General features: G+C 64.6%; 53 protein-coding genes and 1 tRNA gene (1 of these 54 cut by a window edge). 33 read left to right on the top strand and 21 right to left on the bottom strand.

The features are described 5' to 3' along the window. The 6 genes from NKH93_RS29280 to tsaD all read right to left on the bottom strand — a co-directional run. Positions 1 to 179, bottom strand: the beginning of a protein-coding gene (locus NKH93_RS29280; RefSeq protein WP_352920496.1) for a DUF1761 domain-containing protein. It extends 238 nt beyond the left edge of the window; the window shows 179 of its 417 coding nt (coding positions 1–179); the start codon lies at positions 177 to 179; the stop codon falls past the left edge of the window. Positions 180 to 227: 48 nt separating this feature from the next. Beyond that, positions 228 to 926: a class I SAM-dependent methyltransferase gene (locus tag NKH93_RS29275; RefSeq protein ID WP_502896515.1), complete on the bottom strand. Its 699-nt coding sequence runs from the start codon at positions 924 to 926 to the stop codon at positions 228 to 230. After that, positions 881 to 1,306, bottom strand: coding sequence for an EVE domain-containing protein (locus NKH93_RS29270; RefSeq protein ID WP_023680473.1), 426 nt, complete (start codon positions 1,304 to 1,306; stop codon positions 881 to 883). The genes NKH93_RS29275 and NKH93_RS29270 overlap by 46 nt, the downstream gene beginning before the upstream one ends. A gap of 181 nt (positions 1,307 to 1,487) precedes the next feature. Continuing rightward, complete coding sequence (locus tag NKH93_RS29265) at positions 1,488 to 1,784, bottom strand: YciI-like protein (RefSeq protein ID WP_352470768.1); 297 nt, start codon at positions 1,782 to 1,784, stop codon at positions 1,488 to 1,490. 26 nt (positions 1,785 to 1,810) lie between these two features. Then, positions 1,811 to 2,821 carry an NAD(P)H-dependent glycerol-3-phosphate dehydrogenase gene (locus tag NKH93_RS29260; protein ID WP_352920499.1) on the bottom strand — a complete coding sequence of 337 codons (1,011 nt, stop codon included), beginning with the start codon at positions 2,819 to 2,821 and terminating at the stop codon, positions 1,811 to 1,813. After that, positions 2,818 to 3,903, bottom strand: coding sequence for a tRNA (adenosine(37)-N6)-threonylcarbamoyltransferase complex transferase subunit TsaD (tsaD, locus tag NKH93_RS29255; RefSeq protein WP_352540951.1), 1,086 nt, complete (start codon positions 3,901 to 3,903; stop codon positions 2,818 to 2,820). Before tsaD ends, NKH93_RS29260 begins: the two co-directional genes overlap by 4 nt. Positions 3,904 to 3,997: 94 nt before the next feature. On the opposite strand from tsaD, the gene hemC reads away from it, so the two are divergent. The 6 genes from hemC (at position 3,998) to NKH93_RS29225 (ending at position 10,324) form a co-directional block, all read left to right on the top strand. Beyond that, the gene (gene hemC / locus NKH93_RS29250) at positions 3,998 to 4,924 is read left to right on the top strand and encodes a hydroxymethylbilane synthase (RefSeq protein ID WP_352817356.1); all 927 of its coding nucleotides are present in this window, start codon (positions 3,998 to 4,000) and stop codon (positions 4,922 to 4,924) included. 1 nt (position 4,925) lies between these two features. After that, positions 4,926 to 5,639: a uroporphyrinogen-III synthase gene (locus tag NKH93_RS29245; protein WP_352974286.1), complete on the top strand. Its 714-nt coding sequence runs from the start codon at positions 4,926 to 4,928 to the stop codon at positions 5,637 to 5,639. 324 nt (positions 5,640 to 5,963) lie between these two features. Further along, complete coding sequence (locus tag NKH93_RS29240) at positions 5,964 to 7,454, top strand: COG4223 family protein (protein WP_352920505.1); 1,491 nt, start codon at positions 5,964 to 5,966, stop codon at positions 7,452 to 7,454. An 8-nt stretch (positions 7,455 to 7,462) separates the two neighbouring features. Next, positions 7,463 to 9,070, top strand: coding sequence for a heme biosynthesis protein HemY (locus tag NKH93_RS29235; RefSeq protein ID WP_352920507.1), 1,608 nt, complete (start codon positions 7,463 to 7,465; stop codon positions 9,068 to 9,070). 39 nt (positions 9,071 to 9,109) lie between these two features. Beyond that, on the top strand, positions 9,110 to 9,589 hold the full coding sequence (locus NKH93_RS29230) for a tellurite resistance TerB family protein (RefSeq protein ID WP_352470762.1): 480 nt from the start codon (positions 9,110 to 9,112) through the stop codon (positions 9,587 to 9,589). 18 nt (positions 9,590 to 9,607) lie between these two features. Then, positions 9,608 to 10,324 carry a glutamine amidotransferase gene (locus tag NKH93_RS29225; protein WP_352920510.1) on the top strand — a complete coding sequence of 239 codons (717 nt, stop codon included), beginning with the start codon at positions 9,608 to 9,610 and terminating at the stop codon, positions 10,322 to 10,324. Here NKH93_RS29225 and NKH93_RS29220 read toward each other — a convergent pair whose 3' ends face one another. From NKH93_RS29220 to NKH93_RS29195, 6 genes are all read right to left on the bottom strand, one after another. Next, a complete protein-coding gene (locus NKH93_RS29220; protein ID WP_352920513.1) occupies positions 10,325 to 11,566 on the bottom strand; it encodes an MFS transporter in 1,242 nt (413 codons plus the stop codon). Positions 11,567 to 12,023: 457 nt separating this feature from the next. Continuing rightward, the gene (locus tag NKH93_RS29215; RefSeq protein WP_352481010.1) at positions 12,024 to 12,488 is read right to left on the bottom strand and encodes a Ros/MucR family transcriptional regulator; all 465 of its coding nucleotides are present in this window, start codon (positions 12,486 to 12,488) and stop codon (positions 12,024 to 12,026) included. A 164-nt stretch (positions 12,489 to 12,652) separates the two neighbouring features. Next, entirely contained in the window at positions 12,653 to 13,357 is a 705-nt protein-coding gene (locus NKH93_RS29210) for an ROK family protein (protein ID WP_352920516.1), read from the bottom strand. A gap of 19 nt (positions 13,358 to 13,376) precedes the next feature. Next, positions 13,377 to 14,753 carry a glucose-6-phosphate dehydrogenase gene (gene zwf / locus NKH93_RS29205; RefSeq protein ID WP_352920518.1) on the bottom strand — a complete coding sequence of 459 codons (1,377 nt, stop codon included), beginning with the start codon at positions 14,751 to 14,753 and terminating at the stop codon, positions 13,377 to 13,379. A 22-nt stretch (positions 14,754 to 14,775) separates the two neighbouring features. Further along, entirely contained in the window at positions 14,776 to 15,792 is a 1,017-nt protein-coding gene (gene gnd, locus NKH93_RS29200; RefSeq protein ID WP_352817372.1) for a phosphogluconate dehydrogenase (NAD(+)-dependent, decarboxylating), read from the bottom strand. Positions 15,793 to 15,892: 100 nt separating this feature from the next. Then, the gene (locus NKH93_RS29195) at positions 15,893 to 18,304 is read right to left on the bottom strand and encodes a glucan 1,4-alpha-glucosidase (RefSeq protein WP_352974273.1); all 2,412 of its coding nucleotides are present in this window, start codon (positions 18,302 to 18,304) and stop codon (positions 15,893 to 15,895) included. Positions 18,305 to 18,523: 219 nt separating this feature from the next. Here NKH93_RS29195 and NKH93_RS29190 point away from each other — a divergent pair, with 219 nt between their 5' ends. The 5 genes from NKH93_RS29190 (at position 18,524) to NKH93_RS29170 (ending at position 25,222) form a co-directional block, all read left to right on the top strand. Further along, positions 18,524 to 19,537, top strand: a complete 1,014-nt coding sequence (locus NKH93_RS29190; RefSeq protein WP_352481006.1) for an ABC transporter substrate-binding protein — start codon at positions 18,524 to 18,526, stop codon at positions 19,535 to 19,537. A gap of 74 nt (positions 19,538 to 19,611) precedes the next feature. After that, positions 19,612 to 21,105, top strand: coding sequence for a sugar ABC transporter ATP-binding protein (locus NKH93_RS29185; RefSeq protein ID WP_352834711.1), 1,494 nt, complete (start codon positions 19,612 to 19,614; stop codon positions 21,103 to 21,105). A 1-nt stretch (position 21,106) separates the two neighbouring features. Continuing rightward, the gene (locus tag NKH93_RS29180) at positions 21,107 to 22,081 is read left to right on the top strand and encodes an ABC transporter permease (RefSeq protein WP_023678190.1); all 975 of its coding nucleotides are present in this window, start codon (positions 21,107 to 21,109) and stop codon (positions 22,079 to 22,081) included. A gap of 2 nt (positions 22,082 to 22,083) precedes the next feature. Next, positions 22,084 to 23,031 carry an ABC transporter permease gene (locus NKH93_RS29175; protein ID WP_352540864.1) on the top strand — a complete coding sequence of 316 codons (948 nt, stop codon included), beginning with the start codon at positions 22,084 to 22,086 and terminating at the stop codon, positions 23,029 to 23,031. A 121-nt stretch (positions 23,032 to 23,152) separates the two neighbouring features. Continuing rightward, positions 23,153 to 25,222 carry a 3-hydroxyacyl-CoA dehydrogenase NAD-binding domain-containing protein gene (locus NKH93_RS29170; protein WP_352974264.1) on the top strand — a complete coding sequence of 690 codons (2,070 nt, stop codon included), beginning with the start codon at positions 23,153 to 23,155 and terminating at the stop codon, positions 25,220 to 25,222. Positions 25,223 to 25,230: 8 nt separating this feature from the next. Here the strand turns inward: NKH93_RS29170 and NKH93_RS29165 are convergent, their stop codons facing one another. Then, on the bottom strand, positions 25,231 to 26,043 hold the full coding sequence (locus tag NKH93_RS29165) for a response regulator transcription factor (protein WP_352767438.1): 813 nt from the start codon (positions 26,041 to 26,043) through the stop codon (positions 25,231 to 25,233). 114 nt (positions 26,044 to 26,157) lie between these two features. On the opposite strand from NKH93_RS29165, the gene NKH93_RS29160 reads away from it, so the two are divergent. From NKH93_RS29160 to NKH93_RS29115, 10 genes are all read left to right on the top strand, one after another. After that, the gene (locus NKH93_RS29160; RefSeq protein ID WP_023678187.1) at positions 26,158 to 27,288 is read left to right on the top strand and encodes an ABC transporter ATP-binding protein; all 1,131 of its coding nucleotides are present in this window, start codon (positions 26,158 to 26,160) and stop codon (positions 27,286 to 27,288) included. Then, positions 27,269 to 28,432, top strand: coding sequence for an ABC transporter substrate-binding protein (locus NKH93_RS29155; protein ID WP_352451301.1), 1,164 nt, complete (start codon positions 27,269 to 27,271; stop codon positions 28,430 to 28,432). Before NKH93_RS29160 ends, NKH93_RS29155 begins: the two co-directional genes overlap by 20 nt. Positions 28,433 to 28,508: 76 nt before the next feature. Then, positions 28,509 to 29,372 carry an ABC transporter permease gene (locus NKH93_RS29150; protein ID WP_352451300.1) on the top strand — a complete coding sequence of 288 codons (864 nt, stop codon included), beginning with the start codon at positions 28,509 to 28,511 and terminating at the stop codon, positions 29,370 to 29,372. Continuing rightward, complete coding sequence (locus NKH93_RS29145; protein ID WP_352470749.1) at positions 29,372 to 30,184, top strand: ABC transporter permease; 813 nt, start codon at positions 29,372 to 29,374, stop codon at positions 30,182 to 30,184. Before NKH93_RS29150 ends, NKH93_RS29145 begins: the two co-directional genes overlap by 1 nt. A 12-nt stretch (positions 30,185 to 30,196) precedes the next feature. Then, positions 30,197 to 30,958 carry an SDR family NAD(P)-dependent oxidoreductase gene (locus NKH93_RS29140; protein WP_023678183.1) on the top strand — a complete coding sequence of 254 codons (762 nt, stop codon included), beginning with the start codon at positions 30,197 to 30,199 and terminating at the stop codon, positions 30,956 to 30,958. 140 nt (positions 30,959 to 31,098) lie between these two features. Beyond that, positions 31,099 to 32,304 carry a 3-oxoadipyl-CoA thiolase gene (gene pcaF, locus NKH93_RS29135; RefSeq protein WP_352920532.1) on the top strand — a complete coding sequence of 402 codons (1,206 nt, stop codon included), beginning with the start codon at positions 31,099 to 31,101 and terminating at the stop codon, positions 32,302 to 32,304. Between the two features lie 152 nt (positions 32,305 to 32,456). Beyond that, a complete protein-coding gene (locus NKH93_RS29130) occupies positions 32,457 to 33,488 on the top strand; it encodes a BMP family protein (protein ID WP_352683733.1) in 1,032 nt (343 codons plus the stop codon). Positions 33,489 to 33,762: 274 nt separating this feature from the next. Next, on the top strand, positions 33,763 to 35,253 hold the full coding sequence (locus NKH93_RS29125; RefSeq protein WP_502896516.1) for an ABC transporter ATP-binding protein: 1,491 nt from the start codon (positions 33,763 to 33,765) through the stop codon (positions 35,251 to 35,253). Beyond that, positions 35,253 to 36,308, top strand: coding sequence for an ABC transporter permease (locus NKH93_RS29120; protein WP_352540873.1), 1,056 nt, complete (start codon positions 35,253 to 35,255; stop codon positions 36,306 to 36,308). Before NKH93_RS29125 ends, NKH93_RS29120 begins: the two co-directional genes overlap by 1 nt. Continuing rightward, positions 36,305 to 37,249, top strand: a complete 945-nt coding sequence (locus NKH93_RS29115; protein WP_023678177.1) for an ABC transporter permease — start codon at positions 36,305 to 36,307, stop codon at positions 37,247 to 37,249. The genes NKH93_RS29120 and NKH93_RS29115 overlap by 4 nt, the downstream gene beginning before the upstream one ends. Positions 37,250 to 37,263: 14 nt before the next feature. On the opposite strand, the gene NKH93_RS29110 is transcribed toward NKH93_RS29115, so the two are convergent. Continuing rightward, positions 37,264 to 38,031: an SDR family NAD(P)-dependent oxidoreductase gene (locus tag NKH93_RS29110; RefSeq protein ID WP_352470743.1), complete on the bottom strand. Its 768-nt coding sequence runs from the start codon at positions 38,029 to 38,031 to the stop codon at positions 37,264 to 37,266. Positions 38,032 to 38,295: 264 nt separating this feature from the next. On the opposite strand from NKH93_RS29110, the gene NKH93_RS29105 reads away from it, so the two are divergent. Both NKH93_RS29105 and NKH93_RS29100 read left to right on the top strand, forming a co-directional pair. Next, the gene (locus NKH93_RS29105; RefSeq protein WP_023678176.1) at positions 38,296 to 38,451 is read left to right on the top strand and encodes a hypothetical protein; all 156 of its coding nucleotides are present in this window, start codon (positions 38,296 to 38,298) and stop codon (positions 38,449 to 38,451) included. A 130-nt stretch (positions 38,452 to 38,581) separates the two neighbouring features. Then, positions 38,582 to 39,529, top strand: coding sequence for an LLM class flavin-dependent oxidoreductase (locus tag NKH93_RS29100; protein ID WP_352974240.1), 948 nt, complete (start codon positions 38,582 to 38,584; stop codon positions 39,527 to 39,529). Positions 39,530 to 39,557: 28 nt separating this feature from the next. On the opposite strand, the gene NKH93_RS29095 is transcribed toward NKH93_RS29100, so the two are convergent. The 4 genes from NKH93_RS29095 to NKH93_RS29080 form a co-directional block, all read right to left on the bottom strand. Next, a complete protein-coding gene (locus NKH93_RS29095) occupies positions 39,558 to 40,115 on the bottom strand; it encodes a beta/alpha barrel domain-containing protein (protein WP_352974235.1) in 558 nt (185 codons plus the stop codon). 77 nt (positions 40,116 to 40,192) lie between these two features. Beyond that, positions 40,193 to 40,507 carry a dihydrodipicolinate synthase family protein gene (locus tag NKH93_RS29090; RefSeq protein WP_352974230.1) on the bottom strand — a complete coding sequence of 105 codons (315 nt, stop codon included), beginning with the start codon at positions 40,505 to 40,507 and terminating at the stop codon, positions 40,193 to 40,195. Beyond that, on the bottom strand, positions 40,497 to 41,492 hold the full coding sequence (locus NKH93_RS29085; RefSeq protein ID WP_352974228.1) for a Gfo/Idh/MocA family protein: 996 nt from the start codon (positions 41,490 to 41,492) through the stop codon (positions 40,497 to 40,499). Before NKH93_RS29085 ends, NKH93_RS29090 begins: the two co-directional genes overlap by 11 nt. Next, the gene (locus tag NKH93_RS29080) at positions 41,489 to 42,460 is read right to left on the bottom strand and encodes a Gfo/Idh/MocA family protein (protein ID WP_352974226.1); all 972 of its coding nucleotides are present in this window, start codon (positions 42,458 to 42,460) and stop codon (positions 41,489 to 41,491) included. Before NKH93_RS29080 ends, NKH93_RS29085 begins: the two co-directional genes overlap by 4 nt. A gap of 96 nt (positions 42,461 to 42,556) precedes the next feature. On the opposite strand from NKH93_RS29080, the gene NKH93_RS29075 reads away from it, so the two are divergent. The 7 genes from NKH93_RS29075 to NKH93_RS29045 all read left to right on the top strand — a co-directional run bounded on the left by NKH93_RS29075 (position 42,557) and on the right by NKH93_RS29045 (position 49,722). After that, positions 42,557 to 43,270: a FadR/GntR family transcriptional regulator gene (locus NKH93_RS29075; protein ID WP_352470738.1), complete on the top strand. Its 714-nt coding sequence runs from the start codon at positions 42,557 to 42,559 to the stop codon at positions 43,268 to 43,270. Between the two features lie 32 nt (positions 43,271 to 43,302). Beyond that, positions 43,303 to 44,883, top strand: coding sequence for an ABC transporter substrate-binding protein (locus tag NKH93_RS29070; protein WP_352974222.1), 1,581 nt, complete (start codon positions 43,303 to 43,305; stop codon positions 44,881 to 44,883). Between the two features lie 66 nt (positions 44,884 to 44,949). Beyond that, entirely contained in the window at positions 44,950 to 45,909 is a 960-nt protein-coding gene (locus NKH93_RS29065) for an ABC transporter permease (protein WP_352974215.1), read from the top strand. Further along, positions 45,906 to 46,811 (top strand): ABC transporter permease, encoded by a 906-nt coding sequence (locus tag NKH93_RS29060; RefSeq protein WP_502896514.1) that lies wholly within the window; start codon positions 45,906 to 45,908, stop codon positions 46,809 to 46,811. Before NKH93_RS29065 ends, NKH93_RS29060 begins: the two co-directional genes overlap by 4 nt. An 18-nt stretch (positions 46,812 to 46,829) precedes the next feature. Then, positions 46,830 to 47,747, top strand: a complete 918-nt coding sequence (locus tag NKH93_RS29055) for a dihydrodipicolinate synthase family protein (RefSeq protein ID WP_352817410.1) — start codon at positions 46,830 to 46,832, stop codon at positions 47,745 to 47,747. Further along, positions 47,744 to 48,754: an ABC transporter ATP-binding protein gene (locus NKH93_RS29050; protein WP_352974304.1), complete on the top strand. Its 1,011-nt coding sequence runs from the start codon at positions 47,744 to 47,746 to the stop codon at positions 48,752 to 48,754. Before NKH93_RS29055 ends, NKH93_RS29050 begins: the two co-directional genes overlap by 4 nt. Further along, positions 48,754 to 49,722: an ABC transporter ATP-binding protein gene (locus NKH93_RS29045; RefSeq protein ID WP_352974207.1), complete on the top strand. Its 969-nt coding sequence runs from the start codon at positions 48,754 to 48,756 to the stop codon at positions 49,720 to 49,722. The genes NKH93_RS29050 and NKH93_RS29045 overlap by 1 nt, the downstream gene beginning before the upstream one ends. A gap of 16 nt (positions 49,723 to 49,738) precedes the next feature. On the opposite strand, the gene NKH93_RS29040 is transcribed toward NKH93_RS29045, so the two are convergent. From NKH93_RS29040 to NKH93_RS29030, 3 genes are all read right to left on the bottom strand, one after another. After that, positions 49,739 to 50,473 (bottom strand): haloacid dehalogenase type II, encoded by a 735-nt coding sequence (locus NKH93_RS29040; RefSeq protein WP_352500804.1) that lies wholly within the window; start codon positions 50,471 to 50,473, stop codon positions 49,739 to 49,741. A gap of 151 nt (positions 50,474 to 50,624) precedes the next feature. Further along, positions 50,625 to 50,945, bottom strand: coding sequence for a DUF167 family protein (locus NKH93_RS29035; RefSeq protein WP_352470731.1), 321 nt, complete (start codon positions 50,943 to 50,945; stop codon positions 50,625 to 50,627). A gap of 13 nt (positions 50,946 to 50,958) precedes the next feature. Then, positions 50,959 to 51,249 carry a YggT family protein gene (locus NKH93_RS29030; RefSeq protein ID WP_023678162.1) on the bottom strand — a complete coding sequence of 97 codons (291 nt, stop codon included), beginning with the start codon at positions 51,247 to 51,249 and terminating at the stop codon, positions 50,959 to 50,961. A 165-nt stretch (positions 51,250 to 51,414) separates the two neighbouring features. On the opposite strand from NKH93_RS29030, the gene NKH93_RS29025 reads away from it, so the two are divergent. From NKH93_RS29025 to NKH93_RS29015, 3 genes are all read left to right on the top strand, one after another. After that, positions 51,415 to 51,490: transfer RNA gene (locus NKH93_RS29025), tRNA-Ala, on the top strand. A 243-nt stretch (positions 51,491 to 51,733) separates the two neighbouring features. After that, positions 51,734 to 52,192, top strand: a complete 459-nt coding sequence (locus tag NKH93_RS29020; protein ID WP_352470730.1) for a hypothetical protein — start codon at positions 51,734 to 51,736, stop codon at positions 52,190 to 52,192. Between the two features lie 120 nt (positions 52,193 to 52,312). After that, positions 52,313 to 55,525: an AfsR/SARP family transcriptional regulator gene (locus tag NKH93_RS29015; RefSeq protein ID WP_352974199.1), complete on the top strand. Its 3,213-nt coding sequence runs from the start codon at positions 52,313 to 52,315 to the stop codon at positions 55,523 to 55,525. Positions 55,526 to 55,690: the final 165 nt, after the last annotated feature.

The raw sequence follows: 55,690 nt of genomic DNA, 5'->3' as shown, positions 1-55,690 counted from the left end.
ACGATCTCCGCGACGAAGGAGACGACGAAGGGCAGCATCGATTTGCTCATCGTCGCCGGATCAAGCTTGGCGGCCTTCAGCCACGGCTTGCTCAAGCCCATGTACCAGGCCGCGCCGAACAACCACGCCACGACGGCGGCGACGATTACCGCCAGCCAATTGATTGCTGAAAAATCCATGGTTCCCTCCGGTCGATTGCGCGATGGAACGCCTGTTCGGCGATGCCGTCAAGCAAGGCGCCAGACGGTGGTGCGCTTGACCTCGGCGTCCTCCAGCGCCCGGGTCACCGCCACTTCATAGACGGCAAGCGGTTCCAGTCCCGCCCTCGGCAGATAGGAACGGCCGGGATCGCCGACGAGGATGTCGCCGCCGCGCGCCTTCAGCGCGACGAACCACGGCATCAGCCTGTCGGCGAAAGTTTTGTCGTAGAAGACGTCGCCGGCCAGCACCACGTCCCAGCCGGCATCGCTGCCGATGCAGTCGCCGATGAGGAATTTTATCTCGGTCCCATTTGCCTCGGCATTGAGGCGGATCGCGGTCGCGCAGAATGGGTCGATATCGGCGGCGATCACCTCGGCAGCTCCGGCCTTCACCGCGGCAATGGCGACAAGGCCGGAGCCGGAGGCGAAGTCGAGCACGCGCTTGCCGCGCACCGCCGCCGGATTGTCGAGGATGTAGCGGGCAAGGCCTTGGCCGCCGGCCCAGGCAAAAGCCCAGAAGGGCGGCGGCAGGCCGATTTCGGTCAGCTCGTCCTCGGTCCGCTGCCACAGTTCGTGCGCCTCGTCGGCCAGGTGCAGGCGGATCTCCGGCACATGCGGCGGCGCCATCAGCGCCGTGTTGTCGAGGATGAATTTCCTGGCGCTGTCCGGCGTCAGCGCCGTCATGGCGCCGGCGTCAGGCCGCCCATGCGGCAAACCTCTTGCCATTCGGCCGGCGTCACCGGCTGCACAGACAGCCGCCCGAGCCGCACCAGCGCCATGTCGGCCAGCTTTGGATTGGCCTTGGCCTGCTCCAGCGTCACCGGCTTCGGCATGGCCTTGAAGGCGCGGATGTCGACGCACTCCCAGCGGGGATCGTCGGTGGTGCTGTCCTGATGGGCCAGAGCGCAGACTTCGGCGATGCCGACGATGTCCAGCCCGTCATTGGAATGGTAGAAGAAGCCGAGATCGCCGATCTGCATCGCCTTCATGTTGTTGCGCGCCGCATAATTGCGCACGCCGTCCCACTGCGTGCCGGCCTTGCCCTTGGCCTTGAGGTCCTCGAAGGAGAAGACCGAAGGTTCGGATTTGAACAGCCAGTAGTTCATCTCAGTTGTCCCGTTGCCGTTGTCGGTTTGTCGCTATCCAGCGTTGGCGCTGCCCCTCACCCTTACCCGCTCCCCGTAAGGACGGGGAGAGGGGTCGCCAGCGCTGGAGCTTCTCCCTTCTCCCCGTTCTTCACGGGGAGAAGGTGCCGGCAGGCGGATGAGGGGCAGCGCGAACGAACGATCATTCACTCACAGGTTTGTTGAAGCTCCAGTTCCATTGCCGGATTTCGACGCTTTCGAACAGCCCTGCCTTGGTATAGGGATCGGCCGCCGACAGGGCTTTTGCCGCCGCCAGATCGGGCGCCTCGACAACGACGAGGCTGCCGTCCGGCTTGCCGTCGGCGTCGAGGAAAGGGCCGGCGAAACCCAGTTTCTTGTCGCCGTTCAGCCCTTCCAGAAAGGCAATGTGCTCGGGCCGCGTGTCGAGCCGCACCTGCAGGCTTCCTGGCTTGTCCTTGCAAATCAACGCAAACAGCATCTTTCCATCTCCGCAATCGTTCGCGATTACATGTCGGTTTCGGTCTTGAGTGGCCTTGTCATCAACGCCGAGACAGCCTGGTCTATGGTTATGGTGCCGTCCAGTATGGCGGCGACGGCGGCGATGATCGGCGCGTCGATCCGGCGCTCGCCGGCGATGCGGGCGGCGATTGCCGCCGTCGGCACGCCTTCGGCCAAAGGCAAGCCGGCAAGCGGCTTGCCTTGCCCCAGCGCCAGCCCATAGGCGAAATTGCGCGACTGCGCGGACGAGCAGGTGAGCAGCAGGTCGCCGAGGCCGGAAAGCCCCATCAGCGTCTCCGGCCTGGCGCCAAAGGCGGCGCCGATGCGGCGCAATTCGACGAAGCCGCGCGTCACCATCGCCGCCTGGGCGCTGGCACCGAGCCCGGCGCCGGTGACGGCACCCGCGGCAATGGCAAAGACGTTCTTCAGCGCGCCGCCGATCTCGACGCCGATCAGATCGTCGCTCGAATAACAGCGCAGATTTTCCGCCGAAAAGCGGGCGGCAAGCTCGGTGGCCAGAGCCTCGTCGCGGGCGGCGACCACGACGGCCGTCGGCAGGCCCCTGGCGACATCGGTGGCAAAGCTTGGGCCGGACAAAGCGGCGACCGGATTTGCCGGCAGTATTTCCTCGGTGATGGACGACAGCAGCGCGCCGGTGTCGCGCTCGATGCCCTTGGCGCAGAGGACCAGCGGGACCCCTTCCGGCATATGGCTGGACGCGGCCGTCAGCATAATCCGCAACGATTGCGCCGGCGCTACCGCCAGAACGCAGTCGGCACCGTCGAGCGCCGCCTCGATGTCGCTCGTCGCCACGATGCCGGGATCAAGCGCAATGCCCGGCAGATAGCGCGGATTTTCGCCACGGTCGACCGCCGCGACGGTCTCCGGGTCGCGCGCATAGAGGCGGACGAAATGACCGGCGCGCAGCGTGGCCAGCGCCAGCGCCGTGCCCCAGGCGCCGCCGCCGAGCACGGCGACGCGCCAGCCGCTTGGCGCCTTGTGCTCGCTGCCGGTCATGCCTTGGCCCCACGCCGGCCCGAGCCGACCATCGGGGCCGAGACGCTGTCCAGCGGCCAGCGCGAGCGCGGCACGAAATCGGCGGCGTTTTCACCTGATATGCCGGCGCGCAAGCGCTCGATGCCGGCCCAGGCGATCATCGCCGCATTGTCGGTGCAGAGGTTGAGCGGCGGCGCGACGAAGCTGAACCCGGCCTGCTCGCACAGGCCCTGCAATGTCGCCTTGATGGTCCGATTGGCGGCGACGCCGCCGGCGACAACCAATGCAGGCTCGGCCTTGTCCGGGAATTGCTGACGGAACCGGGTCAGCGCCCGCGCAACACGGTCGCCCAGCGCATCCGCGACCGCCGCCTGGAACGAGGCGCAGATATCGGCGACATCCTGGTCGCTCAGCGGGGCAATCGCGGTTGCCGCCTGGCGCACCGCGGTCTTGAGGCCGGAGAAGGAAAAATCGGGCTGCACGGAGCCCTTCATCGGGCGCGGAAAGGCGAAACGCGTCGCGTCACCGGTTGCCGCCGCCTTCTCGACATTCGGTCCGCCCGGATAGGGCAGGCCGAGCATCTTGGCCGTCTTGTCGAAGGCTTCGCCAAGCGCGTCGTCGATCGTCGTCGCCCAGCGCTGGTAGTCGCCGACGCCGCGCACGGCGACGATCTGGGTATGGCCGCCGGAGACCAGCAGCAAGAGGTAGGGAAAGTCGAGCCCGTCGGTCAGCCTGGCCGTCAGCGCGTGGCCTTCGAGATGGTTGATGGCGATCAGCGGTTTTTTTGCTGCCGCGGCGATTGCTTTGGCCGTCATCAGGCCGACGATCAGCCCGCCGACAAGACCGGGGCCGGCGGTGGCGGCAATCGCATCGATGTCGGCGAGCTCGACGCCGGAATCGGCCAGCGCTGCCTCGATGATGCCGTCGAGCGCCTCGACATGGGCGCGCGCGGCGATCTCCGGCACGACGCCGCCGAAAGCAGCATGCTCCTCGATCTGGCTGAGCACGATGTTCGACAGGATTTGCGGCGTGCTGCGACCGTCCAGCGCCACCACGCTGGCGGCGGTCTCGTCGCAACTCGTCTCGATGCCCAGAACGCGGATCAATTCGTCGCTGTCCTCGATGATTGTGCAACCGGCCTTTCCCCGATAGGAGAAAGCCCGAAAACCTGCCGGGGGTTATCACGGACGACGCGTCATGCAAACAACCTTGAGAATCGGAACACGCGGCAGCCCGTTGGCGCTGGCGCAGGCGCATGAAACGCAGGCGCGGCTGATGGCGGCGCACGGCATGCCGGCGGAAGCTTTCGAGGTGGTTGTCATCTCGACCACCGGCGACCGCATCCAGGACCGGCCGCTGTCGGAAGCCGGCGGCAAGGGCCTGTTCACCAAGGAGATCGAGGAGGCGCTGCTGGCGCGCCGCATCGACATCGCCGTGCATTCGTCGAAGGACATGCCGACGCTGTTGCCCGAGGGGCTGGAACTGTCCGCGTTCCTGCCGCGCGAGGACGCGCGCGATGCCTTCATCGGCAAGGCGGCGCGAACGATTGCCGGCCTGCCGCAAGGCGCCAGGGTCGGTTCGTCGTCGCTGCGGCGCCAGGCGCTGATCCGGCGGATGCGGCCGGACGTCGAAGTGGTGATGTTTCGCGGCAATGTGCAGACGCGGCTGCGCAAGCTCGACGACGGCATCGCCGACGGCACCATCCTCGCCTATGCCGGGCTGAAGCGGCTCGGGCTCGAAGACGTCGTCACCGACCTGATGCCGCTCGAGGTCTTTCCGCCGGCGCCGGGGCAAGGCGCGATCTGCATCGAAAGCCGCATCGGAGACCGCGACGTGGAACAGATGCTGGCAGCGATCCACGACGGGCCGACCGGCGAGGCGCTGGCCTGCGAGCGCGCCTTCCTGGCGGCGCTCGACGGGTCCTGCCGCACGCCGATCGCCGGACATGCGACGATATCGGGCGGAACGGTTTCCTTTGCCGGGCTGATCATCTCGCCCGATGGCACGCAGTCGCATGAAGTCAGGCTGCAAGGGCCGGCGCAGGAGGCGGCGCGCATTGGCGCGGAAGCCGCGGCGACCGTTCGGGCCAAGGCCGGCGAAACATTCTTCGATGGCTGGACCTGACATGCTCCGCGTCCTGGTGACGAGGCCCGAACCGGGCGCGTCGCGCACGGGGCGCCGGCTTGCGGATGCCGGCTTTCAGCCGATCCTGCTGCCATTGACCGGAACCGTGACGCTGCCGGTCGATGCCGGCGCGCTCGCTGACGCCGCGGCGGTCGCGGTCACCAGCGCCAATGCCGTTCGCCATGCGCCGAAAGAGGTCATCGCGGCGCTCGCCGGCTTGCCGTGCCACGCCGTCGGCAGGAAGACGGCGGAAGCCGCCCGCGCTGCCGCGTTTCTGTCGGTCAGCGAAGGCCCGGGCAATGCCGAGGCGCTGGCCGATGCGCTTGCTGGCGGTTACGCGGGGCAGACGATCGTCTATCTCTGCGGGCGGGTAAGATTTCCCGGCTTCGAGGAAGGGCTGTTGGCGTCGGGCGTTCAGATCCGCGCCGTCGAGACCTACGACACCGTTGTCCTGGATTACTCCGACGAGGCCGTTCTTGCGCGCCTGTCCGCCCGGCCGGTCGAGGCGGTGCTGCTCTATTCGGCCAAGGCGGCAAAAGCGATGCAGGCCCTGGCTAGCCGGCCGGCGCTGCGTAGCCTTTTTCAGGACACGCGCTGTTTCGCGCTGTCGGGACGCATTGCCGCGGCCTTGGGCGATGTCGCTGGCGAAAGGATACGGATTGCGCTCGAGCCCAGCGAAGATGCCTTGCTGGGACTTTTGCAGGCGCCGCGCTGATGGCATTAGCGGCGGCTCTGTGCCGTGCTTGAAGGGCGGCGCCAAACGCAGGCGATTGCCCTCGGGCACATTTTGTTCTTGCTTTGTGCCGGCAGCTATGCTAGTAATTTGGTTATGGTGCCAATTGGCTCCAACGACCCGCCCGCCGAGGCGGGTTTTTTGTGTGCCGAGCATGGGCCTTGGCTTGAAACGCGGATTCGGCCCTGCGGCGTTTTGCCAAAACTGAACTCCAAGCCGTGGCGTCATCACGCCGCCCCTTTTCACCGCTTGGTGATGTGCTAGACCCTTTCAACCATCCCGAAGCGAATTTTGCGGAGCCCGAGCATGGTCAAGACGCCGAAGATGCGGCATTCCAAGAGCCGCCGTGAGCCGGTGACCATCGAGCTTGAGCCTGGCGCCGTCTCGCGAGTCGCCGACGAACAGAATGCCGTGACCTCGCGGACCGACGAGGCGCGGGCCGAGGAAGCGGCGAACGCCTCGCAGCCGGAGCCACCTGAAGAGCCGGTGCATGCGGACCAGACCGATCTCGAGCCATGGGAACATGCCGACGCAGCCGCGCCGGCCGGCACGCAAGAGCCGGCGGACGCCGGCGTCGATTCTGCCAGGGAAGCGGAAACCCCTTATCCCGCCGGTTCGGATGCGCCGGCCGGGCGCTCCGCGGTTTCCGATTACAGTTTCGAAGATGCATCCAGCGGAACCGGGGCCAACGAACCGAGGATCCCAGGTTCCGGTGAGAAGACAGCTGAGACGAGGGACGACCATATGGCAGCGCAGCCGAAGCGAAGCGGCATCAACGGCATCGCCGCCGGTATTATCGGCGGCGTCATCGCCCTCGCCGCGGCCGGCGGGCTGCAATTTGCCGGCCTGCTCGGTGCGCCGGGGTCGGGCGGCGTGTCGCTCGACGCGGTCAATGGTGAGATCGTTTCGCTGAAACGCGAGGTCGCGGACCTCAGACAGGCCGGCGCCAACAATGACGCATCGGCCAAGGTGGACGGGCTGTCGTCGGCGCTGGATCAGGTCAGGGCGGACGTCGCGGCGTTGAAGTCGGCGGTCGAGCAAGGCGGTGCCGGCGACAATGCCGGCCTGGCAGCACTTGGCGACAAGGTAAGGCAGATCGAGACGGCGGTTGCGGCCCTCGGCAAAGCCGGCGGTACGGCGCCGGTCGATCTCGGCCCGCTCAACGAAAGGCTGGCCGCGCTCGATGCGCTGGTGAAATCGGCCGGCGAGACGACAAAGGCGCAGGACAGCCGGCTTGCGGCCCTGGAACGGTCGGTTTCACAGATCTCCGGCAAGGTCGATGCACAGGCTTCGCAGCCGAAGATCGCACTGGCCATTGCCGCTTCGGCGCTCAAGGCAGCGCTCGACCGTGGTGCACCGTTCGCCGCCGAGCTGGAAACCTTTGCCGCGATCTCACCCGATGCACCCGAGATCGCGACGTTGCGCACCTATGCCGAAAAGGGCGTCCCGATGCGCTCCGAGATCGCCGCCGAAGCGGACGCCGCCGCCAACGCGATGGTCGCTGCCGCGACGCCCATCGACCAGAATGCCGGCATCCTGCAGAAGCTGCTGTCCAGCGCCGAATCGCTGGTCAAGGTCAGGCCGATCGGCGCCGTCGAAGGCACCGGCGTTCCGGAAACCGTCGCGCGCATGGAGGTCGCGGTCAACCAGGGCGACTACGCCAAGGCGCTCAGCGAATACGAAACCCTGCCTGAGGCGGCCAAGGCCGCCGGCGCCGACTTTGCCGGCAAGCTGAAAGCGCGGATGGAGGTCGAGACGCTGATCGATTCGCTCATCGCCGGCGCGATGAAGGCGTGAGGAACCCGATGATCCGCATCCTCGCCTTCCTTGCCGTCGTCTTTGCGCTCGGGCTCGGCTTCGCCTGGCTGGCCGACCGGCCGGGCGAAATGCTCGTCACCTTCAACGGCTATCAATATCAGGTCAGCCTGATGGTCGCGGCGGTGGCGGTCGTTGCCGTGGTTGCCGCGGTGATGATCGTCTGGTGGGTGATCAAGGCGCTGTGGAACAGCCCCTATACGATCTCGCGCTATTTCCGCGTGCGTCGCCGCGACCGCGGCTACCAGGCGCTGTCGACCGGGATGATCGCCGCCGGGGCCGGTGACGGCGCGCTCGCCCGCAAGAAGACCAAGGAAGCGGCAAAGCTGATCCGCTCCGATCAGGAGCCACTGATCCAGCTGCTCGACGCGCAGGCCTCGCTGCTCGAAGGCGACCATGAAGGCGCCCGCGAAAAGTTCGAGACCATGCTCGATGATCCCGAAATGCGGCTGCTCGGCCTGCGCGGGCTTTATCTCGAGGCCGAGCGGCTCGGCGACCGCAACGCAGCCCGCCACTATGCCGGCCGTGCCGCGGCGGTGGCGCCGCAACTGGCCTGGGCGGCCGAATCGACGCTGGAAGACCTGACTGGACGCGGCGACTGGGATGGCGCGCTGAAACTGGTCGACGCCCAGAAGTCGACCCGGCAGATCGAGCGTGACGCCGCCAACCGCCGCCGCGCCGTGCTGCTGACCGCCAAGGCGCAGGCGCTGATCGACAGCGATGCCAATGCCGCAAGGGCGGCGGCGCTCGAAGCCAACCGGCTGCGGCCGGATTTTGCACCGGCGGCGGTCGTCGCGGCGAAATTGCTGTTTAGGCAGAACGACGTGCGCAAAGGCTCGAAAATCCTCGAGGCGGGGTGGAAGGCCGAGCCGCATCCGGAGATCGCCGAGCTCTACACCCATGCCAGGCCGGGCGATGCCGTGCTCGACCGGCTGAACCGGGCAAAGAAGCTGCAGGAGCTGAAGAAGAACCATGCCGAGTCCTCGCTTGCCGTGGCGCGCGCCGCGCTGGATGCGCAGGATTTTTCAACCGCCCGCCGGGAGGCGGAAGCCGCGATCCGCATGGATCGCCGCGAAGGCGCCTATCTGCTGCTGGCCGATATCGAGGAGGCCGAGACCGGCGACCAGGGCAAGGTGCGGCAGTTGCTGTCGAAGGCGGTGAGAGCGCCGCGCGACCCGGCCTGGGTTGCCGATGGTGTCGTCTCCGAACGCTGGGCTCCGGTATCGCCGATCACCGGCAGGCTCGATGCATTCGAATGGCGGGCGCCGATGGAGCGGCTCGGGCAGTTGATCGACGGTCATGAGGATACGCCGGAGGCGCCGGTGCCGGCCATCGCGGCTCCAGCCGGGCCGGCACAGGAAAGAGCCGGGACGATCGAGCACACGGCGGAGACACCGGGCACAGCGACCGAGGAGAAGACGGACGACCGTGCCGGCGAGGATCATGTGACACCAATCACCGCGGCGGCGTTTGCCCAAGTGCCGGAAGATGCCGAGGCCGTCGAGCCAGCGCAGGAGCTGACGCGGCTGCCCGACGACCCTGGCGTCGATCCAGACGACGCGGCGGATAAATCGACGCGCCGGTTTCGTTTATTCTGATCAGGGTCGAGTGGACCCGGGCTTATTGGGAATGATTTGATGTTCGAACGCGTTTTGTCGTTTCTAAGGGATCTGCCGTCCGGTGGTGGCGCCAGCCCCAGCGCCGACGATCCGCGCATTGCCGCGTCCGCCCTGCTTTTCCACGTGATGAACGCCGACGGGGTGCGCCAGGATAGCGAATGGGAACGGTTCAAGAAGGTGCTGGCGGAAAGCTACTCGATCAGCGGCGACGAACTCGACGCGTTGGCGGCTGCCGGCGAGCGGGCCGACAATGAGGCGATCGACCTCTACGCCTTCACCAGCGTGCTCAAGCGCCATCTCGACGCCGAGGCGCGAAAGGCCTTCATCGGCCTGATGTGGGAGATCGTCTATGCCGATGGCGAGCTGCACGAGCTCGAGGACAATACCGTGTGGCGGGTCGCCGAGCTGATCGGCGTCGAACGTCGCGACCGTGTCGAGGCGCGCCTCAAGGCGGCCGCCGCGGCTCCTGGTGCTGCCGGAACCTCAAGCGACGAATAGACAGGATCCCGCCTTCCAATGCCGCCCAAGCCAAGTCCGAGACCAAAGATCCTGATCGTGCTGCATCAGGAGCATTCGAGCCCCGGACGGGTCGGCCATATGCTTATCGAGGAAGGCTTCGACCTCGACATCCGCCGACCGCCGCTCGGCGAGGCCTTGCCGCAGACGCTGGATGGCCATGCCGGCGCCGTGGTGTTCGGCGGGCCGATGAGCGCCAATGACGGCGACGAGTTCGTCCGCCGCGAGACCGACTGGCTTAAAATTCCGCTCAACGAGAACCGGCCGCTGCTTGGCATCTGCCTCGGCGCGCAAATGCTGGTCAAGCATCTTGGCGGCAGGGTCGAGGGCCACGGCGAGGGCCTCGTCGAAATCGGCTGGTATCCGCTTAAGGCGACCGAAGCGGGCAGCAGGCTGATACATTGGCCGGAGATGGTCTATCAATTCCATCGCGAGGGCTTTTCGCTGCCGAAGGACGCGACGCTTTTGGCGACGGCCGAAACCTATCCCAACCAGGCCTTCCGCTATGGCGACAATGCCTGGGGCATCCAGTTCCATGGCGAATTGACCCGGGCGATGATGCAGCGCTGGGTGGTGCGCGGCGCGCACCGCTTCGAACTGCCCGGCGCGCAGCCCGGCCGCGACCATCTCGGCGGCCGGCTGATCTGGGACATGCACCTCAAGCGCTGGCTCGGCGAGTTCCTGCCGATGATTTTCGGCAAGCCGGCGCTGCGGTAATCAGTTTCGCCCCCTGAGATGACGCACCTTGCGCAGCTGCGGGAACAGCACCGCCCATAGGCCGGCAACGGCGATCGCCCCGACACCCCCGACCACCACGGCCGGAACCGTGCCGATCAACGCCGCCATGGTACCGGCGCGGAATTCGCCGAGCTCATTGGAAGCGCCGACAAACACCTGGTTGACAGCGTTGACGCGGCCGCGAACGTCGTCCGGCGTCCACAGCTGGATCAGCGTCTCGCGGATATAGACGCTGAACATGTCGGTGGCGCCGAGCAGCGCAAGGGCCGCAATCGACAGCCAGGTGATGGTCGAGAGGCCGAACAGAACCGTGAATGCGCCGAACAGCGCGACGAAGGCGAGCATGACAAGGCCGGCATGGTTGCGGATCGGGTGTCCGGCCAGCCAGATGGCGACGCAGATGGCGCCGACGCCGGGCGCCGAGCGCAACAGGCCGAGCCCCCATGGGCCGAGTTCGAGGATATCGCGCGCGTAGACCGGCAGCAGCGCCGAGGCGCCGGACAGGAGCACCGCAAACAGATCGAGCGAAATCGCGCCGAGCACGATCTTTTCGCTCCAGATATAGCCGAAGCCGGCGAACAGGGTCTGTACCGTCGGCCTGTCGGTCCGGCTGCGCTGGGCAGGCTTCGGGATGGTGAAGATCAGCACGGCGGCAACCAGCATCAGCACGGCGGCGGTGGTGTAGGCGGCTTCGGCTGAAAGCCCGTAGAGCAGGCCGCCGGCGACCGGCCCGACGATGGTTGCCGTCTGCCAGGCGGACGAGTTCCAGGCGATGGCGTTGGCGAAATCCTCGGGCGGCACCAGATTGGCGAACAGTGATGAGGAGGCCGGCCCGAAGAAGGCGCGCGCGATGCCGAACATGGCGAGCACGATGAAGACCGGCATCGGCCCGGAGAGGCCGCGTAGCGTCAGCAGCAGCAGGGCCAAGGCGCAGCCCGCCTCGACCAGCACCGCCGCCGCCATGATCAGCCGGCGCCCGAAACGATCGGCAACGTCGCCGGTGACCAGCACTAGCAGCAGCGAAGGCAGGAACTGGACGATGCCGACAAGGCCGAGGTCGAACGGGTCGCGGGTGAGATCGTAGATCTGCCAGCCGACGGCGACCGACACGATCTGGGTGGAGAATGTCGAGAGGAAGCGCGCCGCCCAGTAGCTCAGGAACGGCCGGTGGCGAAAGGCGGCATAGCGCTGGTCGGATGGTACTTGGGATTCTGTGGTCATGGAATAAGGCCCCGTGGCGGCTATGTCGGCCGGCGGGGCACTTCCACGATGGGCGCTGGTCCGGCCAAAAAAGCCTTTAGCGCAGTTCGGCGCAGGGCGCGCGCAAAAATCCGGCGTGGCTCCAGCTTTTTTCAGGCTGCCATACCAATTGCAGGCGGCAACCACGCTCGGCGGAGATGGAGAGGGTTATTTGGCGCGCAGGTCGAGTTCCTTCGCGCCCCCCTCTGTCCTGCCGGACATCTCCCCCTCAAGGGGGGAGATTGGACGTCGCGACGTCCTTCGCCAGTCTCCGGCTTCGAAGGCAATTTGTACGTTCAAAGATTTGTACGTTTAAAGCGTAGCGCCATCGGCGAGGCAGCTGATCTCCCCCCTTGAGGGGGAGATGTCCGGCAGGACAGAGGGGGGCGCTGTCCCGCCAATCTTCGAGGCTTGCGTTTGCAGGGCTTCGAACGATGCTTTAGGCCGTCGCCTTGGCCTTCCTGCCCCTGCCCTTGACGGGCGCGGGCGGGGGGGCTTTGCGGCCGAGACCGATCGCCTTGGCCAGCTGCGAACGCGAGGCCGCGTAGTTGGGGGCGACCATCGGGTAGTCCGACGGCAGGCCCCATTTGGCGCGATAGGCGTCGGGCGTCAGCCCGAAATGAACGCCGATATGGCGCTTCAAGGATTTGAACTTCTTGCCGTCCTCGAGACAGATGATGTAGTCCGGCGTCACCGATTTCTTGGGATTGACGGCAGGCGTCAGCGGCGCGGCGACCGGCACAGCCGGTTGCCCGAGGCCGCCTATGGAAGCGCTGACGCTGGCGATGAGATCGCCGAGGCCGGAAGCCGGCAAGCGGTTCTTCTCGACATAGGCGGACACGATATGGGCGGTCAGCTCGAGCAGGTCGATATTTTTGCGAGCGTTGTTGTTGTCGTCGGTCAATCTATCTCTCCGTCCATGGGGGTCGCAGAAATTCCTAGTCGGCAAATCTGCGCAATGCAATGACGCCGCACCACGTCACACATTATTTTGAATAATAATACTAACGGCAGCGCGGGATTAACAACCCTGAGCCGGTGCTCGATAATATCAGACAATCAGCAATATCAAATAATCAGGGATTTGTCGCGCCATAGTCGAAATCCGCCCTCGAAGGCGCGTGTGTTGTCGCCGCGTCTGCAATCGGCGGGCAAGTCGGTGAGTTCGTCGACATTGCCGCCGCCGATGACCACGTAGTCCGGCTGCATGGCGGCGCGAAGCCGGTCGACCACGTCGAAGACGTGTTTGCGCCATTTCTTCTTGCCGCGCTTTTGCAGGCCGCGTTCGCCGACATAGTCTTCGAAACTGCCGCGCTTCTTGTAGGGAAGATAGGCAAGCTCCATCGGCTGGGCAACGTTATCGACGATCATCGCGGCCCCAAGGCCGGTGCCGAGGCCAAGGAACAGCATGCGGCCGCCCTCATAACTGCCGATGGCCTGCATGAGCGCATCGTTAACGACCTTGACCGGTTTGCCGAACTCGGCGGCGAAATCGCAGCCGACCCAGCCCTTGCCGAGATTGGCGGGTTCGGTCAGTGGGCGGTTGTGGTGCACCGGGCCCGGATAGCCCATCGAGACGACATCGTAGTGCAGCCCTTCGGCGAGCGTCTTCACCGCCGCGACCATCTGCTGCGGCGTAAGCTCCGGTCCGGAAGCGGTCTTGCGCTCGTCGCCGCCGGCACTGGTGCGGATCTTGACGTGCGAGCCGCCGATATCGATCGCAAGCACGATCTTTTCTTCCTCCGATGCCGGGTGCCTCACCGCCTTGGCCATCGCCTTCGCCTCCCAGAAATCATTTCGCCGGATTGATCCAGCCGTTCGGCGGCCCGAATCCAGCCATGGCTTCGGCCGGCCCCCATGTCTTTGGCGCGTAGACAGGGGGCGGCGTGGTGTCGCCGAGCACCGGGCCGACGATGCGCCAGGCGAGCTCGCTGGCGTCCTGGCGGGTGAACAGCTGGCCGTTGCCGTTCATGGCGTCGCCGATCAACCGTTCGTAAGGCGGCATGTCGCCCTTCGAATCGTCCAGCGCGGTGAGCTCGACCTGCTCACCGACCATGTCATCGCCGGGCGCCTTGCGCCGGGCTCCGATCGAGATCGCCACCTGAGGATCGATGCGGAAGCGCACGTGATTGCAGTCGCCGGGCTTGATCGGATCGAAGACGTCGAGCGGCGGCCGCTTCAGTTGCACGATGACCTCGGTGGCGTGCACCGGCAGGGATTTGCCGGCGCGAATGAAGAACGGCACATCCTGCCAGCGCCAGGTATCGACGAAAAAGCGCACCGCCGCGAAGGTCTCGACCGGCGAGTTCGGCGCCACGCCCGGCTCGCTGAGATAGCCGTCGAACTGGCCGCGCACCACATCGTCCCTGGTCAGCGTCCGGATCGCCCGCAGGACCTGCACCTTCTCGTCGATGAGATCGTCGGCCGAGCGGCCGACCGGCGGTTCCATGGCGAGCAGCAAGAGGATATTGAGCAGATGGTTTTCGATGACGTCGCGAATGCAGCCGACCTCGTCATAGAAGCGGCCGCGGCCCTCGACGCCGAAATCCTCGGCCATGGTGATCTGCACGCTCTCGACGTAATTGCGGTTCCAGATCGGCTCGAGGAAGGAATTGGCGAAACGGAAATAGAGCAGATTCTGGATCGCCTCCTTGCCGAGATAATGGTCGATGCGGAAGATCGACTTTTCGTCGAAAACCAGATGCAGCACCCGGTTAAGCCAGCGCGCCGATTGCAGATCGTGGCCGAACGGCTTTTCCACCATCAGGCGCGCGCCCTGGGCGGCGCCCGACTGCTCCAGCCCCTGGACGACCACCTCGAACATCGCCGGCGGCACCGCCAGATAGTGCAGCGGCCGCTCAGCGCCGCCGAGCGCGGTCTTCAGCTTCTCGAAGGTCGCAGGCGCCCGATAGTCGCCACTGACATAGCGCAGCAGCAATGCAAGCCTGGCAAAGATCTTGTCGTCGATGCTGCCCAAGGCGTTGACGATGCCGTCGCGGGCGCGCGCCTGCAGCTTGGCCAGGTCCCACGGATCGAAGGCGACGCCGATCACCGGCTCGTTCAGCGTCCCTTTGGCCACCATGGCGTAAAGGGCGGGGAAGATCTTCTTGTGGGCGAGATCGCCGGTGGCGCCGAAAAGCACCAGCGTGTCCGATCGTTCCTGGCTCATGGGCGTGCCTCCCTGTCGCCCGTCACGAGCCGGCCTTGGGTTTTTCGACATGGCCGCCAAAGGCATAGCGCATGGCGGACAGAAGCTTGTCGGCGAATTCGGATTCGCCTTGCGAGGAGAACCTGTCGAACAGCGCCGAGGACAGCACCGGCGCCGGCACGCCGGTGTCGATCGCCGCCTTCAGCGTCCAGCGGCCTTCGCCGGAATCCGAGACCCGCCCGCCGAACTGCGTCAACGACGAATCGGCCTTCAGTACGCCGGCCGTCAGGTCGAGCAGCCACGAGCCGATGACGCTGCCGTGCCGCCAGACCTCGGCCACTTCAGCGATGTCGATGTCGAACTGGTAATATTGCGGGTTTTCCAGCGGGCTGGTTTCGGCATCGGCGGTGCGCTGCCGTTTGCCGGCATTCGCCGACTTCAGGATGTTCATGCCTTCGGCATAGGCGGCCATAACGCCATATTCGATACCGTTATGGACCATCTTGACGAAATGGCCGGCGCCGCTTGGTCCGCAGTGAAGATAGCCGAAGGGCGAGGTTCCGGCATCCTTGGCAGGAGCGGGCGAAGCGGCGTCGGCGCCCGGCGCCAGCGTTGCGAAGACCGGATCGAGATGCTGGACCGCGCTGTCGGGGCCGCCGATCATCAGGCAGTAGCCGCGCTCGAGGCCCCAGACGCCGCCGCTGGTGCCGACATCGACATAGCTCAAGCCTTTCAAGGCGAGGCGCGCGGCGTGGTCGACGGCCTCGTGGTAATAGGAATTGCCGCCGTCTATGATGATGTCGCCCGGCTCCATCAGGGCAGCCACCTGGTCGACGATCTTGCCGGTGATCGCCGCAGGCAGCATCAGCCAGGCGCTGCGCGGCTTCGCCAGCTTGCCGACGAACTCCTCCATCGACGCCGCTCCGACCGCGCCGGCGCTCACAAGCGCGGCGACGCTCGCCGGGTTAATATCGTAGACGACGCATTCGTGGCCATCACGCAGCAGGCGCCGAACCATGTTGGCGCCCATCCGGCCCAGTCCCATCATTCCTATCTGCATGGTCTCGTCCTGCCTTACTTGAGGGATCGATGATCTAGTGGCGCTGTGATTGAAGCATGATCTTTTCCAAAAACCGGTCTCCACTCTGCGGGATCATGTTCTATCCGGTATCGCCGATGCCGACAGAAAAGTCAGCATTCTCCCAATGGCCGCTGTCGGGCCAGAAGAAAGTGAAGACAATGCTATTGCCCGGGCTATTGCCCGGAGCAATCTCGGCAACCTGCAATTCCGCAAGATGGATGCCGAAAGCATTCGCGGTGGTCTCGGTGTCATGGACGGTTGCCCAATCGTCGCTGCTCCAATGAACCACCGCCCGGGCCAGAAGTTCGATGCGCAGCGCCTTGCCTGCCGGGATGGTACGGATCTTGTGGTTGAAACGCCATGCCCTGAAGCGCGACACCGTCCTGCCCTCGATATAGCGCTTGACCCCTTGCGGCGGCATGTCGAACACGGCGCCGTCGCGGAGAGAACGCAGCAGCTTGATGTGCTCGGAATGCGCCCAGACCAGCGGCTTGGCGCTGCCGGAGGGCCCGCCATGCCGCAATTCGCGCTCCGGCATGTCGGGACCGTCCCAGACCTGCTCCGGCAGCAGGCCGCCCGGTCCGGCAGAGTTCTCGAACGTCCTGAGCAGGCTTGCCGCACTATGCCTGCGGCCTGCCGCCAACTCGTAATGAGCGCGCTCGCCGACCAGCAGCGGCCAGGGCCGGCCCCGGCCGGTTCCATCGAAGGGCGCGCCGTCGGCATGCTCGCCATAGCCGTCGCCATTGTAGCGGTACCAGAGCGGGCCCTGCGGCAGCTCGCAGCGCAATTGCGCGTCGATCACCTTGACCGTGTCGAGGATGCGCGGATCGTCGGCTGCCCGCAAGCCGAAGCGGACCAGCGCCAGCGCATCGGGGCTGACGATCGCCTCGGCCGGCCGGTCCGTATCGGCCGGCGGGCGGTTCTTGATCGGGACGTAGCCGTCTTTCGGCGATGCCGCGCCGGCTTTGTCGGGCGGCGCAATGCGGACATAGTGGCCCTCGACGCCGGCTTCATCGCCCGAGGAGCTACCGGCGACGTAGGTCCAGCGTTCGATCTGATCGTTCCAGACGTCGGCGGTTTCGCGCAGATAGTTTGCCGGCTCGGCTTTGCCGGCGGCATCGAAGATGTCGGCAGCCGCAAGCAATGCGGCGATCTCGACGGCAAGCGTGAACGGGCTGTAGCCGGCGTCTTCTTCCCAACGGTCCTCGCCGGTGACCGGGCCGTTGCGCACGACATAGGCGGTAGCGCGCTCGATCATCGGCATGAAGGAGGAGAGTGCGGCAGGCGGCAAATGGCCGGCGCGGCGCAGTGCGTCGGCAAGCAGCAGCGGGAAGGCGCATTCGTCCATCTGGATGCCCGGCCAATAGGCCGATCCGTCGAGCCAGGCGTTCTGCGGCCAATGGCCGTCCGGCTGCTGGATCGAGCGCAGATAGCCAAGGATGCGCAAGGCTTCCGCCGGGTCGCCGGCGGCGAGGAAGCCGCCGGCGGTTTCGACCAGATCGCGCGGCCAGACCAGGTGATAGCCGCCGAGATCGTCGTCGCCCTTGTTGAAGCCCCACGGGATCGACAGGCTGGCAACGGCTGCTCCGGCGGACGACCGGTGTGTCGCCAGCACCGCCGTGCTGAGGCGGTAGCTGTTGAGGCCGGACGCCGCATGCCGGTCCAGCGGCAGCAATCCGGCCTGCCATTTGCGCCATTTGTCGACGTAGGATCCGGCTGCGGGCTCAAAACCTTGCCTCAGGCTGGCGAAAGCGGTTTCCGCCGCCTGTTGCGGCGTCGTGCCGAAGCCGAGCGCCAGCGATATTTTTGGGTTTGCGGCCGAAAAGGCGATCTCGCCGGTCAGCGCGACATTGCCATCCTCGGCCCTGCGGCAGGCCGGATCGAGCCGGCCGCCTTGACCAAGCTGCTGCCAGCCGTCGGAGACGCCGACATAGCCGGCCGAGCACGCCTTCCACGGCAACGACGAGGCGAGCGCCAGGCAGGTGCCGCGTCCCGATGCAAACAGGACAGGCTGTCCTTCATGGTCGTCGATCCAGGCGGTGTTGCCCATGCCGGCGTTGACGAGGTGCGGTGCCAGCAGCGCGTAGACGCGGTAGTCGGCGGCCGCGCCTTTGAGCGGCGTGAACATGATCTCCTGCAGCAAGACGGGACGTTCCGGATCCGTCAGGATGCGCTTTTCGATCCTGTAGGTTCCATCGCTTGCGGTGTTGACCAGCCGGTAGGCAGGCACCCCGTCCGCCAGGGGTTCGATACTGTGTTCGGCGTCGCGTTTTTCTTCCGAGAAATAGCCGTCGGGTCCGGTGACGATCAGCCCCAGATCGCGGGTGCATGCGCTATCGAGGCGCGGGTAGTAGATCTCGTTGAGGATACCGTGGCTGATGGTGAACCAGATCGGGCAGGCCGGCGAGAGCGCGGTGCCGACGCCGCTCTTGGCGCTCGAGGTCCAGCGTGCCGGAATGCCGGGTGCACCCGGGGCAAGGTTCGTCGCCATCCAAATCGGTCTCCAGTGCCATCCCTAGACCAGGAGTCGAACCGGTTTCAATGATTGCACCGCAAGTTGATCGCCGGCCATGGTTTGATGTTGACAGCTTGCCGCCTATCTGCATTTGTCTGATAATAGATAAAAAACAAGATTGTGAGCGTATCAGCCAATACCCACCAGCCAGCCATTAACCACCAGTAAGACAGCAACTCACGGGAGGAGTATGACATGAGGAAAATATTCGCTTTAGGAGCTCTTGCGGCGATGCTCGCCGCAGGTACCGCTCTTGCCGACACCAGCGGCAAGAAAATCGCTTTCTCCAACAATTACGCCGGCAATTCCTGGCGGCAGGCGATGCTGGACAGCTACGCCATCGTTACCAAGAAGGCGGTTGCCGACAAGGTGGTCGGCGCCGCGGACGTCTTCACGACGGCCGACAAGGAAGTGCCGACGCAGGCAGCCCAGGTGCAGAACCTGATCCTGCAGGGCTATGACGCGATCGTCATCAACGCGGCGTCTCCGGATGCGCTCAACGGCGCCATCAAGCAGGCCTGCGACGCCGGCATCGTCGTCGTTTCCTTCGACGGTATCGTCACCGAACCCTGCGCCTACCGCGTCGTCGTCGACTTCAAGGACATGGGCAAGCAGGAAGTCGAGCAGATGGCCAAGTTCCAGCCCAAGGGCGGCAACCTGCTGGAAATCCGCGGCCTCGCCGGCACTTCGATCGACGATGCCATCCATGCCGGCATCCTCGAAGGCGTCGCTGCCCATCCCGAGTTCAAGATCGTCGGCTCGGTGACCGGCGACTGGGACCAGACCACGGCACAGAAAGCCGTAGCGACGATCCTGCCTTCGCTGCCGGATGTTGTCGGGGTCGTCGACCAGGGCGGTGACGGCTACGGCGCGGCGCAGGCTTTCGCCGCCGCCGGCAAGCCACGCCCGACCATCATCATGGGCAATCGCCAGGACGAGTTGCAGTGGTGGAAGGAGCAGAAGGAAAAGGACGGTTACAAGACCTGGTCGGCATCGATCGCACCGGGCGTATCGACGCTTGCCTTCTGGGTGGCGCAGCAGGTGCTCGACGGCCGCACCGACGTGCCGCACGACCTGCTGGTGCCCTATCTTGCCTTCACCCAGGACGATTTCGAGGCCGCGCTGCCGAAGATTCCGAAGGGCGGCGTCGCCAGCCACGAATACACGCAGGAAGACGCCATCGCGGCGATCAAGGCCAACATCAAGTGAGCATGGCGCTATTGTTGCCGCCACGGATAACCGGGTATCGTTGAGGGATGCCCGAGGCCAATGCAGACATCATCATGCCGGATGGCGCCGAAAAGCTTTTCGGCGCCGTCAGTTTGGACATCATAAGACTGGACGGAGCCGAAAAACATTTCGGCGCCGTCAGGGCGCTCGCCGGTGTCGATTTCAGCGTTCGTGCCGGAGAATGCGTCGGTCTCGTCGGCCATAACGGCGCCGGAAAATCGACGCTCATGCATATGGTGGCGGGCACGCTTGCCCCCGACAGCGGGCAGATCGCGGTCCGCGGCGGTGTCGAGGCAAGTTATTCGGTGCCGCGCGCGCAGCAGCTCGGCATACGCTGTGTGTTCCAGGAGCTGTCGCTCTGCCCGAACCTCAGCGTCGCCGAGAACACGCGGATCAACCACGCGTCGCTGCATGGCTTCGGCTGGCGGCGCAAGGCGGCCGATCTGATCGCCGCCAAGCTCGACGAGATCTTCCCCGGCCACAGCATCTCGGCATCCGACATCGTCGGTGATCTTTCCATCACCAGCCGGCAGATGGTGGAGGTGGCGCGCGCCTTCACGGTCACGCAGGAGCCGCTCGAGCTGGTTATCCTCGACGAGCCGACATCCTCGCTCGACGCGCATACCGCCGGCCAGCTGCTGGCGTTCGTGCGCCGCTTCATCGCTGCCGGCAAGAGCTGCATCCTGATCTCGCATGTGTTGGGCGAAGTGCTCGGAAATGCCGACCGCATCGTGGTGATGCGCGACGGCAAGGTGGTCGCCGCCGGGCAGGCCGACGCCTTCGACCGCGACAGGCTGGTGACAGCGATGGGCGGAGCGGAGGCGCGCGAGAAGACCGCCGCAGAGATTGCGAGCGGCAAGCCGGAGCCCGGTCCGCTGCGGGTCCGGGCGCGCCCGGCGCGACAGCAGGACGGCAACGAGCTCGTCGCCCGTGCCGGTGAGATCATCGGCCTTGCCGGACTTGCCGGGCATGGGCAGACCGATCTTTTGCTGGCTATCTTTGCTGCGGCTTCCCGTGCCAAGACCGGCATCGAGGTCACCGCGCCGGTGGCGCTGGTTGCCGGCGACCGCCAGTCGGACGGGATTTTTCCGCAATGGTCGATTGCCGAGAACATTGGCATCCGTTCGCTGGCGCGATTGCGCAACGGCCTCTTGATCTCGCCGCAGCGCGAAGCCGAGCTCGCCGAGTTGTGGCAGCGGAAAATCGGCATCCGTACGCCCGACATGAACAACAACATCTTCTCGCTGTCCGGCGGCAACCAGCAGAAGGCGCTGTTCGCGCGGGCGCTCGGCTCCGACGCCAAGATCGTGCTGATGGACGATCCGATGCGCGGCGTCGACATTGGCACCAAGCTCGAAGTCTACGACCTGGTGCGCGAGGAGGCTCGCCATGGCCGCACTTTCCTATGGTACACCACCGAAACCGAAGAGCTCGACAATTGCGACCACATCTATGTGTTCAAGAACGGCCGGATCGTCGCCAACCTTCATCGCGACGAACTGACGGAGGAAAAGATCATCCAGTCGTCGTTCGGCGATGCGGCCTGAGATGACAGCGGTATCCGTCGAGAATGGGCTAAAATCTTCGGCTCGCGCCACCAGGCGGGCGCGCATGCTGCGCAGCCTGCTGCCGGCACTGTCGCTGGCGCTGGTGCTCATCGCCATCGCCTGGCTCAACCCGCGCGCCATCAGCTATTTCGGTTTCAGCCTGATGCTCAATCTGGCGATCCCGATCGCTCTGGCGACGATCGCGCAGATGTTCGTCATCGCCGGCAACGAGCTCGATCTGTCGATCGGCACCTTTGTCGGCTTCGTCGGCTGCGTGACGGCGACATGGCTGAAGGACGCGCCGCTGCTCGGCGTCGTGATCCTGCTCGGGTCGATCGGCGTCTACGCGCTGCTCGGCGCGCTGATCCATCTGCGCAACCTGCCCTCTATCGTGGTGACGCTCGGCATGAGTTTTGTCTGGCAGGGCATGGCCATCCTCATCCTGCCCAAGCCCGGCGGCAAGGCGCCGGACTGGCTGCTGGCGCTGATGGCCTTCAAGCCACCCTTCATTCCGTTCCCGATCATCGCGGCATTGCTGATCGCAGCCGTCGTCCATTTTGGCCTGATGCGCACCTCCTACGGCGTCATCCTGCGTGGATCGGGCGGCAATTCAGCCGCACTCAAGCGCGCCGGCTGGTCGCTCCTGCGCACCAAGATCGCGCTGTTTGCGCTGACCGGCCTGTTCGGCGTTTTGTCCGGCATGGCGCTGATCGGCATCACCACCTCGGCCGATGCCAATATCGGCAATGGCTACACGCTGCTTTCGATCGCCGGCGTCATCCTCGGCGGCGGCGAGTTCGTCGGCGGCCGGGTGTCGCCGATCGGCGCCGTCATCGGCGCGCTGACGCTGGCGCTGGCGGCATCGCCCCTCTTGACGTTCATGCACATTCCGCCCGACTGGCAGGTCGCCGCCAACGGCGCCATCCTGATCATCGTGCTGGCGGCGCGGGTGCTGATCAGCCGCAGGGAGAGGTGAGCATGGCATCGCTGCGGGCACTGCTCGCCAGACCCTGGATCTGGTCGTTCTTCGGGGCGCTGCTGGTGTGGCTGGCAACCATCGCCTTCACCGGCGGCTATGGCGGCGGCGGCATGATCACGGCGGCGCTGTCGCTCGCCGTCTTCACCGTCATCGTCGGCGTCGGGCAGATGTTCGTCATCACGCTCGGGCCGGGCAATGTCGACCTGTCGCTGCCGGCCAATATCGGCCTTGCCAGCGCCGTCGCCATGAAGGTCATGGACGGCAATGATGCGATGATCGCGGTCGGGCTGCTGGCCGCGCTTGCCTGCGGCATGGCGATCGGCGCCGTCAACTACCTGCTGATCTGGGCGCTGCGCATTCCGCCGATCATCGCGACGCTGTCGGCCAGCTTCGTCATCCAGTCGGTCGATATCAGCTATGGGCGGGGCCTGCAGATCAAGCCGCCGCCGGGCTTTGCCGACTTCACCAACTGGCAGGTGTTCGGCATCCCGGTGCTGGCGATCCTCACCGTGCTGTTCACCATCGGCGCCGGCATCGTTTTGCAGCGCATGATCTACGGACGCTCGGTGCTGGCGATTGGCCAGAACATCCGCGCTGCCTGGCTGGCCGGCGTCAATGTCGGCCGCACCCGCTTCCTCACCTACACGCTGTCGGGCGCGCTCGGCGGCCTCGACGGCGCACTGCTCGCCGGCTATTTCCGCGGCGCCAATGTCGATATCGGCAATGAGTATCTGCTGGCCTCGATCGCCGTCGTCGTCATCGGCGGCACGTCGGTGGCGGGCGGCAAGGCCAATGTGCCGGGGGTCTGGGGCGCGGCGCTGTTCCTGGTGCTGCTGTTGACCATGCTCAACACGTTCGGCGTCAGCGTCGGCGTCCGCCTGGTGCTGACAGGGCTGATCATCGTCGGCGTCATCACCGCCGCGGGCGGGCAGAAGGCGCTGCGCTAAAGCAAGGCCACCCGGCGGCGAAGGGATATCGATCCGGCCTGCAAAACACGTGGTTCCCATCCGCATGCCAGCGCTGTAAATCCCGTCGCGCTATTGGCCAACATCATTGCGTGAGGTTTGCGTGTCCGATTTCGTCAGCACTACAAGGCACGGCAACGTCGCGGTGGTGAGCATCGACAATCCGCCGGTCAACGCGCTGAGCTTCCATGTGCGCGAGCCGCTGATGCAGGCGCTCGTTTACCTGCGCGACGAGCCGTCGGTCGGAGCAATCGTGATAGCATGCGCCGGGCGGACCTTCGTCGCCGGCGCCGACATCACCGAATTCGGCAAGCCGGCGCGGCAACCGGACCTGGGCGCCCTAGTCGCCATGCTGGAAACCATCGCCAAGCCGACGGTCGCGGCCATTCACGGCACTGCGCTCGGCGGCGGCCTGGAACTGGCGCTCGGCTGCCATTTCCGTGTTGCCGACCGAACGGCAAGGCTCGGCCTGCCGGAAGTCAAGCTCGGCCTGCTGCCGGGCGGCGGCGGCACGGTTCGCCTGCCGCGCCTGGTTGGTCCGCTGAAGGCACTCAGCATGATCGTTTCGGGAACGCCGATCGGTGCGGCCGAGGCGCTCGCCGCCGGCCTGGTGGATGCCGTCTTCGATGGCGACCTGACCGCGCAAGCGGTGAGTTTCGCCAACGAAACGGCCGCGAAAGGCGGTCCGTTCACGCCGGTGCGCGACCGCAATGATCGCCTCGACCAGGCCGACTTGCCGGCGTTCGACAAGGAAGCGGCAGTGCTTGCCGGCAAAGCACGCGGCCTCGAGGCGCCGATCGCCTGTGCGCAGTCGGTCCGCAACGCCCTGACGCTGCCCTGCGACGAAGCGCTGGCGGCGGAGCGCGACCTGTTCGTCAAGCTTGTCGCCGGGGACCAATCACGCGCGCAGCGGCATTTGTTCTTCGCTGAACGTGAGGCGGCAAAGATTGCCGGCAAGGACGTCGCCAGGCGCAAGATCGCCCGGGTCGGCGTCATCGGCGCCGGCACGATGGGCGGCGGCATCGCCATGGCGTTCGCCAATGGCGGCGTCCCCGTGACCTTGCTGGAAGCGACACACGAGGCCTTGCAGCGCGGGCTGGCGACGATCAACAAGAATTATGCCGTTTCCGTCATCCGCGGCTCGCTGAGCGAAGACGCCAAGCGCCAACGGCTTGGGTTGTTCAAGGGTTCCACCGACTATGCCGATCTTGCCGATTGCGACCTGATCGTCGAGGCCGTGTTCGAGGAGATGGCGGTCAAGAAGGATGTTTTCGGCAGGCTCGATGCCGTGGCCAAGCCGGGCACGATCCTCGCCACCAACACCTCCTATCTCGACGTCAACGAAATCGCCGCGTCGACGTCGCGGCCGCAAGATCTCCTCGGCATGCATTTCTTTTCGCCGGCTAACGTCATGAAGCTTTTGGAAATCGTCCGCGCCGAAAAGACTTCGCCCGACGTGCTGGCGACCATCGTCGATCTGGCACGGCGGATCGGCAAGGTGCCGGTCGTCGTCGGCGTCTGCCACGGCTTCGTCGGCAACCGCATGCTGGCGGCGCGCGGTGCGGAACTGGAGACGCTTCTGCTGGAAGGCGCAATGCCGCGCCAGGTCGACCAGGTGTTCACCGATTTCGGCTGGCCGATGGGGCCGTTCGAGATGAGCGATCTCGCCGGCCTGGACATAGGCTGGCGCAACCGCAAGGCGCGTGGCCAGACGGCCGTGATCGCCGATGCGTTGTGCGAACAGGGACATTTCGGCCAGAAGACCGGCAGCGGCTTCTATCGCTATGAAGGCGGTTCGCGCACGCCGCTGCCCGATCCCGATGTCGAGGCGCTGATCCGCAACAAGGCTGCCGGGCGCGGTGTTGCACCGCGCGCGATCGGCGCCGAGGAGATCATCGAGCGGACGCTCTATCCGATGATCAACGAGGGCGCCAAAATCCTCAAGGAAAAGATTGCCGCCCGCGCCTCCGATATCGACGTCGTCTGGGTCAACGGCTACGGCTTCCCGGTCGGCAAGGGCGGGCCGATGTTCTGGGCGAGCCTCGAAGGCGTGGACAAGATCATCCAGCGGCTGGATCACTGGCACCAGCAGACCGGCAAGGATGTCTTTCGAGTGGCACCCCGGCTCAGGCAAATGGCCGAAACCGGTTCCTGGGACGGCGCTGCCGGCTGAACTTGGGACTACCGAATCCGTGCGTCCATGATCTCGACAAAACGCGCGAACAGACCCGCCTGCGACTTTATCTTGAGCTTGCGGTAAATGTTGCGGCGATGAACTTTTACGGTTCCCGGCACGATGCGCATCGCCCTGGCAATCGATTCCGTGGAATGGCCCTGAAGCACCAGATCGACGACATGCTGTTCGCGCGGCGTGAGCGAAAGGCTCTTCCAGATGTGAGCACGTTCGAACTCACTGACCGGAGTAATCGCCTCGTCTTGCTTCGTCCCAACCGGTCCGTCAGCCGGAAGGGTAGGCCAGCGTAGCCTGACGAGGCTGATCACCGCAGGCGCCATGTCGCGCAGCAACCTGGCATCGGCGGTTCCGAACGGCCCCGAAGCGCGCAATCGCATTAGCGAGACCACCAGCGCGTCCTTTCCCGACAGCGGCACGAAAAAGCCGACCTCCTCCGCAAGCCTGGTCTGGCTGTAATAGGAGCGGTAATATTCGCTGGCATAGAAGCGATCCGGCGCCAATTCGCGCATGCGCCAAAAGCCTTCCTTGCGCTCGACTGCCGCATGGTGGAACGGATCGAGCAGATAAGGCCCTTCCTGATAGAGCGCGACGAAGACGTGGCTTTCGGCCGGCGAGAATGTCTCGAACAGCAGCGGCGGGCGTGAGGCGCCGCGATAGCCGAAGATCACGCAATGATCGAAGCTGACATGCTGGCGGAGCCAGGCGACCATCGCCTTGCCGAAAAGCTCGCCGCTCGTCTCCCGCGTCGCTGCGATGAGCGCAGCGAGCCGGCTGTATTCATCGCTGCGTGAAACGCCCAATTCATACCCCTCCAGACGAGAAAATAGACGAAATATACCACCTGGGAGGTATATACTAGCCGCCATTGGCTCTGATAGCGTTTCGAGACCAACTAGCCGCTGGAGCCCGCAGCTTTGACCGCAGTGCCCGACATCGAGTTTCGCGGGGTCACCAAACGCTACGGCAGCGTGATCGCGGTCAGCGGCATCGATCTTGCCATCCCGCCGTCTGCCTTTGTCGCGTTGCTCGGGCCGTCCGGCTGCGGCAAGACAACCTGTTTGCGCATGATCGGCGGTTTCGAACAGCCAAGCGAAGGTGTGGTATTCATCCGTGGCCGCGACATGGCCGGCACGCCGCCCTATCGGCGGCCGGTCAACATGGTGTTCCAGCAATATGCGTTGTTTCCGCATCTGGATGTGGCGGACAACGTCGCCTATGGCCTACGCCAGGCGCGGCCGCGCCTGTCGTCGCGGGAGATCAGCCTGAAGGCAGGCGAGGCGCTCGCCATGGTTCGGCTTGCCGGCTATGGACGCCGCAAGATCCATGAGCTTTCCGGCGGCCAGCAGCAGCGTGTCGCCCTGGCGCGGGCGCTGGTCAACAAGCCGGCGGTGCTGCTGCTCGACGAGCCCCTGGCGGCGCTCGACAAGAAGCTGCGCACCGACATGCAGATAGAGCTGCAGAACCTGCAGCGCGAGATCGGCATCACCTTCGTCCTGGTCACCCACGATCAGGAAGAGGCACTGTCGATGAGCGATTTCGTCTGCGTCATGAATGGCGGGCGCATCGTCCAGCTTGGGCAGCCGAGCGAAATCTACGACGAACCCGCCGACCTCTTCGTCGCCGATTTCGTCGGCAAGACCAATCTCTTGAGCGGCAAGGTCGTCGGGCTCTCGGGCAAGCTCGTCGAGGTAGCGCTTGCCGACGGCACCGTCATCGCCGCGCGCAAGCGCACTTCGCTAGCCCAGGGCGAAGCCGTCTCGGTCAGCCTGCGTCCTGAATCCTTAAGTCTCGGCGCGCCCGGAAGCGGCCGGCTGAACGGGCTTGTCCGCAACCGGATCTTTCTCGGTTCCACCGCGGAATATGCAATCGAGGTCCAAGGCATCGGGACGCTGCTCGCCAAGGCCGATCATCTGGTTGGCGGTGGAAATCTCTTCAAGCCGGGTGAACCCGTCGCCGTCGGCTTTACAGCCGGAACGCCGCTGGCGTTTCCGGAGAATAACGGGACCAACCAGAGGGAAAACAAAAATGTCGAAATCGTATCGTGACGGACTGCCGATAAGCCCTGAAAAATTCGTCGACCAGTTGATGCGCCTCAAGCGCGGTTCCATCGGCCGCCGCGAGTTCCTTGGCCTCACCGGCCTAGGCATCGCAACGGCAGTAATGGCCCGCGAACTCGGCATCATGCCGTCGCCAGCCTTCGCCCAGGAGGGGCTTGGCGACCGCATGTCGATTGCCACCTGGCCCAATTATCACGACCCGGCGACGTTCGAGAATTTCAAGGCCGAAACCGGCGTTGCCGTCGAGGTGAACGTGTTCGGGTCAAACGAGGAGATGCTGGCCAAGCTGCAGGCCGGCGCCTCGGGCTGGAGCCTTTTCGTTCCGACCAACTACACGATCTCGACTTACAAGAAGCTTGGCATCATCGAAGCGCTGGATATGGCCAAGCTTGCCAATTATGACGGCTCGCAAGAAGACCCGCGCTTCACTGGGGAAGGCACCATCGACGGGGTGACCTACGCTGTGCCGAAGAATTGGGGCACCACCGGATTTGCCGTCAACACCAAGAAACTGACCAAGCCGATGACGAGCTGGAAGGAATTCTGGGACACGGCCATGGCGGAGGGCGACGGCCGGACCATGGTTCATGATTACCAGCTGACCACGATCGGCAACGCGCTGAAATATTTCGGCTTCTCGTTCAACTCGCTGAGGCCGGAGGAACTCGCCAAGGCGGAGGAATTGCTGCTGAAGGTCAAGCCGCATCTGTTCGCGGTCTCTAGCGACTACCAGCCGTCGATGCGTGCCGGCGACGCGTGGATGACGATGTGCTGGACCAATGACGGGGCGCAGCTCCACCGCGACATCCCCGAAATCGCCTACGTGCTTGGCAAGGAAGGCGGCGAGATCTGGACCGACTTCTACGCAATACCCAAGGATGCGCCGAACAAGCCTGCCGGCTATGCCTTGCTCAACTATTTGATGAACCCGAAAGTCGCGGTCAAGGAGCACCTGGCCAACGGTGCGCCTTCCACCGATGCGCGGGTCAATGCGCTGCTGCCCAAGGAGGTGCTGGACAATCCGATCCTCTATCCGGCGGCGGATCTGCTGAAGCCGCTCGAATTCGGTGCGGCTGCGACGCTAACCGATCCGGGCCGGGCCGAATTGATGGCACGCTTCAAGTCGGCTTGAACCGGGCAGGCCACAGGCTCGATGCAGGCAACTCCCCGGCGGACAGATGTCCGCCGGCACCCGGGCGGTTTTTTCAATGCGCAGCAACGTCCTCCGTCACAATCTCCTGACCGCCCTGCTGCTCGGTCCAGCAACGGCGTGGCTGGTGGTGTTTTTAGTTTTGCCGTTCGTGGCGATTGCCGTTTTCAGCGTCGGCGAGCGGGCGCCGGAAGGCGGCTATCAGGCCGCTTTCACCTTGGCGCAGTTTGCCAATCTTCCGGCGCGGGCGACCGCCTTCTGGAACACCATGGTGCTGGCGCCGGCGGGCGCACTGGCCTGTCTTCTCGTTGCCTATCCGGTCGCCTATTACCTCGCTTTGCGCGCACCCGAACGGTGGCGGCTGATCCTGCTGGCGCTTGTCGTCATCCCGTTCTGGACCAGCCTGCTGATGCGAACCTATGCCTGGATGTATGTGCTTGGCGGGCGCGGCATCCCAGCTCTGCTGGCCTATGTCGGGATGGAGGACGTGCGGCTGATCAACACGCCGGGAGCGGTTCTGCTCGGCATCGTCTATGGTTATCTGCCGCTGATGATCCTGCCGATCTATGTCAGCCTCGAGCGGCTCGACCGCCGGCTGCTGGAGGCCTCCGCCGATCTCGGCGCGACGCCGATCTCGACATTCCTCGGCGTGACGCTGCGGCTGTCGCTGCCAGGTGTGATGACCGGCTTCTCGCTGGTCATGATCCTGCTGCTCGGCGAATATCTGATCCCGACGCTACTCGGCGGCGGCAAGGTCTTCTTCATCGGCAACGCGCTGGTCGATCTGTTCCTGCAATCGCGCAACTGGCCATTTGGATCGGCAATCGCCATCACACTTGTGGCGGTTTCAGTGGTCGTGCTGCTTGCCGCGAACCGCATTTCGACCCGGCTTTCGGGTGCCCGCCGGGTGGACCTGATCTGATGCGTGCCTTCGTCGTTGCGGTCTTTGCCTTTCTCTACCTGCCGATCGCGCTGGTGGTGCTGTTTTCGTTCAACGCCGGCCACCACGCCAGCGAGTTCACTGGCTTCTCGGTGCAATGGTACGGCAAGGCCCTGGCAAACCCGTTCCTGGTCGAAGCGCTGAAGAACAGCCTGTTCATCGCCACGACCAGCGCCTTGCTGGCGGCGCTGTGCGGCACGGCCGCCGCGCTTGGCCTAGCGCGTGTCGGCGCGCGGACGCGAGCCGTGTTCGATGCGCTTTTGGGTGCTGCGATCGTCGTTCCTGGTGTCGTCATCGGCATCTCGACGCTGGTCGCGCTGGTCCAGCTATTCGGGGTGGTCAACCCGTTTGTCGCTTCGCTGTGGCCGAACGACCAGCCGCCGCGCCTGGCGCTCGGCTATGGCTCGATCATCGCCGCGCACGGGCTGTTTTCGATGGCGCTGGTGGCGATGATTGTCAGCACGCGCCTCGGCAGCCTCGACCGCAATCTGGTCGAGGCCTCGAGCGATCTTTACGCTACCCCGCTGACGACGTTCCGCAGCATCGTGTTGCCGCAGATCATGCCGGCGGTGATCGCCGGCTTCCTGCTCGCCTTCACATTCTCCTTCGACGATTTCATCGTCGCGTTCTTCGTCGCCGGCGCACAGACGACGTTGCCGATCTATGTCTTCGCCTCGATCCGGCGCGGGGTCACGCCGGAGATCAATGCCATCGCGACGATCGTGCTCGTCGCCTCCGTTCTGCTCGTGGTGCTTGCCCAATGGCAACTGCGGCAACGAAAACCATCACACTGAAAGATAAAAAACATGATTCTGAGAGATCGCATCGCAGTGGTGACGGGTGCCGGGTCGGGGATCGGGCGTGCCGGCGCCATGATGATGGCCAGGGAAGGCGCGCTCGTGGTGATCGCCGACAGGGACCAGGCGGCGGGGGAAGCAACCGCTTCCGACATTCGTGCGGCCGGCGGTCGGGCCGAGGCCGTCGCCACCGACGTCGGCGAGGATGCGGCGGTCGAGCAGCTCATTGCGGGAACGCTGGGCCGGCATCGGCGGATCGACATCCTGCACAACCATGCCGGGATCCAGGTCGGCGGCACGCTGACCGAAGTCGGCGCCGACGGCATGGATGCCTCCTGGCGGATCAATGTGCGGGCGCAGTTCCTCGCGGCCAGGCTGGTCATGCCGTCGATGATCGCGCAAGGCGGCGGGGTGATCCTGAATACCGCCTCGAATTCGGGTGTGTTCTACGACCGCGAAATGATCGCCTACGCAACGTCAAAACATGCAGTGGTGGCGATGACCCGGCAGATGTCGCTCGACTATGCCAAACACAATGTCCGCATCAACGCGCTGTGCCCCGGCTGGGTCGATACGCCCTTCAACGAGCCGTTCATCGCGCAGATGGGCGGGCGGGCGGCGATCGAGAACTATGTCCGCACCAAAATTCCCATGCAGCGCTGGGCCAGCGCAGAGGAAATCGCCGAAGCGATCCTGTTCCTCGTCTCCGACCGCTCGTCCTTCATGACCGGTCAGGCGCTGGTGATCGACGGTGGAGAAAGCATCGGCTGATCCGCCGCTCCCGGTGGGCGGCAGCTGAAATTCTCTTTGGCCTAACGGCCGGCAGCGAGATGTGCTTTCGTCTCAAGGAGAATGCGGCCAAGATGGCGGGCCGGGAGAAGAAATCGTCAGTGCAAGAGAGAGGCGGCATAATGGCCGAGGCGTATATCTGCGACTACATCCGCACGCCGATCGGGCGCTTCGGCGGTTCGTTGTCGGCGGTCCGTGCCGACGATCTCGGCGCTATCCCTCTGAGGGCGCTGGTCGAGCGTAATTCGGGCATCGACTGGGCCGCCATCGACGATGTCGTCTATGGCTGCGCCAACCAGGCCGGCGAGGACAACCGCAATGTGGCGCGCATGGCGCTGCTGCTGGCCGGCCTGCCCAAGGAGGTTTCGGGCTCGACCGTCAACCGTCTCTGCGGTTCGGGCATGGATGCGGTGATGATTGCTGCCCGCGCCATCAAGGCCGGCGAGGCGGAGTTGATGATATCAGGCGGCGTCGAATCGATGAGCCGCGCTCCGTTCGTGCTGCCGAAGGCAGAGACCGCCTTTTCGCGCAATGCCGAGATTTACGATACCACGATCGGCTGGCGCTTCATCAATCCGCTGATGAAGAAGCAATACGGCGTCGATTCGATGCCGGAGACCGGCGAGAACGTGGCGGAAGAGTTCGCTGTCTCCCGCGCCGACCAGGACGCATTTGCCGTGCGCAGCCAGGACAAGGCTGTAGCCGCACAAGCCAATGGCCGGCTGGCAAAGGAAATCACGCCGGTGACGATCGCGCAGCGCAAGGGCGATCCGGTCGTTGTCGACAGAGATGAGCATCCCCGCGGGGGCACGTCGATCGAAGCGTTGGCCAAGTTGCCGACGCCGTTCCGACAAGGCGGCACGGTTACGGCCGGCAATGCATCGGGCGTCAATGACGGCGCCGCGGCGCTGATCGTCGCCTCGGAAGCGGCAGCGAAGAGATGCGGACTGACGCCGATTGCCCGCATCCTCGGCGGTGCCACCGCCGGCGTCGCTCCGCGGATCATGGGCATCGGTCCGGTGCCGGCCACGCAGAAGCTGTGTGCCCGGCTCGGCCTGACGCCGCAACAGTTCGACGTCGTCGAGCTCAACGAGGCCTTCGCCTCGCAAGGCATCGCCGTGCTGCGCCAGCTCGGCATTGCCGAGGACGCGGAGCACGTCAATCCGAATGGCGGCGCCATCGCGCTCGGTCATCCGCTCGGCATGTCCGGCGCGCGCATATCAGGCACGGCGGCGCTGGAGCTGCGTGAACGCGGCGCCAGATACGCGCTCGCCACCATGTGCATCGGTGTCGGCCAGGGCATCGCCGTGGCGCTGGAGCGATTGTGAGCAAGCGTCGATTTGCCAGGCCATTTAATGGCGCGTTCCGCCCACTCAAATTTGACCATGTGGACAAAAGCCGGGCACCGTTCCATAGTTCCTTCGCCGATATTCCAGAGAAGAGAGCCGGCTCGACACGGCGCCAATCAGAGGGGCATGCAATGGACAACGGGAAGAGCAGAATCCAATCGAAACGCGAAGAGCTTTCGCGCCGCAACGTGCTGGAGCTGGGCGCGCTCGGCCTGGCGGCGGCGATGCTGCCGGGCAGCGCCTTTGCCAAGACCAAGAAGCTGAAAGTGGCGGCTATCTTCGCCACGCCGATCGAGGAGCCGTGGGACAACCAGATCCATGTTGCCCTGCAGAAGGCCGAGAAGGAACTCGGCATCGAATACAAATGGTCGGAGAAGGTGCAGACGGCCGATTTCAGCCGCGTCATGCGCGAATATGCGCAGGGCGGCTATGAGCTGGTGCTGGGGGATGCCTTCGCCGCCGAGCGCGAATCGCGCAGGACCGCCAAGCAGTTCCCGAAGACTGCCTTCCTGTTCGGCTCCGGCGCCGGGCCGGCCGAGCCGAATTTCGGCGTTTTCGACAACTGGATTCACGAGCCGGCCTATCTGTCCGGGATGATCGCCGGAAAGATGTCGAAATCGGGCACGATCGGCGCCGTCGCGGCGATGGGCATTCCGGAAGTGAACCGGCTGGTCAACGCCTTCTTTGCCGGCGCCAGGGAGGTCAATCCCGACATCAAGAAGAAGGTCGCCTTCATCGGTTCGTTCTTCGATCCGCCAAAAGCAAAGGAAGCGGCCGTCGCCCAGATCGATGCCGGCGTCGACGTCATCTATGCCGAGCGCTTCGGCGTCATCGAAGCGGCGGCGGAGAAGAAGATCCTCGCTATCTCCAACATGTCGGACCAGTCGAGCCTCGGCCCCGACACCGTGATCACCGGGCCGGTCTGGGACATGTATCCGACCGTCGAGCAGGCGATCAAGCTGGTCAAGGCCGGCGTCTTCACCGCGCAGGATTACGGCGATTTCTCGCGCATGGCCAAGGGCGGCTCCTACCTCGCGCCCTATCACAAGTTCGACAAGACGCTGCCGGCCGAGGTCAAGGAACTGGTCGAGAAGAAGAAGGCCGAGATCCTCGATGGCAATTTCCGCGTCGACGTCGATGAGAATACGCCGGTCTCTGACTGAGCGATGTCTTTTGGGGGTCTGGCGCTTGTCGCACCCCCCTCTGGCCTGCCGGCCATCTCCCCCTCAAGGGGGGAGATTAGCAGCTTCGCCGACAGCACCTCTTCTTCAGCGCTGACGATTTGCGAAAGCCGAAGTGACATCCGATCTCCCCCCTTGAGGGGGAGATGGCCGGCAGGCCAGAGGGGGGTGCAGCGCATTCCCGTCGATCAAAGCTGAACCGTAAAGCCAATTCCGATCGGGAGCACCCTTGTCAACGCCTGCCCCTCTTATTGAAATGCGCGGCATCTCCAAGAGCTTTGGCGCCGTCCAGGCGAACGAGGCCGTCGATCTCAGCGTGGCGCCGGGCGAAATCCTCGGGCTGCTCGGCGAAAACGGCGCCGGCAAGACGACGCTGATGAACGTGCTGTTCGGCGCCTATGCGCCCGATGCCGGCGAGATCCTGGTGCAGGGCCGGTCGGTGGCGATCAACAGTTCGGCCGATGCGCTGGCCGTCGGCATCGGCATGGTGCACCAGCATTTTCATCTCGCACCACGGCTTTCGGTGCTGGAGAACCTCTTGATCGGCATTCCCGGCAGATCGGGCCGGATCGACCGCGCCGGCGGGCTGGCGCGGCTCGCCGAGATCGGCCGCCAGCACGGGCTGACGCTCGACCCGGACCTCCCCGTCTCGGCGCTGTCGGTCGGCGAGCAACAGCGGCTCGAAATCGTCAAGGCGCTGTTTCGCGGCGCAAGGCTGCTGATCCTCGACGAGCCGACGGCGGTGTTGGCACCAACCGAGATCGACGGGCTGTTTTCGGCGCTGCGCTCGATGGCGGCACAAGGGCTCGGCATCATTTTCATCTCGCATAAGCTCAACGAGGTGCGAGCGCTGACGCATCGCTGCGTCGTGCTCCGGCATGGGCGCGTTGCCGGCCGCGTCGATGCGCCGGCCAGCACCACGTCCTCGGAGATGGCGCGGCTGATGTGCGGCCACGAGATCGTGCCTCCGGCCAGAGAACCGTCGATGCCGGGTGCGGCCGTGCTGACCCTCGACGGTATCTCGACATCGCATCATTCCGGCATGGCGCTGCGCGATGTTTCGCTGTCGGTTCGTGGCGGCGAGATCCTCGGCATCGCCGGCGTCTCCGGCAATGGCCAGCGCGCGCTTGCCGAGGTCATCTCCGGCGTGCGTGCGCCCGATGCCGGGAAGATGACCATAGCCGGCAAAACGGTTTCGCGGTTCTCGCCGAGCACAGTGCAGGCGCTCGGCCTCGGCCGCATCCCGGAAGACCGTATGACGACAGGGCTGGTCACCAATCTGCCGCTCGCCGATTCGATGGTGCTGCCGCGCATCGGCACGGCGGCGTTCAGCCGCAACGGCCTGCTCAAGCCGGATGGGATCCGCGCCTTCGCCGAGGCACAGATCAAAGCCTACGATATACGTTGCCCCGGGCCGATGACGCGCGCCGGGGCGCTTTCCGGCGGCAATCTGCAGAAGGCGCTTTTGGCGCGCGAACTCGCCTTCGATCCGAAGGTGCTGATCGTTTCGCAGCCGACTCGCGGCCTCGACATCGGCGCCGCGCGCTTCATCCACGAAAAATTCCTCGACATGCGCGCCAAGGGCTGCGGCATCATCGTCATCGGCGAGGATCTGGAAGAGTTGCTGATGCTCTCGGATCGTATCGCGGTGATGTATGAGGGCCGCATCGTCGGCACGCTGAACAGCGCCGACGCTAGCATCGCCAGACTCGGGTTGATGATGACCGGAGCGGAGGGCCATGCCTGATGTTCCGTCTCGAGGCCCGCACCTCAACGCCCGCCTGGTTCAATCTGGCGCTGCCGCTGCTCGCTATCGGCGCGACGCTGATCCTGTGCAGCGGCCTCATCGCACTGGCCGGCGCCGGCGTCGTCGAGGCTTATGGCGTTATGTTTTCGGCGTCTTTGGGCGACAGCTACGCCATCACCGAAACGCTGGTGCGTGCCGCGCCGATGATCTTCACCGGGCTGGCCGTGGCAGTCGCCTTCCGCGCCAAATTCTGGAACATCGGCGCCGAAGGGCAATTGCTGGCTGGTGCGGCGGCGAGCTGTGCCGTCGGTGCAATCCCGATGCCGGGGCCGCTCGCCATGCTGCTGATGGCGCTGGCGGGCGCTGCCGCCGGCGCGGCCGTCGCCCTGATCCCCGCCACGCTGAGGGTAAAATTCAGGGTCGATGACGTGGTCAGCTCACTGCTGCTCAACTCGGTCATTTTCTATGCACTGATGGCGCTGATCGAGGGGCCATGGAAGGACAGTTTCAGCGGCTACCCGATCTCGCCGCCGATCGAGGATACGGCCAATTTTCCGGTGCTGCTCGAAGGCACACGGCTGCATCTCGGCGTCGTCGCGGCGCTGGTCGCCGCACCGGTCATCTGGTTCGTGGTCGCGCGCACCACGCTCGGCTTCCGCATCAGGGTCACCGGCGAAAACCCGGAAGCGGCGCGCTATGGCGGCATCAATGTCGAGCGGGTGCTGATTTCGACGGCGCTGCTGTCTGGCGCATTGGCCGGCCTTGCCGGCGTCGGCGAGGTCGGCGGCGTGCATTTCCAGGTGATGAGCGACATCTCGCCGGGCTATGGCTATTCCGGCATCGTCGTCGCCATGCTGGCGAGGCTCAATCCGCTCGGCGTGGTGCCGGCGGCGATCTTCCTTGCCGCCGTCATGACCGGCGCCGAGGCGATGTCGAGGGCCACCGGCGTTCCGGCCTTCCTCAGCGATGTTATTCAGGGAACCGCATTGCTTGCCATGCTGGTGGCGCTGCTGTTCACCGCCTATCGCCTCCGTCGCGTGGGAATAGCCAAATGAGCGTGGTGCTGGAGCAGATATTCCAGGTCGGCTTCCTGGCCGCCATCATCCGCATTGCCACGCCCCTGGCCTTCGCAACGCTGGGCGAAATGTTCTCCGAGCGCGCCGGGGTGCTCAATCTCGGCATCGAAGGCATCATGCTTTTGTCGGCGATGACCGGCTTCACCGCGGCGAGCCTCAGCGGCAGCCTTTGGCTTGGCGTGCTCGCGGCGGTGCTGACCGGGGCGCTGATGGGCGCCGTGCACGCACTGTTCACTGTAGCGCTCGGCCTCAGCCAGCATGTCTGCGGCATCGGCGTGACGCTGTTCTCGTCGGGCCTTGCCTATTTCCTCTACCGGCTGATCTTCGGACAGCAATCGGTGCCACCGAACATCAAGGGGTTCGAGACGCTGCCGATCCCGATCCTGTCCGACATACCGGTGCTTGGGCCGGCGGTGTTCAATCAGTTTTCGCTGGTCTACATGGCGATGCTGGCCATACCGCTGGCCGCCTTCGTGCTCTACCGCACGCCTTGGGGCCTAGCGGTGCGCATGGTCGGCGAAAACCCGCGTGCCGCCGATTCTGCCGGCGTCAGCGTCATTGCAACACGCTTCCAGGCGGTGATCCTCGGCGGTGCCTTGATGGGACTGGCCGGTGCCTTCCTGTCGATGGCGCAATTCAACGCCTTCACCTTCGGCGTGGTTTCGGGGCGTGGCTGGGTGGCAATCGCGCTCGTCGTTTTCGGCCGCTGGGATCCGTGGCGATCGGCAGGCGCGGCACTGCTGTTTGCCTTCGTTGACGCCTTGCAGTTGCGTATGCAGGCGAGCGGGCTTGGCCATATCCCCTACGAGGCCTTCCTGATGCTGCCGTTCATCTTCACCATCGTCGCTATGGCGGTGATGTCGCGCAATGCGGTGGCCCCGTCGGCGCTGCTCAAGCCGTTCCGGCGCGAAGAGCGGTAGCGGCGCTTCGCCTTTCACATCGCGGTGAAGCCGTTATCGACGAACAGATGGGCGCCGTTGACGAAGCTGGCCTCGTCGCTGGCCAGGAACAGGGCTGCCTTCGCGACCTCTTCCGGCTCGCCGATCCGCCCTTGCTGCGCCGCCATTGCCGCGTCGGAGACATCGACGCCGAGTTTGTCGAGATCGGCGACCTCGCGCAGGCCATGCGGTGTCCTGATGAAGCCTGGACAGACCGCATTGCAGCGGATGTTGCGGTCGCGGAACTCGACGGCGATGGCACGCGCGAACATATGGCAGGCGCCCTTGGTGGTGTCGTAAAGCACCTCCATCGGCGTCGCCGCCACCGCCGAGATCGACGAGGTGCAGACGATGGACCCGCCGCCGGCGGCGATCATGCCGGGCAACACAGCACGCGTCATCAGGAACATCGAACGCACATTGACGGCATGCAGCCAGTCCCATTCCTGCAGCGTGGTCTCCAGGAAGGGTTTGATGACGAGGGTGCCGGCGTGGTTGAACAGAACCGTGACCGGGCCGAATTTTTCCGTCGCGCCCTTCACCGCCGCTTCGACCTGCGCCTCATCCGATACGTCGGCGACCCAGTGTTCGGCGACATGGCCGCGTTGCCTGATTGCCGCTGCGGTGGCCGCCGCCGCTTCGCCGTTGCGGTCGACGATCGCCACCTTGGCGCCCTCGGCCGCGAAAAGCTCCGAGGCCGCACCGCCCATTCCTGTCGCGCCACCCGAAATGATGGCGACCTTGCCGGCCAGTCTTGTCCCCATGGTTTGCTCCCTGCTGCCTTGCCGTGACGTCGCGGCTTTCCGCTGAAGCGATGCTATCCCTCATCCATTGGATGGCCAAGGAGCCACAGACACATGGACCTGACGTTTCCTGCCGTCACCCCGGCATGCCGCAAAAGGCAGCGCTAAGCAGTAAAAGCACTAACTTGTCCGCCGTTTGGAGAAAATTGTTCTAAGGATCGCGCGAAAATAGCACTCGACAAAGTCTACTGATTTTATAGATTAAGCGCCGAGACGGAGGTCGATATGTCCTATAGCCAGAACGCTCAGACTGCCCGCAAAGGCCAAAGGCTGGGTTCCGACCAGGTGTGGCGGCCGGCCTATGCCGGTGCTTTCGCCTATCTCGTCTTTGCCCTTGCGTTTGTATTCACCGGGGCAGTGGTACTGGGGCTGATCCCCTGATTGTCAAGGCTCTGATCATCGAGGCTTCCTCGGGATAGCGGCCTGCCGTTTGCAGAAATTCCGGAGTTGATGAACCGAATGCCGGTGTGCATTTGCGCGCCCTGATTCCAACGTGATGGAGGAGATGGCAATGCCGATCGAGTTCACGCATGTTCCCGGTAAGATCCACGCTGCCGACGGCAGCTTTTTCTATGACTTTGTCGAGACCGCGACGAAGCTGTCACTGATCGAGGATGCTGGATTCCAGAGGATCGTCATCGACGACCAGGCCGGGCTGCTGACCAATATGGACCTTGCCGCCCAGACGCTGGACCGGACCTCGTCCCTGGAGGTCGTGCTCACGCATTGGGCAGGCGTGATCGAACCAACCGTGGCGGCGCGACAACTCGCTGCCCTCGACGCGAGAAGCGGTGGCCGGCTGTCGCTCAGGATGCTCAGCGAGCCGCTGAGCGACGACGATGCCGAGGCACGTCCGGCCGGCCACACAGTGGTCTGGCAACGCATTGATGAATATCTGGTGCTGCTGAAGCGGTTGTGGTCGAACGACAGGCCGTTCGACCATGAAGGCACCTTTTACAGCATCAAAGGCGGCTATGTGCCGCGCAAGGGGCCGCATGGTGCCGATGTGACCATCCGCATGGGCGGGCAGTCGGGCACTGCGCTCAGGGTCGCGGGCAGGCATGCGGACGTGTTCGAGCTGGCGCCTGGCTCGCTTGCAGAAATTCACCAGTCAATGGAGCGCGTACGCGGCGCCGCTGCCGAACACGGCCGGGCCGGCAAGCTGCGTTTCGCGCTTCCCGTCCGAATCCGTTCGGAAGACAAATCGGCCGCTTCCTGCCAGAAGGCGCTCGAACTTGCCGGGCCGCCGGCGCAGGTCGCGCTGTCGCTGCTTTCCTACGCCGCTTTGGGGATCAAGGAGTTCATGATCGTCGGCGTCGACAGGCCACGCGAGATTGCGACCGCCGGCCGCGAGGCGATCGCGCTCTTGCGCAATTCACTGGCACGGCGCGAGGCCGATGTCCCTCAGCAGGGGGCGTTTGTGTCACGCGCGACACAGGGCGCGCGAGCCGGCTGCTGAACCGTCGTCCCGCGCCTTGGTGACGGGTCTACCACCATTCCGGGAAAGCCGCGTGAGCCGCCCTGGCCAGCGTCGGTATTTCCTGATCGGGAACGGAGCTGTAGGGCCAGAGCAATCGCGGCCCGAGCGGCGCCCAGCCGCCAGCCGCCGCCATCGCCTTATCGAGTGCTGCATCACCGACATTGTAACGGGTGCGAAACGGTAGGACATGTACGGCCAGGAAGGCCTGTATGCGGGCCTCGAGTTCGGCAGCTGCGGCCATGTCGGTGCGGATCATCTGCCACCACTGCACCGCGCCCTTCGGGTTGAGGCAGGCAACGTTGGAGTAGCTGCCATGGGCTCCCCCGGCATAGCCTGTTGCCAGCGTGTGGCCGGGGACGAAGACGGAAAATCCGTCCAGTCTGCGGCGCGTGTCGGCATACCAGCCGGCGTCGCCGCCCGGCAGCTTGGCGCCGACCAGCGATGGCACGGCCGCACGCAGACTGGCGATGCCGTCGAGCGTCAGGCGGCGCTTGGCGTGCGGCGGGTTGTAGAGCACCAGCGGTGTTTCGGGCGCGGCCTCGCAGAGGCCGCCGGCAAAACGCATGATCTCGTCGTCACTGGGCGGCCACCAGTCGGGCAAGGTGAATTGAGCCGCCGTCGGGCGAAGTCCGGCGACCCGCGTCAGTCGCTCCAGCGCGACGCGCGGATTGGACTGGCTGATGCCGATCGGAAAGGAAGGCGCGCGCGGCCGGCTATGGTTGCGACCAACTCACAAAGCCGGTCGAATTCGGGGTCGGTCTGGCAATGGAATTCGCAGGCCGTGCCATTGGAATAGACGCCGTCGACGCCTGAGGCGCAGAGCCGGGCGATCGTCTCTTCCGTCGCCTGCCAGTCGATCGCTCCGCGATCGTCGATGGCCAGCATCACCGCGCCCCAGATGCCGCGCGGTGCGTGTGCGGGCAAGCGGGCCAGATGGTCGTCGAGGTCAGCGTCCACCGGCGATCTCGTGTTCGCGGCGGGTTTCGTTCGACGCGAAGGCAGCCTCGATAATGGCGATGATCTTGCGCGCATAGATGCCGTCGACCGGCACCGGCGTGTCATCGGCAATGGCATCGCGCATTGCGCTCCATTCGCGCACCAGCGCGTTATGCATCCAGTTCGGCTCAAAGGACCCGGGCAGCTCGGTCCAGACCGTCTCGCGGCCAAGCATGGTGCCGCGGTCCATGTCGATGCGCAGCGTTCCCCGCTCGCAGACCAGATCCATGGCATAGGTGGTGGCGCCGGTGCGATAGCCGACGCTCTGCACCTGGCCGATGCCGCCGCCGGCGAAGCGCAATCCGAGCAGAGCGCTGTCGTCTGCTTCCTGGTCATGGAACTTGGCGCCGAGCATGCCGCTCACCGACACGACATCGTCATCCATCAGCCAGACCAGGCGATCGACCGCGTGGATGCCGGCCGTCAACAGCATGCCGCCGCCGGTCGCCTTGCGCAGATGCCAGTCGCGGCGATTGTGCTCCATCCACAGCTTGATGATCCAGCTCGATCCGGCGAGCGGCCGGCCGAGCTCGCCTTCCTCCAGAATTTGCCTGGCCGCCATGCAGGGCGGGGCGAAATGCATGAGGTGGGCGACCATCAGCTTGACGCCATCCTTGGCCACGGCGGCGTTGATCGCATCGCAGGCAGCCACCGTCGGCGCCATCGGTTTTTCGAGCAGGATATGCTTGCCGGCCTTTGCCGCGCCGATGGCCATTTCGGCATGGAGATGGTGCGGGCTGGCAATGAGGACCGCATCGACCTCCTTGTCGTCCAGCAGCCTTCGCCAGTCCGCGTAGCCGCGGCCGCCATGTTCAGCGGTGAATTGCTGCAGTGCGTCGGCATTTCCTCGAGAGGCGGCGACGAGGCGAATGCCGCCAGCCTCAGGGATTGCCCGCGCATGGGCTGCGCCGAAATCGCCGGCGCCGATAATTCCTATTCCAATCATGGTCCTGCCTTTTGATAGGCGGCGTCGATCAGCGACATCGCCGCAACATAATCTTCGATGGACACCGGCGGAGGCGCCTTTCTGGCCAGCCGGTCAAGCGTATCGCGCATGAACAGACGATAGCGCGTCGCCGGCAGTTCGACCGGCAAGTCGACGATTGCCGCGTCGTCGAGCGTTGCGCAGATAACATGGTCGCCATGATCGATGAGGGTGGCATTGGCACTGACGATGCGCCACTCGAAGTCACCGCCAGGGCGCATCGAAGCAAAGGTGTAACCGGCCTCGACGATGAACAGCGCGCCGGCCTCGTCTTCCAGCACCAGAAGTGCGTGATCCTCGACCGGGCCGGGATGGATGCGGTTCGCGATCGAAACGCTTTTCAGGCCGAGCTTGCCGGTTGCCAGGCTGAGTGCCGCGTCGACGCCGTGTATGCCGAGATTCCTCAACGCACCCCCGCCACCAACCGCCGGGTCGAGCACCCAGGCGACACCGTCGGCGATGTAGCGCCCAGGCGGGCCGTTGACCAGCCGGAACTGGCAATGCGCCACGGGGCCGGCGCGACCTTGCCGGCGCAGCCGTTCAAGGCCGGCAACGGCCGGCCCGAAACGGTTGGGCAGGGGAACAGCGACAAAAGCCTGGTACTGCCTGGCAAGGTCGCGCAGCGCCATCAGTTCCCTCGTATGGCTGGCCGCCGGCTTCTCCAGGACCAGCGGTATCCTTGCCGCGATGATCGCACGTGCCCGCGCCGGCACCATCGAAGGGTGCCCCATCAACAGGATCACATCCGGCGGGCTGGAGAGTATCTCCTTGAAATCTTCGATAAACGGCAGGTCGTGGTGCGCGGCGAACGCATGGGCTTGGCCAGGATTCTCGTCCCAGATACCGGCGATCTCCGCACCGGAAAAGCGTGCGGCGTCGAGGTGCATTTCGGCGTGCCAGTGGCTCGAGCCGGCGAGGATTATCTTCATTCGGGAGTAACACGTTGCTATGGGCTTGCAGGATATCCTACAAGTAGCTATACGACAAGCAGCGGGCAAGCTTCAGCGGATGATGAAAGCAGTGGGATGGCGGAACTGAAGTCGATCGAACCGTTGAGCAGACCACCGCTGCTGCACGTCACCGTGCAGGAAAGCCTCAGGGCCTATATCGAAAGCAACCAGCTCAAGGCCGGCGATCCCTTGCCGCCGGAGACGTTCCTGGCGCAGCGGCTCGGCGTCGGCCGCAACTCCGTGCGGGAGGCCATCAAGGCGCTGGAATCGATCGGCATCCTGGAGACACGGCGCGGCATCGGCGTGTTCGTCAAGGAGTTCTCGTTCAAGCCGCTGCTGGATAACCTTGCCTACGGCTTGCAAGATTCGCTGCGCGATGTCGAAGAGCTGCGCGAAATCCGCCGCGTGCTGGAAACCGGCCTCATCGCCAAGACGATCGAGATGATCAGCGCCGAAGATATCGAAGCGCTGCGCCAGTTGACCGAGCGCATGCGGCAACGTGCCGAGCGCCATGAGAGCTTCGCCGAAGAGGACCAGCAATTCCATCAGCTGCTGTTCCGCTGCCAGAACAATCGCATGCTGAGCGCGCTGATCGACATCTTCTGGATGGCGTTCAACAAGGCCTCGAATTTCACCAATCTCGACAATCCGACGCCGCTGGCGACATGGCGCGACCATCACGAGATCGTCGAGGCTGTCGCCGCCAAGGATGTCGACCAGGCGCGTCGGCGGCTCGATGACCATTACCGGGGGATCCAGCAGGTTATCGCCAAAAACCGAGCAAGCTGAAGAACAACCTGACTATGCCAAGGGAGGAAACCATGCGCATCAGGACCATCGCACTCTCAGTCGCCGGGCTGCTGCTCGCCAGCATTGCCCCATTGACCAGTGTCCAGGCACAAAGCGCCAAGACCATTGCGGGCGGCTTCGACGTCGGCCCCGGCGGTTTTCCCAAGAACTTCAACCCGCTGGTCGCGACCGGCGGCTACACCTGGCTCAGCACCTATTTTGAACCGCTGGTCATCTACAATGCCGGACTGACCGAGATCGAAGGCGACCTCGCCAAGGACTACAAGATCAGCGACGACCAGCTGAGCTATACGTTCAACCTGGTCAACGAGACTTGGCACGACGGCAAGCCGTTCACCTCGAAGGACGTCAAGTTCACCCTCGAGCTTGCCAGGAACAAGGCCTCCGGCAGCCTGTTTGCCGCCCGCCTCGCCAACATCGCCTCGGTCGATGCGCCGGATGACCACACCGCAGTGGTGAAGCTATCGAAACCGAACGGCTCGTTTCTATCGATCCTGTCGCAGCTGATGATCCTGCCGGAGCATGCCCTGGCCGCCCTGCCGCCGGAATCGCTGGCGACAAGCACCTGGTGGTCGACCACTCCGGTCGGCACCGGCCCGTTCAAGTTCAAGCGCTACGTGAGCGACCAATATGTCGAGCTGGCAGCCGATGACGATTATCGCGGCGGCAAGCCGAAGGTAGACGTGCTCATCAACCGCTATTTCGAGTCGCCGGCGGCGGCCGTTGCCGCGCTCCGTGCCGGCGAAATCCAGTTCACATACGTCGAGCCCGACGATGCGGCATCGTTCAAGAGCGACAGCAATTTCAGGGTGATCGAAGGTGCCTCGTACGTGGTCAACTATATCGGCCTGAACCAGAAGGTCGACCTGTTTAGGGATATCCGTGTCCGCCAGGCGATCATGTACGCGATCGATCGCAACGCCATCATCGACAGCCTCTACGGCGGTGCCGCCGAGCCAGCCAATTGCGGCTATGTCGCGCCGCACCTTGTTCCCGCAGGCCTCGAACCCTATGCCTACGATCCGGCAAAGGCCAAGGCGCTGCTGAGCGAGGCGGGCTGGGACAAGATCAACGGCGACAAACCGATCACCCTGCTGACCTATTACGGCTCGCCGCAAGCGGCCAACGTGATGGCTGCTGTCCAGTCGATGCTGGTCGAGGTCGGCATCAATGTGGGGCCGCGGGTCGTCGATACGCCGACCTATAACGGCATCGTCTACAAGCAAGGCACGCCGGACTGGAACGCCTTTCCGATAGTCTATGCCGGCCTGCAGAACGGCCCCAACCCGGCCGGCCTCAATCCCGGCCTCAACAAGTCGCAGATCCCGCCGGCAGGCTTCAACACCATGCGCATCGGGTTCGACGATCTGAGCGCTGCATTGGACGCCGCGCTAGGCCAGACCGATCCGGCCAAGCTCGATCAATCCTGGCAGGAGGTCTGCAAGGTGATGAACAAGGACCTGCCCTGGGCGACGTTGTGGGTGGCCAACCGCTATGGCGTGGCGTCGACCAAGCTGCATGACTTCGTCTGGACGCCGGCGCCGGGCGGCGGCCCCTACGCAGCTCACCCCGAGCGCTGGGACATCCAGTAAGAAACCCGCAAGCAAGCGAGCAGGCGGGACCACTTTGGCGCCGCCTGCCACCGCCACGGAAAGCCGATGTTGAGCTCCATCGCCCGCCGCAGCGCCACAGGATTGCTGATGCTGGTCGCGCTCAGCGTCCTCATCTTCATCCTGTTGCGGCTGGCGCCGGGCGATCCGATCGACGCCTATATCAACCCATCGGTCCCCATGTCGGCTTCCGACCTCGAGGGCCTGCGCGAACGGCTCGGACTCGATCGGCCGCTTCCCGTGCAATATCTCGCCTGGCTGCGCGCGGCGCTGAGCGGTGACTTCGGCTATTCGATCCAGCGCAGCGGCGTTGCCGTGCTGCCACTGGTCATGGAACGCATCGGCCCGACGGCGCTGCTGATGGGTACGGGCCTGGCGATCGCCATCGTGCTCGGCATTTCCGCCGGCATTTTCAGCGCGGTGCGCCGTAACGAACCATCCGACATCGCGCTGTCGGTGCTGTCGTTTATCGGTATCTCCAGCCCGGCTTTTCTGACAGCGCTGCTCGGTCTCTATTTCTTCTCGGTGCTGTTGCGCTGGGCGCCGTCCGGCGGCATGCAGACCGCGGGTGCGCCGTTCTCGGCGACGGATGTGCTTGCGCACCTCGTCCTGCCCGCCTGCCTGCTGTCCGTCGGCCATGCCGCGCTGATTATGCGTTACATGCGCGCCTCGCTGCTGGAAGTGCTCAACCAGGATTACGTGCGGACGGCGCGCGCCAAGGGCGTGCGCGAGTTCTGGGTTATCATCAAGCATGTAACCCGCAACGCGCTCTTGCCGGTCATTACCTTGATCGGCTCAACTGTCGGCATCGCCATCGGCGGCGCCATCTTCCTGGAAAGCGTGTTCAACTGGCCGGGCATGGGACTGCTTCTGGTCAACGCCGTCGGCACCCGCGATTACCCGGTGATCATGGGCGCTACCCTGGTGATCGGCGTTTGCGTCATCCTGGTCAACCTCTTGACCGACGTCGTTTATGCCGTCGTCGACCCGCGCATTCAGGTGGCATGATGGCAATCACGGCGCCAGATCCTGCAGTTGACCCGACAGCCGTGCCGCAAACCAAAGGCCCGCTTCGCCGCGCGCTCGACCGCTTTTTTGAAAACCGCGCGGCGCGTGCCGGGCTTTTGATCGTCATCCCGATCCTGCTGGCGGTTTCGACGTATCCTTTGTGGTGGCCGTTCGGTCCTAACACCATCGACCTCCGAGCAATGAACAAGGCGCCGTCGGCCATTCATTGGCTGGGCAGCGACGGCGTCGGGCGCGACGTCATGGCCCGGTTGCTACAAGGCGGGCGGATCTCATTGCTGGTTGCCGTCAGCTCGGTCGCCATCTCCACCGTCATCGGCTTCCTGGTCGGTGCCGTCGCCAGCTTTGGCGGGCGTCTTGTCGACGGCACGGTGATGCGCTTCGTCGACCTGGCGATGACGCTGCCGCCGGTGATCTTCCTGCTGGTGCTGGCTTCGATCGCCGGCACCGGCATCGCCCCGACCATCCTTGTGATCTCGCTGCTCTCCTGGCCGGTGCTGTCGCGCATGGTGCGCGCCCGGCTGCTCGAACTGCGCGAGCGCGATTTCGTCGTTGCCGCCCGCGGCATGGGGGCAGGGCTGCCGCATCTGCTGTTCCGGCACGGCCTGCCCAACTGCATCGATATCCTGGTCGTCTACGCCACCTTGCAGATCGCCAACGCCATCCTGCTCGAGGCCGGCCTGTCCTTCCTCGGCCTCGGCATCGCACCGCCCGAAGCCAGCTGGGGCAACATGCTCAATCTCGCCCGCTCCACCGTGGTGCTTGAAAATTACCCCTGGCAATGGATGTTCCCGGGCGCCGCACTGGTGCTCACCGTGCTCGCCATCAATTTCATCGGCGACGGCCTGCGCGACGCATTCGACCCCCGCTCCGATCTCAACTGACCTCAAAGGTTTATCAAAATGCCCCTGTTTACCGGCGTCGTGCCACCTGTCGTCACCCCGCTCAATGCCGATTTCAGCATCGACTTTCCGTCGTTCACCCGCACCATCGAGAACCTGCTCGACGGCGGTGTTCACGGGCTGTTCGTGCTCGGCTCGACCAGCGAGGTGGTCTTCCACGACGAGGCGGGCCGCAGGGCCGTCCTCGAGCACGCGGTCAAGGTCAATAACGGCCGGGTTCCGATCTTCGCCGGGGTCATCGACCCGACGACCGACCGCGTCATCAACCACGCCCGGATCGCCAGATCGGCCGGCGCCGACGCCATCGTCGTCACCGCGCCGTTTTATACCCGCACCAGCCAGCCGGAGATCGGCGACCACTTCCGCTATATCAAGGATGCGATCGACATTCCGGTCATCGCCTACGACATCCCGGTCTGCGTCCACGTCAAGCTGGAGCGCAAGACCACGGTCGGCCTCGCCAGGGAAGGCGCCATCGCGGGCATCAAGGATTCCAGCGGCGACGACGGCAATCTGCGTTACGTGCTCAAGGACATGGCCGACGCCCCCGGCTTCTTCGGCATGACCGGCTCCGAGATCCTGGTCGACAGCGTGCTGGCGATGGGTGCGCATGGCGTCGTGCCGGGGCTCGCCAATGTCGACCCGCATGGTTATGTCAGGCTGTGGAAGCTGACGCAGGCGGGCCAGCATGCCGAAGCCCGCGTGGAGCAGGAGCGGTTGCTGAAACTGTTCGAGATCGTCTGGATCTCGCTCGGCAGGACCAGCGCCGGCTCGGCCGGCGTCGGCGCCTTCAAGGCGGCGATGAAGAGCCTCGGCATCATCGCGTCGAACACCATGGCGCGGCCGCAGCGCAGCCTGAACGACGAGGAAACCGCAAAGATCGACATGATCCTTCGCGATGTGGGGCTGCTCCGCTGAGCGCCATGCCGATCCTCTCGATTTCCGGCCTGCGCGCGGTGTTCCGCATCGCGGGGCGCGACATCGCGGCGGTAAGGGATGTCGACCTGACGATCGGCTCCGGCGAGACGGTGGCGCTTGTCGGCGAATCCGGGTCCGGCAAATCTGTCACCAGCCTGTCGATCATCGGCCTGTTGCCAAAGAGGGTCGGACATATCGCCGAGGGGTCGATCGCGCTGCGGCGCAAGAACGGCACGGTTACCGAGCTGACCAGCCTCGATGCCGAGTCGCTGCGCAAGATACGCGGCAATGAGATCGGCATGGTGTTCCAGGAGCCGATGACCAGCCTCAACCCGGTCTACACGATCGGCGAGCAGATCGCCGAACCGATCCGCATCCATCTCCGCAAATCGCACCGCGAGGCAGAAGCAGACGCGGTGCGGCTGCTGGAACAGGTCGGCATTCCCGATCCGAAGCGGCGGGCGCGGCAATATCCGCACGAACTTTCGGGCGGGATGCGCCAGCGTGCCACCATTGCCATGGCCCTGTCCTGCGATCCTGGTTTGCTGATCGCCGACGAGCCGACAACCGCATTGGACGTCACCATCCAGGCCCAGATCCTCGATCTTTTGGCCGACCTGCAGGCGCAGCGCGGCATGGGCATCCTGTTCGTCACCCACAATCTCGGCGTCGTCGCCGAAATCGCCGACCGGGTGGCGGTGATGTATGCCGGGCGTATCGTCGAAACAGGTCCGGTGAGCGAAGTGTTCACCCGTCCGCGTCATCCCTATACGGCAGGGTTGATGCGCTCGGTGCCGCGGCTCGGCCAGGCCACGGCGCTGAAGGCGGCGGGAACGCCGCTGCCGACCATTGCCGGAAATGTTCCGTCGCTCGCCTTGCTGCCCATGGGCTGTTCCTTCGCGCCGCGTTGCCCGATGGCTATCCCTGCCTGCCGCGCCGCGGTCCCTCCATTGTTTGCGGCGACGCCGACCCAGCAAAGCCGCTGCCTGCGCTGGGAGGAGCTCTGATGGCCGACGCCCCTTTCCTCGCTGTCAAAAACCTGACCAAGCATTTTGCGCCGACAGCGTTCTCGCGCGGACCCGTCGTAAGGGCGTTGGAGGATATTTCCTTCGATATCAGGCGTGGCCAGGTGGTCGGCCTGGTCGGCGAATCCGGGTCCGGCAAGACGACGATCGGCCGCTCGGTGCTGCGTCTGATCGAGCCGACATCCGGCCAAATCAACTATGACGGCACCGACATCACCAGGCTGGGTGCCGCCCAGTTGCGCCGCCAGCGCCGCAAGATGCAGTATATTTTCCAGGATCCCTTCGCCAGCCTGTCGCCGCGCATGACGATCGGGCAGATCCTCACCGAGGGCCTGGACATTCAAGGCATCGGCAAGAAGTCCGAGCGGCGGGCGAAGGCCGAGAAGGCACTTGCCGCGGTCGAATTGCCGGTCGACGCCTATGACCGTTACGCCCATGAATTTTCGGGCGGCCAGCGCCAGCGCATCGGCATCGCCCGGGCGCTGACGCTCGAGCCGGAATTCATCGTTGCCGACGAGCCGGTCTCGGCACTCGACGTCTCGATCCAGGCGCAAATCATCAATTTGTTGCGCGACCTGCAGCTCCGGCTCGGCCTGACCATGCTGTTCATTTCGCACGATCTGGCTGTCGTCGAGTACATCTGCGACATGGTCATCGTGCTCTATCTCGGGCGCATCATGGAGGTTGCGCCGGCGGCCGAGCTTTATGCCCGGCCGCAGCATCCCTACACGCGCGCGCTGCTGTCGGCCATTCCGTCGCTCGACCCGCTGGCCAGGCAAGGCCGGCAGGTGCTCAAAGGCGATATTCCAAGCCCGGCAAACCCGCCGTCGGGCTGCGTTTTCCGAACCCGTTGCCCGTTCGCGCTGGAAGCTTGCGCCGGGGCTGTACCGCCGCTGAGGGCGACAGCCGAGGGCCATCTGAAGGCCTGCATTCGCGACGACATCGCTTAGGTTTTCTGCCCTCGGCCTACGGGAGAACTTGGGCGAGATGGACAAGGTCGTCGGCCACAAAGTCCCAGCTCTCAAGAGGCGAGAGATCGGTCGTCTGCGCCGGGCCATGCTCTTTTGGCCGAGCAACAAAGGCGGTTCCGATACCGCATTTTCGTGCCGCGGCCAGGTCGTCATTGTGCGCGGCGATTAACACGGCCTCCGCAGGTCGCACCCCCAGGATCTCCACTGCGCGGAGATAAGCCTGCGGCGCAGGCTTGTAGGTGCCGAACACATCCGAGCCAAGGACGGTGTCCCAAGGCAGGCCGGCGCGCTTGGCCATATCCAGCAACAGCCGGGTATTGCCTCCCGACAAGGGCGCGATGATGAAGCGCTCCCTTAGCCTCGCAAGGCCTTTCAGCGAATCGGGCCACGGCTCCAGCCGGTGCCAGGCGAGGTTGAGTTCCTCAAGTTCGGCGGTCGGCAGCTCGGACGGGGCCAGCCCGAACTGGACGAGGGTGGCGTCCAGATTCTCCCTGTTGATCACGTCAAGTGACACGAAAGGCCGGTGCCCCGTCCGCACCGCCTCGGTCGAGGCGTCATAGCGCGACGCCCACGCATCGGCGAATTCACCGGGATCGACCTGCTCTGCACCAACTCGCGCGAGGAAGGCGCCGGCCTCTCTTGCGATACCGCTGCGCCAGTCAACGACGGTTCCCAGAACATCGAAGAATAGAACTCGAGTAGTGGTCATTGAGCTTTCCTCCGACCTCATTGAAACGTCGCCGACGCCAACCCATATGCAATGCGCGTCGGATGTTTCCTCCCATTCGTCCGGCGCGTTCCCCTCTGAAGGTTTTCGACCTTCACATCTGGCCGGGCTTTGCAGCCCGGCCTTTTTTTGCGGGTAAGTGAGCCAGCCGAGATCATGGCGCAGGTGTGCCCAGCGTATCGATGCGTTTCGCCAGCGCCGCGGGATCGCCAAGCACGCGCAGCGTCTTCAGCCGAGCTGTGCCGCCGGCAGCGATCGAGACGCCCGATGCCGGCACGCCAAGCGCCTTGGCTACCAGCCTTTCCAGCGCTCGATTGGCGGCTCCGTTTTCCGGCACGGCGCGGACGCGAGCCTTCAGATGGCTTCGTCCATCCGCCGATGTTTCGATGCCTTCCAGCCTGTCCATCGCTGATTTCGGCGTCAGCCGGACAAACAGGTCGATGCCGTCGGCGCGCGTGCGGAACGGCGCACTCATCGACGCCCTGGGCTCAGACGACCAGCGAAAGCACGGTGGTGAGCAGGAACTGCCGGATGAAGAACAAGATCAGCAGCAGGATGATCGGCGAGATGTCGATGCCGCCGAGGTCGGGCATGAAGCGGCGGATCGGCCGCAGCGCCGGCTCGGTCAGCCGATAGAGCATGTTGCTGATGGTGTCGACGAACTGGTTGCGGGAGTTGACGACGTTGAAGGCGTAGAGCCAGGAAAATATCGCCGAGGCGATGATGATCCACCAGTAAAGGTCAAGCGCCATGACAATGGTCTGAATGAGGGCGATCATGCCGGTCTCCGATTGTTGCCGACATGTAGCCACTGTAGCTGAAAGCGGCAAGAGCCGCCTTCTGCCGCATGGGCGAGGGCGCACGAACGGCCGAGCGGCATTTCGGCAGCAAGCGCAGCCTTGACAGGAAACCGCAGCGGCCGATAAAAGCCCCATCCGCTGGACGGGGCTGTAGCTCAGCTGGGAGAGCGCGTCGTTCGCAATGACGAGGTCAGGAGTTCGATCCTCCTCAGCTCCACCAGCGGATTTTTTCCGACCCTTTGCCTGGATGAATTCCAAGGAAATCCTCCTTGGATTCGCGGCGTCTCTCAGACGAAGCTCGCGAACGCATTGCAGGCCTGCTGGCGGCTTGGCACTATCGTTGCCGGGTGGATTCACATCGGCGACGTAAAGACCCTCTACACCAGTAGCGTATGCGGCCTATTGCCACTGCGCCTCGTCCTTGCCAGACTTGGTCCGTCTTCAAAACCGAGGGGAATTCACCATGACCAGCACGACAAGGCGTGATTTTGTAGGTCTTACAGGAATGGCAGCGACTGCCCTGGCCGGTGCTGTTGCAACACGAGCTACCGCTGCGGAAAGCGACGTAGCGCCATCGTTCGATGAGGTTCTTCAAGAGTACAACCAAAACAACACAGAAAGGACTAGATCAAAGCTGGCGATCTATGTGGTCCTTTCTCATCTGCACGCCAGTCTCGAGGAGGAATTTAGCGACCTTGGGCTAGAGCTGCCTTTAGGGAAAAAGGTCTTGCCATCGAACCTGCCGGCCAATTTCGCCGACGCGCAGGTTGCACCCCTTCCTTGGCTCTTCAAGCCCTCGGAAGTTACCGACCACGAACGAAACGGCTATGCGGCGATTGCAATGCGAATGAACGCAGTGATGGCAAGACACACCGCCGACGTGAGTGTCGGGGTTTCGCATATCATGTCGCACAAGGGATAACCGCGACCTTGCCGGCGAGAACGGCACGTCAGGCGAGCACAACGCCGGCCGGCGATTTGTTGTTGCGGGCGAACCGATTACCTGTTTTGGCGAGGCGACTGCGCTGCGAGAGTCCTCACAATGGATAAATACTTCCGGGACGCGCCGCGCGAGATAGCAAAGCTCTCGGCACCCCGGCCAGTGGGAATTGTCAGCCGTCCGCGCGTAGTGGCGCTGCTTTCGCAGGCCCTCGACAGCGGTGCATGCTGGCTGGCGGCGCCTGGTGGATACGGCAAGACCACCGCGGTGATCGACTTTCTGGAACACGGCGGGCGGGAACAAGGCGGGCTGAAGCAAGGCGAGTCGGCGTACAACTGGTATCGGGTCGACACCGAGGACCAGGACGTTGCGCGCCTTTTCCACTATCTGACGCTGTCGCTCGACGGCAGGCATGCCGGCATGCCGGTCTTTGGTCCGGAATATGCCGACAATTCCGACGATTTCGCGCGGCTGTTCTTCCGCACCTATTTCTCGCGGCTTGATCCGGGCACGATCCTGGTCCTCGACGATCTGCATCGTGCCGATGCGCCAGGCTTTCGCCGGACGCTGGCGATCCTGTTGCGCGAACGCCCCAACACCGTCCGCTGCATCTGCACATCGCGGATGCTGCCCGAGGGCGACGTCGCCGACCTCGTGCTGTCGGGACAGTTGCCGGTGCTCAACCAAACGCTGCTGGAGTTTTCGCCTGGGGAGGCTCGCAACCTCGTCACCGCCCGCTCGCAATCGCCGTCCCAGGTCGGCGACATTTCGGAGGCGCGCGGCTGGGCGGTGGGCCTTCTCCTGCTGGCCAACGCCGGAATGTACTATCCGCTTTCGCAGACCGGCCTCGCCGGAGGCGCCGGCCTTCGGGAGATTGTCGGACGTTATTTCCTGCGCGACATCGCGCCGGAGGACCAGGATCTGCTTATCAGGCTCAACGTTCTGCCGGAGATCAGCACGGAGCTTGCCGATGCGTTCCTGGGCTCGCCGCAGGCTGCTCGCCTGCTGGTGCGGCTGCAGCATCGCCAGCTGCTGATCACCCGCGACGGTCCGGGCGGCGCCGCCTTCCAGCTGCATGACTTGTTGCGCGAATACCTTGCCGGCCTACTGGACCGGCGTGTGACGGAAGCGGACCGTTCCAGGCTGCGCGAGCAGGCAGCAAAGGTCCTGCACGAGGCAGACAAAACCGACGCGGCAATCGTGCTGGCGTTGCAGGCGGGCGCCTGGCCGCTGGCACGCCAGCTCATTCTGGAGTGCGCTAACGGCGTTCTCACGCAAGGGCGCAGGGCCAGCTTGGTCGAATGGTGCAACAGGCTGCCCCCCGACCAGATGGACGGGTGGGTCCATTATTGGCTCGGCGTCGCCTTCGCATCGGACGATGCGAAGGCCGAACCGCACTTCTCCAAAGCATGGCAAGCATTCGAGAACACCGACATGCGCGGCCAATGCCTGACGGTCGCGCGGGCGGTCGTAGTCAAGACCGCCAGCTGGCGTACGCATGAGGGGCTGGCGGATTGGACGCGCCGAGCCTCACAGGTTCTTGCCAGGGGATTGCCGGAGTTGGATCCGGAGGAACTCATGATGGTCAGGCTCGGCATCCTGCGGGCCGTCGATTTCGCCGAACCTGGCGAATTCGACGCCCATGACGCGAAGCGTCTCGTGAATGATATCCAGCAGCGCCTGACACATCTGCCGATCGAGGATTCGGTCGAGTTGCGCCTGCTGGCAAGCGAAGCGCTCATCGACTACGCGACCTCGTCGGGGCAGCGCGACATTTTTGCCAATGCCGTGGACAGCGTTGCCGCCGATCTCGAACATCCGGATATCCCGCCGCTAGTGCTCGGCATGTGGCTGGTGTCCTTTGGCTCGGCCAGCGGCCGTTACTTCTCCTATTCGCGGCGCGGATTTGTCTATGCCTCGGCCGAGGATGCGTTGCGACGCGCAACGGCGATAGGCGAGCAGCACGCCTTGCGGGGCGTCGAGTTCAGCGCCCTCTATCAGCTTCAATTGCTGATGAAGCTCCACAACAGGTTCTCGGAATTCAATGCGCTCGTCTCCCGGCTGGGCGAGATCGCGGACAGCAGGTTCACAACCCAGGTCGCTGTAGTCGCCGACTGCCACGCGGCGATGCACACGCGCAACGGCGACTTCGTCAAGGCTTATCTCGACTGCGATGCCTTCATGGATGCGATCGAGCGGGCGAATGAGCCGATGATCGAACGCTGGCCGCATTACGTCACCAAATACCAGGTCCTGCTGGCCGATCGGCGTCCAGCGGAGGCCATTGCGCTACTCCAGGAGATCGTCGAAAGGCTGAGCGGCGGCCCTCGCCAGCGGGTCGAACTCAACATTCTGGCCGCTCAGGCCCTGGAGCAGAAGTGGAAAGGCGGCGTGTCCTATGGCACCCGTCTGGCTGAATTCATGGAGGTGTTGCGCCAGGTCAACCCCTCCGCAATCCTGCTCAACCTGCCGGACTTATTGGCCGATCTGGTCGCCGATGCGCTGGAGCGAAAGATCGACGTCGATCTCTGCCGCCGCGTCGTTCGGGCGCGATATCTGGTCCCGCCCTCTGGCCGACCCGTCCAGTGGCCTTGGCCGCTCAGGATCCACTTGATGGGAGGCTTCCGCCTCGAGATCGATGGTGCCGAGGTCGCGCCCGGTGCCAAACCTACCCGCGCTCTCGACATATTGCGCATTATCTGCCTGTCGAGGGATCAGGTCTGTTCGGTGGAAACCCTGCAGGATTGGCTCTGGCCCGACCTCGACGGCGACCAGGCCAAAGCGGCCTTGGAGCAGGCGCTGCATCGTCTGCGCAAATTGCTCGGGCAAGGCGAGCTCGTAACGCTGAGAGAGGGCCGTTTGCGGCTCGCTGTCGACAAGGTCTGGATCGATCTGCAGGATTGGGAAGACCGGCTGAAACCCGTTCTGTCGGGCCAAAGAGACAGCGCAATCGAGGAGCAGGAGAGACTGCTGGAAGGCTTTGTCGGCCCGCTTTTCTCGAATGGCCCGACGCCCGCCTGGTCGAACGCCGCGGCCGACCGGGTGCGGGACGGGTTGGTCGAGCTTGCCGTGCGGGTCGCCAAACACTGGCAGAGCCAAGGCAACGCAGATCGGGCACGCCAAGCGTGCCGGCGTGCGCTCGATTTCTACCCGGAATCGGCCAAACTCCATGGCACGCTCATCCAGGAGAGCCTCTCCAGAAACGACCATGCCGGCGCCATCGAGGATTACCGGCGCTATGAACGCGCGCTCGCTTCGACCGGCGATGACGAGCCCTCGCCTTTGCTGCGTTCGCTCGTGCGCCCGCTTCTCTAGACCGGTCATCGTTTCACGGAAACGGCGAACCGCTCTATCTCTTTGTTTTGACGCAATTCCGGACGGAAAACCGTTTCACACTTTTCCTGGAATTGCTTGTCTTATGACTTTCGCTGCCGAATGGGTCAGAAAGGAACGCTGAGAGAGGGTAGCCGCCCTCCCTCA

It is taken from the genome of Mesorhizobium sp. M0954 (assembly GCF_040319155.1).
Lineage (GTDB): Bacteria > Pseudomonadota > Alphaproteobacteria > Rhizobiales > Rhizobiaceae > Mesorhizobium.
The sequence above is the reverse complement of the archived record's forward strand: the minus strand, read 5'-3'. Positions and strand labels throughout refer to the sequence as shown.

Excerpts from the sequence above, each read along its gene's own strand:
- NKH93_RS29275 (WP_502896515.1), bottom strand. The coding sequence starts at position 926 with ATGGCAAGAGGTTTGCCGCATGGGCGGCCTGACGCCGGCGCCATGACG.
- NKH93_RS29270 (WP_023680473.1), bottom strand. The coding sequence starts at position 1,306 with ATGAACTACTGGCTGTTCAAATCCGAACCTTCGGTCTTCTCCTTCGAG.
- NKH93_RS29265 (WP_352470768.1), bottom strand. The coding sequence starts at position 1,784 with ATGCTGTTTGCGTTGATTTGCAAGGACAAGCCAGGAAGCCTGCAGGTG.
- NKH93_RS29260 (WP_352920499.1), bottom strand. The coding sequence starts at position 2,821 with ATGACCGGCAGCGAGCACAAGGCGCCAAGCGGCTGGCGCGTCGCCGTG.
- hemC (WP_352817356.1), top strand. The coding sequence starts at position 3,998 with ATGCAAACAACCTTGAGAATCGGAACACGCGGCAGCCCGTTGGCGCTG.
- NKH93_RS29245 (WP_352974286.1), top strand. The coding sequence starts at position 4,926 with ATGCTCCGCGTCCTGGTGACGAGGCCCGAACCGGGCGCGTCGCGCACG.
- NKH93_RS29240 (WP_352920505.1), top strand. The coding sequence starts at position 5,964 with ATGGTCAAGACGCCGAAGATGCGGCATTCCAAGAGCCGCCGTGAGCCG.
- NKH93_RS29235 (WP_352920507.1), top strand. The coding sequence starts at position 7,463 with ATGATCCGCATCCTCGCCTTCCTTGCCGTCGTCTTTGCGCTCGGGCTC.
- NKH93_RS29230 (WP_352470762.1), top strand. The coding sequence starts at position 9,110 with ATGTTCGAACGCGTTTTGTCGTTTCTAAGGGATCTGCCGTCCGGTGGT.
- NKH93_RS29225 (WP_352920510.1), top strand. The coding sequence starts at position 9,608 with ATGCCGCCCAAGCCAAGTCCGAGACCAAAGATCCTGATCGTGCTGCAT.
- NKH93_RS29220 (WP_352920513.1), bottom strand. The coding sequence starts at position 11,566 with ATGACCACAGAATCCCAAGTACCATCCGACCAGCGCTATGCCGCCTTT.
- NKH93_RS29210 (WP_352920516.1), bottom strand. The coding sequence starts at position 13,357 with ATGGCCAAGGCGGTGAGGCACCCGGCATCGGAGGAAGAAAAGATCGTG.
- zwf (WP_352920518.1), bottom strand. The coding sequence starts at position 14,753 with ATGAGCCAGGAACGATCGGACACGCTGGTGCTTTTCGGCGCCACCGGC.
- gnd (WP_352817372.1), bottom strand. The coding sequence starts at position 15,792 with ATGCAGATAGGAATGATGGGACTGGGCCGGATGGGCGCCAACATGGTT.
- NKH93_RS29195 (WP_352974273.1), bottom strand. The coding sequence starts at position 18,304 with ATGGCGACGAACCTTGCCCCGGGTGCACCCGGCATTCCGGCACGCTGG.
- NKH93_RS29190 (WP_352481006.1), top strand. The coding sequence starts at position 18,524 with ATGAGGAAAATATTCGCTTTAGGAGCTCTTGCGGCGATGCTCGCCGCA.
- NKH93_RS29185 (WP_352834711.1), top strand. The coding sequence starts at position 19,612 with ATGCCGGATGGCGCCGAAAAGCTTTTCGGCGCCGTCAGTTTGGACATC.
- NKH93_RS29180 (WP_023678190.1), top strand. The coding sequence starts at position 21,107 with ATGACAGCGGTATCCGTCGAGAATGGGCTAAAATCTTCGGCTCGCGCC.
- NKH93_RS29175 (WP_352540864.1), top strand. The coding sequence starts at position 22,084 with ATGGCATCGCTGCGGGCACTGCTCGCCAGACCCTGGATCTGGTCGTTC.
- NKH93_RS29155 (WP_352451301.1), top strand. The coding sequence starts at position 27,269 with ATGTCGAAATCGTATCGTGACGGACTGCCGATAAGCCCTGAAAAATTC.
- NKH93_RS29150 (WP_352451300.1), top strand. The coding sequence starts at position 28,509 with ATGCGCAGCAACGTCCTCCGTCACAATCTCCTGACCGCCCTGCTGCTC.
- NKH93_RS29145 (WP_352470749.1), top strand. The coding sequence starts at position 29,372 with ATGCGTGCCTTCGTCGTTGCGGTCTTTGCCTTTCTCTACCTGCCGATC.
- NKH93_RS29140 (WP_023678183.1), top strand. The coding sequence starts at position 30,197 with ATGATTCTGAGAGATCGCATCGCAGTGGTGACGGGTGCCGGGTCGGGG.
- pcaF (WP_352920532.1), top strand. The coding sequence starts at position 31,099 with ATGGCCGAGGCGTATATCTGCGACTACATCCGCACGCCGATCGGGCGC.
- NKH93_RS29130 (WP_352683733.1), top strand. The coding sequence starts at position 32,457 with ATGGACAACGGGAAGAGCAGAATCCAATCGAAACGCGAAGAGCTTTCG.
- NKH93_RS29125 (WP_502896516.1), top strand. The coding sequence starts at position 33,763 with ATGCGCGGCATCTCCAAGAGCTTTGGCGCCGTCCAGGCGAACGAGGCC.
- NKH93_RS29120 (WP_352540873.1), top strand. The coding sequence starts at position 35,253 with ATGTTCCGTCTCGAGGCCCGCACCTCAACGCCCGCCTGGTTCAATCTG.
- NKH93_RS29115 (WP_023678177.1), top strand. The coding sequence starts at position 36,305 with ATGAGCGTGGTGCTGGAGCAGATATTCCAGGTCGGCTTCCTGGCCGCC.
- NKH93_RS29110 (WP_352470743.1), bottom strand. The coding sequence starts at position 38,031 with ATGGGGACAAGACTGGCCGGCAAGGTCGCCATCATTTCGGGTGGCGCG.
- NKH93_RS29105 (WP_023678176.1), top strand. The coding sequence starts at position 38,296 with ATGTCCTATAGCCAGAACGCTCAGACTGCCCGCAAAGGCCAAAGGCTG.
- NKH93_RS29100 (WP_352974240.1), top strand. The coding sequence starts at position 38,582 with ATGCCGATCGAGTTCACGCATGTTCCCGGTAAGATCCACGCTGCCGAC.
- NKH93_RS29095 (WP_352974235.1), bottom strand. The coding sequence starts at position 40,115 with ATGCGTTTTGCCGGCGGCCTCTGCGAGGCCGCGCCCGAAACACCGCTG.
- NKH93_RS29085 (WP_352974228.1), bottom strand. The coding sequence starts at position 41,492 with ATGATTGGAATAGGAATTATCGGCGCCGGCGATTTCGGCGCAGCCCAT.
- NKH93_RS29080 (WP_352974226.1), bottom strand. The coding sequence starts at position 42,460 with ATGAAGATAATCCTCGCCGGCTCGAGCCACTGGCACGCCGAAATGCAC.
- NKH93_RS29075 (WP_352470738.1), top strand. The coding sequence starts at position 42,557 with ATGGCGGAACTGAAGTCGATCGAACCGTTGAGCAGACCACCGCTGCTG.
- NKH93_RS29070 (WP_352974222.1), top strand. The coding sequence starts at position 43,303 with ATGCGCATCAGGACCATCGCACTCTCAGTCGCCGGGCTGCTGCTCGCC.
- NKH93_RS29065 (WP_352974215.1), top strand. The coding sequence starts at position 44,950 with ATGTTGAGCTCCATCGCCCGCCGCAGCGCCACAGGATTGCTGATGCTG.
- NKH93_RS29060 (WP_502896514.1), top strand. The coding sequence starts at position 45,906 with ATGATGGCAATCACGGCGCCAGATCCTGCAGTTGACCCGACAGCCGTG.
- NKH93_RS29055 (WP_352817410.1), top strand. The coding sequence starts at position 46,830 with ATGCCCCTGTTTACCGGCGTCGTGCCACCTGTCGTCACCCCGCTCAAT.
- NKH93_RS29045 (WP_352974207.1), top strand. The coding sequence starts at position 48,754 with ATGGCCGACGCCCCTTTCCTCGCTGTCAAAAACCTGACCAAGCATTTT.
- NKH93_RS29040 (WP_352500804.1), bottom strand. The coding sequence starts at position 50,473 with ATGAGGTCGGAGGAAAGCTCAATGACCACTACTCGAGTTCTATTCTTC.
- NKH93_RS29035 (WP_352470731.1), bottom strand. The coding sequence starts at position 50,945 with ATGAGTGCGCCGTTCCGCACGCGCGCCGACGGCATCGACCTGTTTGTC.
- NKH93_RS29030 (WP_023678162.1), bottom strand. The coding sequence starts at position 51,249 with ATGATCGCCCTCATTCAGACCATTGTCATGGCGCTTGACCTTTACTGG.
- NKH93_RS29020 (WP_352470730.1), top strand. The coding sequence starts at position 51,734 with ATGACCAGCACGACAAGGCGTGATTTTGTAGGTCTTACAGGAATGGCA.
- NKH93_RS29015 (WP_352974199.1), top strand. The coding sequence starts at position 52,313 with ATGGATAAATACTTCCGGGACGCGCCGCGCGAGATAGCAAAGCTCTCG.